Here is a 57671-nt window from a genome sequence, read left to right as displayed (position 1 = left end):
CCAGCGAAAGCGCAGGTCGCTCCGATTAACCCGGTTCTCCCCCGATCCGGGAGGATTCGACGCCGTCACCGGGCGAGGACGGCCTCCATCGCCCGCGTGAGGTACCACGGATCGACCACCGCGGTGAGCTCGCGCGCCGAGTGCATCGACAAAATTGGTACCCCGACGTCCACGGTTCGGATGCCCAGACGGGTCGCCGAGATCGGTCCGATCGTCGATCCGCACGGCACCGCGTTGTTGGAGACGAACTCCTGGGTGGGCACGCCGGCCGTCGCACAGGCGGCCGCCCACACCGCCGCGCCGTGCGCATCCGTCGCGTAGCGCTGGCCGGCGTTGATCTTGAGGATCGGGCCACCCCCGGCCACCGGGCGGTTGGCGGGGTCGTGCCGCTCGGCGTAGTTCGGGTGCACCGCGTGCCCGACGTCGGACGACACGTGCAGCGACGCCGCGAACGCCTGCGCCTGCTCCTGGGGCCCCGCCCCCAGCGCGGTCGAGACGCGGACCAGCACGTCCTGCAGGAACGGCCCCGCCGCCCCCGAGCGCGACGCGCTGCCGATCTCCTCGTGGTCGAAGGCCGCGAACATCTCGACGCCGGTCCCGGATGCCCCCGAGGCGGCCCGGGCCAGCAGCGCCGTGAGCCCCGCGTGCGTGGACAGCAGGTTGTCCAGGCGGGCCGACGCGAACAGCGCCTGACCGGCGCCGAAGGCCCGGGCCGGCTGCGTCTCGGCCAGCACCACGTCGTACCCGCCGACCGTCGCCGGGTCGATGCCGGCGTCGGCCGCGAGCGCCGCCAGCACGTCGGCGCTCTCCGTGTCCCCGAGGCCCCACACGGGCTGGGTGTGCCGCTGCCGGTCGAGCGTGAGGCCGTTGTCGTTGACGCCACGGTCCAGGTGGATCGCGAGCTGGGGGATGCGCAGCATCGGTCCGGTGCGGACCAGGTGCTCGGTGCCGTCGAGCGTGACGAGCCGGCCGGCGAGCTCCAGCTCGCGGTCGAGCCAGGAGTTCAGCAGCGGCCCGCCGTACACCTCGACGCCCACCTGCCACCAGCCGCCCGGCCCGTGGGTGGTCGGCTTCGGCTTGAGCTTGAAGCCCGTGGAGTCGGTGTGGGCGCCCAGGATGGTGAAGGGGGTGGCGGGACCCGCGGCGTCGGGCACGGTGAAGGCGATGACGGAACCGTCCCGCACCACCACGTAGCGCCCGCCCGGGGCCACGTCCCACGCGGCGTCCTCCGTGAGGCGGGTGAAGCCCGCCGCCTCGGCGCGCCGGGCCGCCTCGGCGGCCGCGTGGTACGACGACGGCGACGCCGTCACGAACGTGCCCAGGTCCTCGGTGTGGCGACGGGCCGCCTCGGGAACCTGGGACGCGGACGGCGACTGGGCGGAGGTGGGGTTCTGGTCCGTCATGCCGCCCATTATCTGTTGCCGTGCAGGACGCTCAGGCCACCGGGTGGTCTGAGCGTCCTGCACGGTCAGCCGCCCGTCGTGAAGTACAGCCAGTCGCCGTCCATGTTCATGCCGACCTGCGGGCCCTGGTAGCCGTCCGCCCGCTGGGCCTCGGCCTCGTCGGGCGTGAGCAGGCCCGCGGCGACCACTTCGGCCCAGGCATCGTCGGAGTCGCGGAACTCCTCGGTGGCGACCCGGGGCCAGACGACGGTCGCGTCGGGCGTGCCCTCGTCGAGGAGCACGGCCGCCGTGTCGGTCAGGACGGCGGCCAGCCGGCGGTACCGCTCCGGGTCTGCCTCGGGCAGTGCGAACGCCTGCTCGGGGGTCTCGGCACCGGACATCAGCTCCGTCCCGTACCCGCTCGCCAGCTCGGCCAGTGCGTCGGAGTCGCAGTCCATCGCCGCGATCACGATGCTGCCGGCGGTTCCGGCGGTGCTCCCCGTCACCGAGCTCCCCCGGACGAACTGCGGCTCGAACCCGCGCGCCGAGCACTCGGGCCCCGCGGCCTCGGCGACCGGCGTCTCGGGTTCGAGCGAGATCCACAGCCGGGCGACGTCGTCGGACACGTTCGACACCCGGATGTCGATGGTCTCCCCGCTCCGGTGCTCGGACAGTGCCCCGACCGCCGACCCGGCCTCGTCCCCGTCGCAGGTGATCGAGGTGCCCTCGAGCACCTCCCCGGTGGAGGGCAGGATCAGCTCGACCAGGACGACCGTCTCGGGGTCCGAGCCGGCGCACCGGCCGATGACCCGCATCGGGGTGTCCGACGAGAAGTCACGCTGCGTCATGTCGGCGGTGAACCAGTCGGTGCTGCGGTCCAGCTCGAACCGCGAGACCTGTCCCTGCGCGGGTTCCGGGAACTCGACCGCCGACCCACCCGGGTGTGGTTCGCCGGGGCTGTGCGCACCGGCGGCGTCGAGACGCACCGGTACCGGGTCGCTCACCACGGTGGCCCGGCTGCCGGAGGCGACCTGCGGGAACGCGACCACCCGCACCTCGTAGTCGCCGTGGGGCAGAGGTGTCTCGTGCTGCAGGTCTCCGCCGTACGAGCCCGGGACGCACGTGGTCATCGAGCTGCCCACGGCGGTGACGGCGTCCGGGCCCGTGCCGAGGAGCGGCTCCGCCTGCCCGTCCCATCCCTCGAAGACGTCCGGCCCGAGGTCCAGCACCACGCCGTCCTTGCTCCACACCAGGACGGGCGGGGCGTCGAGCGAGCCCTCCCCCTCCTCGTACGTGGCCGCCATGCCCCAGGCACGCGACGAATCGCCCCGGAGCTCCGCCGAGTGCGCGTAGATGTCACCGGCCGGGGCCACGGACCACCCCGGCGCCGTGCTCTCCAGGTCGGCCACCGGCATGCCGCACGTCAGGTCGCTCCAGCCGAGCCACGGCGGCTGGTAGCCCTCCTGCACCTCGAAGTCCTGCGTGGCGGGCGGAACCTCGGCCGCGTCCGGCGGCGCGAGCTGCGCCGCCCCGAGCACCAGGGCGCCCGCCAGGGCGAGGGCGCCGCCGCCCAGGCCGCCGAGCTTCGCCGTCCGACGCCGCCGCACCCGGCTGCTCATCGCGGGCACCACGGCCGCCGGCCCGGTCGGCGACGCGGGGTCCACCCCGCCGGCCATGGCACCGAGCGTCCGGCTCAGCAGGTCCGCGCCCTCGGGGTCCACCCAGCCGTGGTCGGGTCCGTCGTCGTGCCGGTTCATCGTCCTGTCCTCTCCGCCGGGAGCACCCCGGCCGGTTCCAGCACGTCCCGCAGGACGTTCAGCGCGTCATGGAGGTGGCGCTTGACGGTGCCCGGGGCGTTCCCGAGCCGTTCCGCCACCTGGTCGATGGACATGTCCTCGAAGTAGCGCAGCACCACGCACGCGCGCTGCCGCGGCGAGAGCCGGGCGAGCGCCTGCACCACGTCCGCCCGGGCGGTGATGCCCGAGTCCGGGAACCGCACGTGGTCGTCCACCGCGATCCGGGGCTCGATGTCGGCCCACCTCTTCCTGCGGCGCCAGCCGTCCAGGTAGAGGTTCAGCACCATGCGTCGCACGTACGCCTCCGCGTGGACCACCGGCCTGTCCCCGGCCTCGTCCAGCGGCACCGTGCGCATGCCCGGCGTGCTCCGGCCTCGGCGCCCGCCCGGCCGTACCAGGCGGGAGCAGTACCGCACCCAGCGCCTCCTGCACCAGGTCCTCGGCCTGCCGGACGTCGCCGCACAGCGTGTAGGCGTACCCGACGAGCACACCGCCGCGCTGCATGGCGAGCATCTCCAGCTCTTCGTGCCAGCCCATTGCCGGCTCCTTCCTGCCGTCTTGACCGTGTCGACGAACCAGGCCGCCGGGAGGTTGTGGGGTATCGGTCTCCAGATGTCCATGTTCTTGCCGCGGCCGGACGGTTCAGGATGGTGGCATGGCCGACGCTGTGGACAACCATGTGGACAACAGCGCCTACCCGCGACGGTTCCGCTCCGCCGAGGCCCGCGGCAGGCGCATCGGCCGGCCGCTGCGCCTGCTCGGCCGCGTGCGCGGCGTGGACGAGGCGCTCCTGGACCGGATCGGCCGCGCGTTCTTCGAGCAGGACGACGCCGGCGCCGCGCTCGCCGCCGCGATGCGGCTCCCTCCGGGCGATCCGGACCGGGTGACTCGCGCACAGCTGACCGCTTCCCTGGCGCACCCGGACCTTGACGCCGTGGTCGGTCCGTTGCGTGATGCCCGGATCGGTCCTGTGCACGGTGCCGGGAGCGAGATCGGTTCCTTGCACGATCCCCGGCGCGAGACCGGTCCCCTGCACGATCCCCAGCGCGAGTTCGGTCGGTTGCACGATCCCCGGCGCGAGTTCGGTCCCCTGCACGATCCCCAGCGCGAGACCGGTCCCCTGCACGATCCCCAGCGCGAGTTCGGTCGGTTGCACGATCCCCGGCGCGAGTTCGGTCGGTTGCACGATCCCCGGCGCGGGGTGGGGGGGGGGGGGGGGGGGGGGGGGGGGGGGGGGGGGGGGGGGGGGGGGGGGGCCCCCCGCCGCGCCGCGCGGGGGGGGGGGGGGGGGGCCCCCCCCCCCGGGGGGGGTGGGGGGGGGGGGCCCGGGGGGGGGCCCCCCGGGGGCCCCCCCCCCCCCCCCCCCCACCGAACTCGACGCGCGTGCGCAGCAGGTGACCGAACCCGGAGCCCAGAACACGCCCCCAGCAGACCCAGCAAGCCCAGCAAGCCCAGCAAGCCCAGCAAGCCCAGCAGACCCAGCAGACCCAGCAGACCCAGCAGACCCAGCAGACCAACGGCCGACGGTGCTGCAGAGCTTCCTCGCCGCGGTCACCGCCGTGCCCGACTGGGTGGACTGGGACCTCATGGACGAGGGCGCCGCCGTGCTGCGCCGGCTCGGGCAGAACGCCGCGGACGTGCTGCTGCAGCTCTCGCTCGTGGGCGGGTACCGGTTCGGCGGGCCGACGGACCTGTTGGTGGCGACCGGGGCCCTGACCGGCGACACCCTGCGCCGCCTCGCGGACACGCAGGAGTGGACGGTCGGTCTGTCGGAGCCCGGAGCGCTGCGGGTCGGCGGTCCGGCGTGGCAGGCCACCGTGCGGGTGCGGGTGATGCACGCGCTGGTCGGCGCGTCGTTCACGGGCGACGACGCATCGCCCGGACCGGCCGCTCGCCCCTGGGACACGGCCCGCTGGGGCCTCCCGGTCAACCAGGCCGACCAGGCCGCGACGCTCGGGCTGTTCGACGGCACCGTCGTCCTCGGCTGCCGGGCGCTCGGGGTACCCGTCCCGCCCTCGGACAGCCGGGCCCTCATGCACCTGTGGAAGTGGGTGGGGCACCTGCTCGGCGTGCACCCCGACTTCCTCGTCGACGACGAGTGGGCGCGGCACCGCCTCAACCATCACGTGCTGCTCGCACAGGCCGGGGTGTCCGACGCCGGGCCGCTCCTCGCCCAGGCCCTCGTCGCCGCCCAGGCCGACCGCACCTACCCCGGTCCCGTCTGGTGGCAGCCGTGGCGGGCCGGGTACGAGCGGGAGCGGCTGCTGTCGATGCTCACGGCGTTCCTCGGGGTGCGCAGCATGCGCGAGCTCGGACTGCCGTTGCGCCCGCCGTGGGCGCACGCGTACCTGGTGCCGCTCAACACGTGGCGGTACCGCGTGCGGGGACGCGGCGCTCGCGGCCGGGCGCGGCTCGACCGGTGGGGGCGACGCCGCAGCGACCGGATCCTGGCGAGCTACCAGACGTGCCGGACGCCCAGGTCACGCGGGTGACCTGGGCGTCCGGCGCATGGTTGCGGGATCAGTCGGTGGAGGAGTAGTACCGCCACGTCCCGTTCTCGGCGATGCCCACCACCATGCCGGTGTAGCCGAACGTCTCGTCGGCACGCTGGGCGTCGGCCTGCTCCTGGGTGAGGATGCCGGCGTCCACGACCTCCTGCCACGCCTCGTCGGAGTCACGGAACTCCTGGGTGGCGACGCGCGGCCAGACGACGGTCTGGTTGGCCGGGTCCCCGCCCGCGACGGCGGGCCGGGTGCTGCCCAGCAGCGCAACCAGGCTCCGGTAGTGCTCCACACCTTCGGCCTCGGGCAGGACGAACGTCTGCTCCGGGGTCTCGGTGCCGAACATGAGCTCGGTGCCCGAGTCCGCCGCCAGCGCGACCAGTGCCTCGGAGTCGCAGTCGAGCGCGGCGGTCACGATCGACGCCGCAGCCGCCGCCGCACCCTCGGTCGGCGCGTTGCCGTCCGGGTAGAGCGGTGTCATGCCGGTCGCCGAGCACTCACCGGCCGGGCCGCCGGGCGTGGCCGACGCGAGGGTGAACGAGGCGCGTGCGACGCCGTCGGGCACGCGCGGCAGCCGCAGGTCCACGACCTCCTCGCCGCCCGCCAGGACGCCGACCTCCGAGCCGGCCTCGAACCCGTCGCAGGTGACCTGCGTGGACGCCAGCACCTCACCGGTCGAAGGCAGCACGACCTCGACCGGGAGCAGGTCCTCCGGGTCGGAGCTCTCACAGATGCCCTCGATCCGCATCGGGGTGTCGGACGAGTAGCCGCGCTGCGTCTGCCCCGCGGTGACCCACTCGGTGGACCGGTCGAGGTCGAAGCGCGTGATCTCGCCGTCGAGCTGGTCCACGGGAGCGGTCGCCGCGTCGCCGCCGCGATCACCGACCGGGCTGTGCGCGCCGTCGGCGTCGATGCGGACCGGCACCGGCTTGCTCACCACGGTGTCCCACCGGCCGGACCGCGTCTCCGGGAAGGCGACCACCCGTACCTCGTAGTCCCCCTCGGGCAGCGGGGTCTGGAAGCGGTCGCCCGTCTCCGTCTCCGTCGGCACGCAGGTGCTGTACGCAGCGGCCTGGGCCTCGATGGCGCCCCGCGCCGCGCCGAGCAGCGGCTCGGACTGCGGACCGGGCCCGTCGAAGACGTTCGGCCCCAGGTCCACGACCACGCCGTCCTGGCTCCACACCAGCACGGGCGTGACGTCGAGCGAGCCCCGCCCCTCGCGCACCTTCGCCGCCATGCTCCACGACGTGGTCGGGTCGCCACCGAAGTCGGACGTGCGGCCGTAGACGTCACCGGCGGCCCGGGCGGACCAGCCGCGCGCCGACGAGCGCAGGTCGGCGTCGGACATCCCGCAGGTCAGATCGGTCCAGTCGAGCCAGGAGGGCTGGTAGCCGTCCAGGATCGGCACGTCGGTGGCGGCCGACGGCGCGGCGGCGTCCGCCTGGTCCGGTGCCGCGAGCTGGGCGGCACCGAACGCGAGCACGCCCGCCAGGGCGATCGCGCCACCGCTCATCCCGCCCAACCTCGCGGTCCGACGGCGGCGCGCTTGCCGGCTCGTCGCCGTCACGGTCTGAGCGGTCCCGGCCTCGCCGAGGTGTTCGTCGTACTGATACATCGCAGGTCTCCGTTCGTCGTCGCCGTTCCTGCCTTCATCCCCCATGACGCTCCACCCGGGCCCGTCGTTGGGGTGCCGGCTGCTCGTTCTTCGACCGGCGCATGACAAACGCCCAGGTCACCGAGGTGACCTGGGCGTCTGGCACGGTGCCGGCGCGGAGTGCTACTCGTCGGCGGAGTAGTAGCTCCAGGTACCGTCCGGGTCGATGGCGATGGTCATGCCCGTGTAGCCGAACGTCTCGTCGGCGCGTTGCTCGTCGGCCTGCTCCTGGGTGGCCAGGCCGGCGGCCACGACCTCGTCCCAGGCCGCGTCGTCGTCACGGAACTCGTCGCTCACGACACGCGGCCACCGCACGACGCCGGTCTCGGCGTCGACCGCGCCGGTCGTACCGGCCAGCAGGGCGACCAGCGTCCGGTAGTGCTGCGTGTCGTCAGGCAGGGCGAAGGTCTGCTCCGCCGTCTCGGTGCCGAACATGAGCTCCGTGCCGTGCTGGTTCGCCAGCTCGACGAGCTGGTCGGAGTCGCACGCCAGCGCGGCGTCCACGATGGTCTGCGCAGTGGCCCCGACGGCCTGGCTCGGCGCGCTCGCCAGGTCGTACCGCAGGGTCATGCCGCTGGCGGAGCAGTCGCCCGCCGCCTCGCCGCCGGTTCCCGGGGCGAGGGTCGCCCAGAAGCGGGCGACGCCGTCCGGCACGCTCGTGAGGCGGATGTCGTACGACTCCTCGCCACCGCCGACGACGTCCTCCGACTCGAACGTGGTGCCGTCGCAGGGCACCGTGCCGGACGCGATCGGCTCCGCGGCCGACGCCTGCGTGACCTCGTACCGGACCACGTCCGCCGGGTTCGTGCTCTCGCACTCGGCGGTGATCCGCGGTACACCGACGGTCACGTACCCGGTCCAGGTCATGTCCGCCGTGACCCAGTCCGTGCTGCGGTCGAGCACGAACCGCGACAGCTCGCCCTCGGCGGGCTCCGGCGGCTCGATGGTCGCCGGGCCGCCGCGCGTACCCGTCGCGGTGTGTGCGCCGTCGGCGTCGAGACGAACGTCCACCGGCTCGCTCACCGCCGTCGCCCACTGGCCCGGGGTGACCTCGGGGAAGGCGAGGACCCGGACCTCGTAGTCGCCCTCGGGCAGCGAGGTCTCGAAGAGGTCCCCCGCGGGGCCGTCCGAGGGCGCGCACATCGTGTACGCGCCGCTCTGTGCCTCGACGGCCCCGTTCCCGGCGCCGAGCAGCGGGTCGCCCGGGACGGTTCCCTCGAACACGTTCGTCCCCAGGTCCACCACCACGCCGTCCTGGCTCCACACCAGGACCGGTGAGACGCCGAGCGAACCGCCCTCGACCGTCGCGCCCATGTGCCAGGTCGGCACCGCCTCGCCGCCGAAGTCTGATGTCCGGGCGTAGATGTCCCCCGCCGACGCCACCGACCACCCGGTCGCCGTCGTCCGCAGGTCCTCCACGGGCATGCCGCACTCCAGCCCCGCACCGAGGTCCCGGATCCACGACGGTTGGTACCCGTCCTCGATCACGCTCGTCGCGGCCGGCCCGCTCGGCGCGGGGTCCGGCGCCTGGGTCGGGTTCGCCGAACCGTCCGGCGTCGAGACCCGGGTCGGGTCCCCCGGCAGCACCGGCTCCGACGTGTTCCACACGGGCGACTGCGTCACGCCGAACGCGAGCACCCCCGCCACCACCAGGCTGGCACCGGCGAGGCTGCCGACCTTGACGGCCCGGCGGCGTCGTACGCGGTCACGCACCACTCCGAACGAGACATGCAGGTCGTCCGCCTCCCCACCGGGCATCGCGTCGGCCGCCCCCCGGAGCGCGCCGCTCAGGAAGTCGTTGTTCAGGTCGTCGTGGCTCATCGGGCGGCCCTCCCCTCGGCAGGTCGGAAGTCATCGGGGCGCAGGATCTCCTGCAGGTTCTTGGTCGCGTCGGACAGGTACCGCTTGACGGTGCCCTGGGCGGTGCCCAGGGCCTCGGCGATCTGCGGCACCGTCATGTCCTCGAAGTAGCGCAGCACCACGCAGGCGCGCTCCCGGGCCCCGAGCCGGGCGAGTGCGCTCATCACGTCGGCCTTCGCCGTGGCCGCCTGGTCCGCACCGCGGGTGCTGGGGTCGTCGGCCAGCAGGTGCTTGATCCCGGCCCAGCGCTGCCGCTTGCGGTAGCCGTCCAGGTAGATGGTGAGGATCGCGCGCCGCACGTACCCCTCCACGTTGGTGAACGGGGAGTCCAGGTCGTGCGCCCGGCTGCCCGCCGCCACGCCCACCGCGCCGCCCCGGCCGGGGCGGCGCAGCCGCGAGTACACCTTCACCAGGGCGTCCTGGACCAGGTCCTCGGCGAGCGCGCGGTCGCCGGAGAGCATGTAGGCGTAGCGGACCAGGGCGCCGCCCCGGTTTCGCATGAGCTCATCGAGCTCGCCTTCCCATGCCGCCATACCCACCCCCCGCGTGCGTGTGTGCTGTCATCGTCTCCACACACCCCGTGACGCGCAGGTCGGGGATTTCGTTGGTCACTCCCCGACGACGTAGTCGGCGTAGGCCTCCACCGCGAGGAACTGCCGCTCACCGTCCGAGCCGGGATCCAGCTCGGTCACCGCGTACAGGGTGTACGGCCCGTCGGGCAGGCCGGCACCGGGATCGGTGAGACAGGTCAGGTCGGGCTCGACCGGCACGACGACCGAGGTCTCGCCGTGCGCGCCGACGCGGAGCCGTTCCTCCGGTGCGGACCAGACGTCCTGCCCGACGCCGACCACCCGCCCCGCGCTCAACCAGACCAGCGTGACCGGTGTGCGCGTGGTGTCGACGGTCTCGCCCTCGGTCTCGGTGAACGTGACCGTCAGCTCGGACGGTGCGAGGGAGTCGCCGACCGCCTCCGCCGACATCTCCACGTCGTCCCGCACCCAGGACACGCGCGGCCCGGCCGGGATCGCCGACGCGTGGGCGCCGCACTCCAGGTCGGTGCCCGCCAGCCAGCCGGGCTGGTAGCCGTCGCGGATGTCCACGGTCAGCGGCTCCTCGGCCGGCACGTCGAGCTCCGGGACCTCCATCCTGACGGGCTCGCTGACGGCCATCCCGCTCGTGCCGTCGGGGTCGCTCCACGGCATGACCGCGTAGACGTCGTAGGTGCCGGCCGGACGCGCGTCGAGGAAGGTCTCCGCGATGGTGCCGACCGTCCAGTCGCCGCACGCCGTGGCCGCGGAGGCCTCGGCGAGGGCGTTTGCCGACCCACCGGCGTCGGGCAGCACGTACCCGCCCTCGTGCCAGCCGGCCCCGAGGTCGACCACCTGGCCGTCCTGCGCGAAGACCAGCATGGGGTAGCCACCGTCGAGCGCAGGGCCCTCGGTGTCGGTCCGGGTGATCCGGACCGGAGCGGTCAGGCCGTACTCGCCGGTCTCCAGGCCCCCGGTCAGCTCCAGCACCACCGTGTCGGACGTCGACGTCAGCTCCGTCACCTCCATGCCGCACCGGTACCCGGGGCCGTGCTCGGTCCACTGGCTCGGCGCCCACCCGCCGACGGCCGCGGTCGACGTGTCCGGGCTCTTCGCCGGGAGCACGGGCTCCGACAGGAACCGTGCCGGCCCCCAGAGCGCCGCGACCGCCAGGAGTCCCGCCAGCACCGTCGCGGCACCACCGAGCGCACCCACCTTGACCGCACGACGCCGCCGCACCGCCCCCGCCACGGCGCCGAGCCGCTCGTCCAGGGCCGTGTCCATCTCGGGCACCGGCAGCTCCGCGAGCGACCCGCGCAGCACCTCCATCGCGTTCGACAGGTGCCGCTTGATGGTGCCGGGGCTCGTGCCGAGGGTCTGCGCGATCTGCGGCACCGTCATGTCCTCGAAGAACCGCAGCACCACCGACTCCCGCTGCCGGGGCGACAGCCGGGCGAGCGCCACCCCGACGTCGACCCGCGCCGTCGCGACGCGGTCGGCCGCGGGCGCTCGCTCCTCGTCGGCGAGCAGGTGCTTGATGCCGGTCCAGCTCGTGCTCCGGCGGTAGCCGTCCAGATAGATGGTCAGCATGGTGCGCCGCACGTAGGCCTCCGCGTTCGTGAGCCGGGGCTGGTCCTGGTCCAGGTCGACGACCTGCCCGCCCCCGGCCAGCTCCCGTGGCCGCCGCAGTCGCGAGAAGACCTTCACCAGTGCGTCCTGCACCAGGTCCTCGGCCTGTGCGCGGTCCCGCGTCAGCGAGTACGCGTAACCCACCAGTGCGCGGCTCCGCCGTGCCATGAGCTCCTCGAGCTCGCTCTCCCACTGCGCCATCGGTGACGCCCCCTCTCCGTGCTCATACCTTCTGACGGCCGGGGACACGAGAACGATGATGCCGGACCTCGTGGGAGCACTGATCGGCACCGCGAAACCGATCCTCGGGCGTGTGCTGCAGTTTGGCCGATGGTCCCGCCGCAGTATGGTCTGTGGGCGCTGCAGTTTCGTCGCTCCTGCGGTGTGGGCCGTTCAAGGGCGGTACCGATTGCCGTCGGACCGCACGGTCACGAAAAGCCGCTCGCCACCCGTTCCCGGGTCGAGCTCAGCCAGCACGAACATGTCGTAGGTGCCCTCCGGCAGTCCTGAGCCGGGGTCGGCGAGACATGTCGGGTCAGGCTGACCGATCGGCACGGTGATCGACGTCGTACCTCCCGCGTTCACCCGCAGCGGCTCCACCTGCTCGGACCAGACGTCGGCCCCGACAGCGACGACCCGGCCCTGGCTCAACCAGACGGTCGTGAACGGGGTACGCGTCGCCTCGAACGGCTCACCTGTCGCCTCTTGGAAGTGCATGGTGGCGCTCTGATATGTGAGATCAACGTTCACGTCGAGGCCCGTCTGCTCGTTGATGTCCTGCAAGGCGCCCGGGATCGCGGATGCGTAGGCCCCGCACGTCAGGCCCGTGCCCTCCAGCCAGGGCGGCTGGTAGCCGTCGCGGATGTCGACGGTGAGCGGCAGCTCGTCGTTCGGCGGGACTGCGGGAACCTCCATCGTGACGGGCTCGCTGACCGCCAGGCCGCCGCCGTGCGACTCGCCGTTGGCCGCATACTCGTCCCACCACGTCACCGCGTAGACGTCGTAGGTTCCGGCCGGCCGTTGGTCCCGGTACGACTCCCGACCCGTGACGCCGTCCGTCGTCCACCTGTCGCAGGCCGACGACGGGCCTGCCTCGGCGACGGCGTCCGTGGAAGCGCCGGCGTCGGGCAGCCCGTACCCACCCTCGCTCCAGCCAGGACCGATATCGACCACCTGACCGTCCCGCGCGAAGACCAGGCGGGGAACCCCACCGGCAGCGGGGAGCCCCTCGGCACCGGACCGCGTGATCCGGATCGGCGCCTCCAGGTGGGACCCGTCGCCCTCGACGTCGTCCACCACCGAGACGTCCCCGGTGATCTCCAGCTCCACCACGTCGGACGACGACACCAGGGTGGTGACCTCCATGCCGCAGTGGAACTGCACGCCCCGTTCCCTCCAGCCGGTCGGCACCCAGCCTCCGCCGACCGCCGCGTCCGGGCTCGGCGTGGCCGGCGGTACGGGCTCGGACAGGAACCGCCCCGGGCCCCAGGCCGCCGCGAACGCCAGCAGCGCCGCCAGCACCAGGGACGCCCCGGCCACGGCGCCCACCTTCGCCGCCCGACGGCGGCGTACCGCGCCGCTCACCACCCCCAGCCGCTCACCCAGGTCCGTCTCGACGGCCGGGACGACGACCTCGGCCAGGGCCTCGCGCAGCACGGCGGTCGCGTCGAACAGGTGGCGCTTGACGGTGCCCGGGCTGGTCCCGAGCACCGTCGCGATCTGCGGCACCGTGAGGTCCTCGAAGAACCGCAGGGTCACGACCTCGCGCTGGCGCGGGGACAGCCGCCGCAGCGCGACGCCGACGTCCACCCGGGCCGTGGCGACACGGTCCGCCCCGGGCGAGCGGGCGTCGTCGGCCAGGAGGTGCTTGAGTCCGGTCCAGTGGTTCCGCCGGCGGTACCCGTCCAGGTAGAGGGTGAGGATCGCGCTCCGCACGTACCCCTCGGCGCTGCGCGTGCCCGACCCGCCGAGGTCGAGCCGGGCCTCGCCGGGGCGCGGCGGCCGGCGCAGGCGGGAGTAGACCTTGACCAGCGCGTCCTGCACCAGGTCCTCGGCCTGCGGCTTGTCCCGCGTCAACGAGTACGCGTACCCCACCAGCGCGCCGCCGCGCCGCGTCACGAGCTCCGTGAGCTCGGCCTCCCACTGGACCATGGTGGTCTCCCCTCTTCCGCCGCTCGTAACGGACGGAGGGCGCGGACCGTTGAGCCGGACGCCAGGAGGGTCAGCGTGTGCGGCGGACCGCCAGCAGGACGGTGGTGTGGCGCACGGTGAACGCGCCGCCGGTCACGGCCTCGTCGTGCTCCAGGGCGGACCGCACGCCGTCCAGGACGGCCTGCTGCACGTGGGCGGGCAGCAGGCCGAACCCGCCCGACGTCGGGACCTGGTCGAGCCACTCCTCGACGGTGTACCGGCGTTCCCAGACGTGCCGCCACCGCTGCGGCCGGCCGAACCCGCCCGCCTCGGACAGGCCCGCCTCGGCGCGATCAAGCATCGCCTCGTAGCCGTCCGCCGCCATGATCCCCGGGGCGTACATACCCGCTCCCGGGGTCCCCGCCATCTCGCGGGAGTACAGGGCGTGCAGCGCCGTGCGGAGCGTGAGCGGCAGGTCGGCGGCGTGCCAGAACAGCGCGAGCACGCCCTGGTCGCGCAGCACGCGGGCGGCCTGGGCAGCACCTGCGACGGGGTCCACCCAGTGCCAGGTCATGCCGGAGACGACGGCGTCGAACCGGCGTCCGGCCGGGTCCCAGTCCTCGAACCGCGCCACCTCGACGTCCAGGCCGCGCCCCCGTGCGACGGCCGCCATGCGTTCGTCGGCCTCGACGCCGAGCACCTCGGCGCCCGCCGCCTGGAACGGCAGGGTGGACAGGCCGGTGCCCATGCCGACGTCGAGCAGGCGGACGGGCGCGGGCGGGCCGTCGCCTCCGGTCGATCCGGCCGCGACATCGGTGCCGTCCGGCCCGGACGACCCGGCGGGTGCCGCCTCCCCGAGCCGGGCGTCGCCGGCGAGGTAGCCGAGAACCGCGTCCGCGACCGCGCGCGGCGTGACGGGACGCGAGCGGTCGTACCGGTCGGCATCGGCGCCGAACCCTTCGGCAGCGCCACGGTGCAGGTGGGAGCCGCGAACGCCGTCGGGTACGTTGGAAGTGGGCATGCGCCCACGCTAGTGGGCACATGCCCACTCATGCAACACTGCCACAGCCCTACCCGACAGGAGAGAAGCCACCCATGCCCACCGGAGTAGCCCTCCAGGACCCGCGCGCCCAGCTCGTGGCCGCCGCCGAACGGCTGCTCACGACCGGCGGTGCCGCGGCGCTGACCAGCCGCGCCGTGACCGACGAGGCCGGCGTCGCCAAGGGTGTGCTGCACCGCCACTTCGCGGACTTCGACGACTTTCTCGCCGCGCTCGTGCGCGCCCGCATCCAGCAGGCCGACGACGCCGGCGAGCACCTCGTCGCCACCGCAGGCTCCGGCACGGTCGTCGGCAACGTGTCCGCGTACCTGACCGTGACGCTCGACCCCGTCGCGCTCGCCGTGGTGGCACTCGTCACCGCGCGCGACGAGCTGCGCCGCCGGCTGCGCGAGACCACACCCCAAGGGCTGCCGCTGCTCGTGGAGATCACCGCGGCGCTGGCGACCTATCTGACCGCCGAGCAGTCGTCCGGCCGCGTGGCGCCCGCCGCCGAACCTCGTTACCTCGCGATGACCGTGGTGGGCACCGGGCACCTGATGTTCGCCGGTGAGCTGGGCGCCCGGCCGGACGATGCCGCCGTCCGCGAGGTGGTCGAGTCGGTGCTGGTGGGCGCGCTCCGCTAGACGGCAGTCAGCGCCGGTGTTGGGGCCGCTCAGGCCAGCTCGATGCGGTAGCCCCGCTTCACCACCGTGCGGATGAGGTCGCGGCGGCCCGCCGCCTCGCGCAGCCGCGCGATCGCGACCTCGGCGGCGTGCGTGTCCTGGGAGTCTCCCGGCAGGGCGGCCAGAACCTCCTCGCGCGAGACGACGTCGCCCTGCGCGGCCGCGAGCAGCCGGAGCACGGCCACGCCGGTCGGCGACAGGGGCAGCACCTGACCGTCGAGCACGGCGACGCGGGCACGGATGACCAGCGAGCCGGCGACGGTGCTCAGCGCGACGGACTCGATGTGCTCGTAGTGCCCCACCACGGCCCGCACGAGCGCGCCGAGCCGTCCGCGCTCGGGCTGCAGCGGCACGATCCCGCGGTGCTCCAGCGGCTTCGCCGTGACCGGCCCGACGGCGGCGGCGATAGTGCCGCCGTCGGTGAACCGGGCCCGCACCCGGTCCAGGACGCCCTCGTCCTCGACGGCGCTGATCCAGGCCTCGGCCCCGGGGGCGGAGGTGAAGACCACGGCGTCGATCTCGCCGTCGGCCACGGCGTGCGCCGAGTCGCGCACGACCGCGGGGTCGGGTGCGGGGCCCCACCGGTAGACGACCAGGCTCGCGACCTGCGCACCGGCCTTCTCGAACACCTCGTCCAGCCCGTCCGCGCCGGCGCCGTGGTGCTGGATGGCGATGCGCAGGCCCTGCACGCCCTCGCTGAGCAGCACCTCCGCGACCTCGGCGGACGTCTCGGACTCGGCCACCCAGTCCGCCTGGAGCCCGGCGGCCTGGATGGCGCCGCGGGCCTTGGGCCCGCGCGCGACGATGCGGGTGCCCGCCAGCAGGGCGAGGAGCGGTTCGGCCAGGCCGTGCGCGTCGGCGGCCTCGATCCAGGCGCGGAACCCGATCCCGGTGGTGACCACGACGACGTCGGGCGGCGCGGCCACGATGGCCCGCGTGGCCGCGATCAGCGTCTCGTCGTCGACGTGCGGGATCATGCTGAGCGCGGGGGCGTGGCGGATGGTGGCGCCGCGGCGCTCCAGGGCGGCCGCGAGCTCGCCGGCGCGTCGTTCGGCGGTGACGAGGACGGTGGCACCGGCCATGACCTGGCCCAGCGCCGGGCGCGTCGCCCGGGCGTGCGCGGGCGCTGCGAGATCAGACACCGGCACCTGCCAGACGTCGCTCACTCGTACCCTCCAGAAGCCCAGCCGCGGCCACGTGGCCGATGACCACGACCGCGGGGGACCGCACACCCCGGGCCGCCGCCACGGCGGCCGCCTCGTCGAGACGGGCCCGGGTGACGCGCTGCTCCGGAGTGGAGCCGTTCTCCACGATCGCCACGGGAGTTCCGGGATCGGCGCCTGCGGCCAGGGACTGCGCCACGATCGCGCCGAGGGACCGCACCCCCATCAGTACGACAAGCGTAGCCGTGCCGCCGGTCACGCAGGAGAGGGCGGCGGCGTCGAGCGGCCCCGACGGGTCCGGGTCCGCGGCCGCGGCGCAGTGGCCCGAGACCACGTGGAAGCCCGTGGTGACGCCCCGGTGGGTCAGCGGGATGCCGGCCAGCCCCGGCACGGCGACGGCGGACGTGATGCCCGGGACCACCTCGACCGGCACGCCCGCCGCCACGCAGGCGAGCACCTCCTCGCCGCCCCGGCCGAGCACGAACGGGTCGCCGCCCTTGAGCCGCACCACGTGCGCGCCCGCGAGCGCATGCTCCACGAGCAGCTCGTTGATGCGCTCCTGCGGCACGGGGTGCCGGCCCGGCTCCTTGCCGACGTCGACCACACGCACGTGCGGCGGCAGCTCGGCGAGGATCTCGACGGGACCGAGCCGGTCCGCCACGACGACGTCGGCCGCCTGCAACGCCCGCCACGCCCGCACGGTCAGCAGGTCGACCGCCCCGGGCCCACCCCCGACGAGCGTCACCCTCCCGATCGTTGAGTGCTGGCTTCTCGCCCCTGCAGCGGCCTCTGAGAGGGCGAGGATCCCGCACTCGACGGAGTCGGATGTCATGGCAGACCTACGTGGATCACGTCCTCGCGGACCTCGACCGGGTAGGTGAGCAGGTCCGGCGGGAGGTCGTCCTTCGGGGCCTTGTCCGCCAGGACCAGGCACGTGCCCGTGACCAGGGAGAAGACCTGCTTGTAGACCGGGGCCGCCACCGTGGGCTCGCCCGCGCGCGTACCGACGATCCCCCGTGACATGACGTTCGCGGCCGAGAACGGGTCCAGGTTCTGCACCGCGTAGACGCGCCCGGCGTGGACCCCGTACGCCGGGTCCTCGGGCAGGCGGAACAGGGCCACCTGGACGTCCCCGAACAGCGCCGCCGCACCACGCTCGGGGAACAGGTCGCCGAGCAGGCAGACCCGCTCCCACCGCACCACGCCCGGGCGGTCGGACCGCCCGGCCACCCCGGTGACCCGGGCGTCCGACACGTCGTTGACGGTCATGCGCGCACCTCCAGCTTCGGGCCCGCGATGACGACGCCCGCGGCACGCTCGGCCGACGTCGCCGGACGGCGCTGGCCGCGCTCGGTGACGTAGGCGAGCGACGGGTCGGCGTCCTTCGGGGCGTTGACGAACGACGAGAACCGGCGCAGCTTCTCCGGGTCCTCCAGCACGGCCTTCCACTCGTCCTCGTAGTTCTCGACGTGGCGGGCCATCGCGGCGTCCAGGTCGGCGCAGATGCCGAGCGAGTCCTCCATGATCACCTCGCGCACGCCGTCCAGGCCGCCGTCGACCTCCTCGATCCACGGCGCGGTGCGCTGCAGCCGGTCGGCGGTGCGCACGTAGTACATGAGGAACCGGTCGATGGTCCGCAGGAGCTCCTCGGACGTGAGGTCCTCGGCGAGCAGCCTGGCGTGCCGCGGCGTCTGGCCGCCGTTGCCGCCCACGTACACGTTCCAGCCCTTGTCGGTGGCGATGACGCCCACGTCCTTGCCGCGGGCCTCCGCGCACTCGCGGGCGCAGCCGGACACGCCCATCTTGAGCTTGTGCGGCGAACGCAGGCCGCGGTAGCGCAGCTCCAGCTCGACGGCCATGCCCACGGAGTCCTGCACGCCGTACCGGCACCACGTGGAGCCGACGCACGACTTCACGGTGCGCAGCGACTTGCCGTACGCGTGCCCGGACTCGAAGCCGGCGTCGACCAGCCGGCGCCAGATGTCCGGGAGCTGCTCCACGCGGGCGCCGAACATGTCGATGCGCTGGCCGCCCGTGATCTTCGTGTAGAGCCCGAAGTCGCGCGCGACCTCGCCCACCACGATGAGTCCCTCCGGCGTGACCTCGCCGCCGGGCATCCGGGGCACCACCGAGTAGGTGCCGTCCTTCTGCAGGTTGGCGAGCATGTGGTCGTTGGTGTCCTGGAGCGTGGACTGCTCGCCCGCGAGGATGTGCCCGTTGCCCAGGCTCGCCAGGATCGAGGCGACGACGGGCTTGCAGATGTCACAGCCGCGGCCCTTGGCGGCGCCGTCCGGACCGCTCCCGAACCGCTCCACGATGTCGCTGTACGAGTGCAGGTCCGCGACCCGGACGGCGTCGAAGAGCTGGGCGCGGGACATCTCGAAGTGCTCGCACAGGGCCGTGCTGACCTCGATGCCGGCCCGCTCCAGCTCGGTGTCCACGAGCTTCTTGACCAGCGGCAGGCAGGCGCCGCAGGTGGTGCCGGCGCGGGTGCAGGCCTTCACGCCCGGCACGTCGGTGCACTGGTGCTCGGTGACGGCACCGCGGATGGTGCCTGCCGACACGCTGTTGCAGGAGCACACGTTGGCGTCGTCGGGCAGCTCCAGGCCCGGGGCGCCCCCGCCGCCCTCCGGCAGGAGGAACGCGCTCGGGTCGTCACCGGGCAGCTCCGCGCCGAGCATCGGGCGCAGGCTGGCGTACGGCGCGGCGTCGCCCACGAACACGCCGCCCAGGAGGGTGCGCGCGTCGTCGGACAGGACGAGCTTCTTGTAGACGCCGGCCACCGGGTCGGCCCAGACCACCTCGACGGCGTCCTCGGTGCGGGCGTGCGCGTCGCCGAAGGAGGCGACGTCCACCCCGGACAGCTTGAGCTTGGTCGCGGTGTCCGCACCCGGGAACTCCGCCTGACCGCCGAGCAGCCGGTCCACGACCACCTCGGCCATCGTGTTGCCGGGCGCCACGAGGCCGATGCACCGCCCCTCGATGCAGGCCACCTCGCCCACGGCCCACACGTGCGGGTCCTCGGTGCGGCACGACAGGTCCACGACGGCGCCGCCGCGCTCGCCGATCTCCAGCCCGGCGGCCCGGGCGAGCTCGTCGCGGGGCCGCACCCCGGTCGCCACGACGACGACGTCGACGTCGAGCCGGCCGCCGTCCGCGAAGTCGAGCCGACCCACGTGGCCGGTGCGGCGGTGCGGCCGCATCTGGCTGGTCGCGGTCTCGGCGCGGACGCCGATGCCCTTGCCGTTGATCAGACGCTTGAGCGCCTGACCGCCGCCCAGATCCACCTGGACGCCCATCAGGTGCGTACCGAACTCGATCACGGTGGCCTGGGCGTCCAGCGCGGTCAGGGCGCCGGCCGCCTCCAGGCCGAGCAGTCCGCCCCCGATGACCGCGCCGCGCACCGGCTTGCCCGCCGGGTAGCTGCGGCGCTTCTCCTCGACCCAGCCGCGCAGTGCCGCGACGTCGTCGATGGTGCGGTAGACGAAGACGCCGGGCAGGTCGTTGCCGGGGATGGGCGGCATGGCGGCGCTGGAGCCGGTGGCGAGGACCAGCTCGTCGTACGGGTGCACGTGACCGAGGCGGTCCGTGACGGTGCGTGCCTCTCGGTCGATCGACTCGATCTTCCGATCGGTGTGCAGGGTGACCAGCGGGTCGGCCCACAGGGCCGGGTCACCCAGGGCGATGCCGTCGGGGCCCTCGTCGAACCAGCGGGTCAGACCCACCCGGTCGTAGGGCGCGCGGGGTTCCTCCGCGAAGACGGTGACACGGTAGCGACCGGCGTCGTCCCGGGCGCGCAGCGCCTCGACGAGCCGCTGAGCGACCATGCCGCCGCCGATCACGACGAGGTGCTGAGGGGTGCCGGAGTTGACCATGTCTTGACTGTAGGTCGCGGGTTTTTCGCGCTGGTGCGCCGGTGGTTACCCGGGCCGAACATCTTCCTCACAGGGCTGGTGACGGCCCGGTGAGCGGGGCGGTCGTTGCGCGGCGAGCGCGGGTCTGGTCGCGGAATGCGGGCTCGGAGCGCCACCAGGTCCGCGCTCACCCGTCGGGCAGGCCGCTAGCGTGGGCGGCGTGGACATCCGGACCGTGTCGAATCCCCTGGTGCGGGCAGGCGGACGCTGGCTGCACCGGGTCAACCAGCGGCACCCCTGGAGCCACAACGACCACTTCCACGGCTGGATCCTGCGGCGGCTCCCGGCCCGGCGGCGGCGCGCGCTCGACGTCGGCTGCGGCAAGGGGCTCCTGCTGAGCCGGCTGCGCGGACGGTTCGGCGAGGTGCTGGGGGTCGACGCCGACGCCGCGATGGCCGCCGTCGCCGCGGACCGGTTCGCCGGCGACCCGTCGGTGACCGTGCGGCACGCCCGGTTCGAGGAGGTCGACGGCGAGTTCGACGTGATCACCATGGTCGCGGTGCTGCACCACCTGCCGCTGGAGCCCGCGCTCCGGCACGCCGCCGGGCTGCTCGCGCCGGGCGGCCGGCTGCTCGTCGTCGGCCTCGCCCGCGCCGACACCCTGGCCGACCTGGCCTGGGACGTGCCGTCGTCGCTGCTGAACCCCCTGGTCGGGCTGATCCGGCACCCGCGGCCGGTCCGGGGACCTGCGGACGACGGCGGTCCGGCCGACCGGGCCGGCGGCGCACCGGCCTGCGACACGCCCGCCGGCTCTGCACCGGCCGGCTGCGCACCGACCGGCGGCACCGCCGGTGATCCGCCGATGCCGGTCCGCGACGCCGAGGCGACGTTCGCGGAGATCTCCCGGGCCGCCCGCGAGATCCTGCCCGGCGCTCGCCTGCGCCGCCGTCTCTTCTTCCGCCACACGCTGGAGTGGACGCGCCCGGCATGAAAGTGCGCTTCTACCCAGTCATCTCGCCCGGACGGAGCTCGATCCCGGGCGAGATGACTGGGTAGAAGCGCACCTCGCACGGCTACGCCGGTTCCGGGACGGACCGTTCCGGTGCCCGGAGCCAGTCGACCAGCCCGCACACGGCGTCCTTGCACGAGCCGCAGCCCGTCGTCGCGCGGGTCTCGCGGGTGACGTCCTCCACGGTGTGCGCGCCCGCCGCGCACGCGGAGCCGATGTCCCCCTTGGTCACGCCGTTGCACCGGCACACCACGGCGTCGTCGGGCATGTGCTCGGGGGACGACGCCGGGGCCGCCGCGGCCATCACGGGCGTCAGCAGCAGGAACGCCGGGTCGTGCGGCACCGGCGTGCGCCGTGTGTAGGCAGCCGTGAGGTCGGCGGCCACCCGCGGGTCGCCCACGCACGTGGCGCCCACGAGCACGCCGTCCGCCACCACCACCTCGACGTACCGCCCGGCGCGCGGGTCGGCCAGGCGGACCGCGCGCTGTGTCGCGCCGTCGGCCCGCACCGGCCCGCAGACCCCCATCGTGGTGACGCTGAGCGGGCCGCCCTTGACCTTGACCACGTCGGTGCCACGCGTGTCGATCCCGCGTTCCGACTGCGCACGCGTGGTGGCACCGCTGGTCAGCAGGGCACCGAGCCGCACCGCCATGCTGGGCTGCGCGTCGTCGCGCGGGACACGCAGGTGCGGCCCGGCCGACCGGCCGAGCACGACCGCGGCCGGCTCGACGACGGGTTCCACCAGCGACACCAGCTTCTCCGCCAGCCGCCGGGCCTGGTCCCACCCCTCGGCGACGAGCCCGCGCGACCCGCCCGGCGGCTGCGCGCAGTCGCCGATCGCGTGCACCCGCGGGTCGTCGGGGCTGGTCAGGTCGTGACCCACCACGACGCCCCGGTCGGTCGACAGCCCGGCCGCGGCGGCGAGCCCGGTCTCCGGGACGGTGCCGATCGAGAACACCACGAGCCGCGCCGCGACCACCTCCTCGTGCGGTTCCGCCCCCGGGTCGTCCGGGCCCGCGCCGGCCCGCCTCCGCACCCGGACGCCGACAGCGCGGCCGCCCGCCACGAGCACCTCGCTGGACAGCCGGTCCGGCAGCACGGTCACGCCCTGCGCCTCCAGCCCCGCGCGGACCACGTCCGCCGCCTCGGGGTCGAGCTGCCGCTCCATCAGAGAGCCGGTGTGGTGCACGAGGGTCACGTTCAGCCCTCGTCCCGCCAGCCCGACGGCGGCCTCCAGCCCCAGCACGCCCCCGCCCACCACGACGGCGCGGGGTGCGTTGACCGTGGCCGCCACGATCTCGCGCGCGTCGTCGAGGGTGCGCAGGGCGTGCACGCCCGCGGGCAGGCCGCCGTCGGCGCTGCGCAGGCCCGGGATGGGCGGGATGCGGGCCGCGGCACCGGTCGCGAGCACCAGGTGGTCGTACGGGTGCGAGGTCCCGTCGTCGGCGGTGACCACCCGCGACGCCCGGTCCACCGACACGGCGGACACGCCCCGGCGCACGGTGACGCGGGCGCCGTCGGGCAGGGGCATCGTGATGGCGGCGACGTCGGTGCGGCCGGCCACGACGTCGCTGAGCAGCACGCGGTTGTAGGGCTCGTACGGCTCGCTGCCGAGCACCGTCACGTCGAACGCCTCGGGCTCGCGGCGCAGCAGCTCGTCCACGAGCCGTGACCCGACCATCCCGAAGCCGACCACGACCACCTTCACGGGGACACGCAGGTTCATGTCGACAGCTCCTTCTCGCTGGGGCGCGGGTGGGCTTGCTCGGACGCGGTCCGCTCGGGGACCGGCTCCGCCTCGGCCGGGTCGCTCGACGGCACGGCCGCGACGTCGACCGCGCAGACCTTGAACTCGGGCATCCCGGAGATCGGGTCGGTGGCGTCCGTCGTCACCTGGTTGACCGAGCCGATGCCGCTCCAGTGGAACGGCATGAAGACCGTGTCGGGGCGCACGGCGTCGGTCCAGCGGGCGGTCGCCTCGACCCGGCCGCGTGCGCTGGTGAGGCGCACGCGGGCGCCGTCGGGCAGGCCGAGCCGGAAGCCGAGCACCGGGTGCAGCTCGACGTACGGCTCCGCGACCAGGCGCTCCAGCTCCGCGACGCGGTGCGTCTGCGCGCCCGACTGGTAGTGCTGCAGCACCCGCCCGGTGACCAGGTAGAACGGGGCGCCGGGGCGCACCTCGTCGCTCGGGCCCATGTGGTCGACGGCGACCATGCGCGCCCGGCCGTCGGGCGTCGCGAACCGGTCGAGGAACAGACGGGGCGTCCCCGGGTGCTCGCGCGGGCCGGAGGCACCGGCCGGACCGGTCGGGACCGCGACACCGCCAGGTCCGGCCCGGCCCGGTACCTCGGCAGGGCCGGCCGGGACCGGCCAGAACAGGCCCGGCCCGCCCGCCGCCTCGTCCGCGTCGAGGCGGGCGTGGGACAGGCCCGAGTAGTCCGCCGGACCGCCCGCGGAGGCCCGGGCGAGCTCGTCGAACACCACGGCGGGGTCGGTCGGGAAGACCGGCGTCGCGGGGCCGCCGAGGCGCCGCGCCAGCTCCGCGAGGATCCACAGCTCGGACCGGGCCTCGCCGGGCGGCCGCACGACGGCCCGCCTGCGGATGACCCGGCCCTCCAGCGACGTCATGGTGCCCTCCTCCTCGGCCCACTGGGTCACGGGGAGCACGACGTCGGCCAGGAGCGCCGTCTCGCTCGGCACGAAGTCGCACACCACGAGCAGGTCGAGGCTCTTGAGCCGCTCGATGACGCCGCCCGCGTTCGGCGCGCTCACCACGACGTTGGACCCGTGCACCAGCAGTGCCCGCGGTCCGCCCGGCGTGCCCAGGGAACGCAGGAGCCGTACCGCAGGGACCCCGGGGCCGGGCAGCGACTCCGGGTCCACGCCCCAGACGGCGGCGACGTGCGCGCGGGCTGCCGGGTCGTCGATCTTGCGGTAGCCGGGGAGCTGGTCGGCCTTCTGCCCGTGCTCCCGGCCGCCCTGCCCGTTGCCCTGTCCGGTGATCGCGCCGTACCCGGAGCCGGCCCGGCCGGGCAGGCCCAGCGCGAGGGCGAGGTTGATCGCCGCGGTGACGGTGGCCGTGCCCTGCGTGGACTGCTCGACACCGCGGCCGGTCAGCACGTACGCCCCGGAGCCGCCGTGCACCGGTGCGGCCGCGGCCAGCAGCCGGGCCACGCGGCGCAGCTCGGTCGCGGGCACGCCCGAGACGGACTCGACCCGTTCCGGCCACCAGCCGGCCACGGACCGGGCGACGTCGTCGAACCCGGTGGTGCGCTCGGCGAGGTAGGCCCGGTCGGCGAGCCCCTCGGCGAGCACCACGTGCAGCAGCCCGAGCAGCACCGCGAGGTCCGTGCCGGGCACGGGTGCCAGGTGCACGCCCTGGGCAGGCTGCTCCGACGCCGGGTCGTCCGCGAGCCGGGCCGTCGCGGACCGCCGCGGGTCCACGACGACGAGCCCGCCCGCGGCGCGCGCGCCGGCGAGATGCTGCACGGCCGGCGGCATGGTCTCGGCGAGGTTCGACCCGAGGAGCAGCACGGCCTGCGCCCCGCCGAGGTCGGCCAGCGGGAACGGCAGCCCCCGGTCGACGCCGAACGACCGGTTCATGCCGGCGGCCGCCGACGCCATGCAGAAGCGGCCGTTGTAGTCGATGTTGGGGGTGTGCAGCACGGTCCGCGCGAACTTGCCGAGCGCGTACGCCTTCTCGTTGGTCAGCCCGCCCCCGCCGAACACGGCCACCGACTGCGGCCCGTGCTCAGCCCGGAGCTGCGCCAGGCGGCCGGCCACCAGATCGAGCGCCGTCTCCCAGGAGACGGGCAGCAGCGGGTCACCCGGTCCGGCCGGCTCATCGCGGGACTCCGCCGGGTCGGCCGCCCGATCCGGCCCCGCCAGCACCGACCGGCGCACGAGCGGCGTGACGATGCGGTCGGACGCCCCCAGGACCGCCGCCGACGTCCACCCCTTCTGGCAGAGCCCGCCCCGGTTCGTCGGGAAGTCGCGCGGCCGCACCTCGGGCGCCGCGCCCACCGCACCCGCAGGTGCGTCGGGCGCGGCTGCACCTGTGCCGGGCCCACCCGGGCGTGGCGTCAGCGACATCCCGCACTGGAGCGCGCAGTACGGGCAGTGCGAGTCGACCCCGGCCGGGGTACCGGCCGGGGTCCCGGCCACGGGAGCGGCGAGCATCGTCAGACCCGCGCCTCGGCCATGGCGCCCCGCCCGTAGACGAACCAGCAGACGAAGGCCATGACGGCGTACACGCCGACGAACAGCCACAGCGCGGGCACGAGCGACCCGGTCACCGTGGTGGAGAGCGCGAACCCGCGCGGGATGAGGAACCCGCCGAACGCGCCGATGGCTCCGGCGATGCCGATGCACCCGGCGGCGGCCTTCGCCGTGGCGCCGCTCACCCGGAAGACCGCGGGGATCATCCGGTAGACGGAGCCGTTCCCCACGCCCGTGGCGACGAACAGGCCGAGGAACGAGCCGAAGAACACCGGGAAGCTGCCGGCCCCGAGGGCCCAGATCGCCCCCATGGCACCGAGGGCCATGACGGCGAAGGCACCGATCGTGACGATCATGCCGCCCACCCGGTCGGCGATGATCCCGCCGAGCGGCCGCGCGACCGATCCCACGAGCGCACCCAGGAACGCGAGCGGCAGGGCCACCTGCGGGAACTCGCTGGCCAGCAGCGTGGGGAAGGCGCCCGCGTAGCCGATGAACGAACCGAAGGTGCCGATGTAGATGAAGCTGATGATCCACGTGTGCTTGTCGTGGACGGCCACGCCGAACGAGCGCGGGTCGGCCTTGGCGGTGGCGAGGTTGTCCATCCAGCGCCAGGCGAGGAACGCGGCGAGCAGGATGAACGGGATGAAGATCAGGCCCGCGCGGTCGAGCGCGACGCCGGCACCGGTCACGATGACGAGCGGCACCGCGAGCTGCACGGCTGCCGTGCCGATGTTGCCGCCGGCGGCGTTCCAGCCGAGGGCCGCGCCCTTCTCCTTCTCGGGGAAGAAGAACGAGATGTTCGCCATCGACGAGGCGAAGTTGCCGCCGCCCAGTCCCGCGAGCGCCGCAGCCGCCAGCAGCAGCGGGAACGGCGTGGTCGGGTCGGAGACGGTGAGGATCAGCGCCCCGGTGGGCAGCAGCAGGAGCAGCGCAGAGACGATGGTCCAGTTGCGCCCGCCGAACACCGGCACGGCGAAGGTGTAGGGGATGCGGAGGGTCGCGCCGACGAGACTCGGCACGGAGATGAGCCAGAACATCTGGTCGACCGTGAGGTCGAAGCCGGCGGCCGGCAGCTGCGGCACGACGATCGACCACAGGGCCCAGGCACCGAAGCCCAGGAACTCGGCGAAGATGGAGAGCACGAGGTTGCGACGCGCGGTGCGGCGCCCGCCGTCCTCCCACAGGGTCTTGTCCTCGGGGTCCCAGTGGTCGATCCAGCGTCCGGTGCGGCGCTGGATCGCGGACCTGGGGGCGGTGTCGGCCGGGCCGGCGTGCTCGTCGGCGACCGTCTGCTCGTCGCGTGTGGTCGGAGTGGACACGGTGTCCTCCCTGCATGGGCGAATGCCCGACGACGCCGGGCGCACCCGGGACGGCAGGGTGCCGCACCCGGGGCCGGCCCGACGTCGGACCGACGCTGAAGAAACTAGGGAGACGGTGTTTCATCGCCCGACAAAGAGCAGTTAATCGACCGTAAGGAAGAACGCACAGCGTGCGGGTGCCCGGTGTGAGGGCGCGTCGCTCGCCGTGGCCCGGTGCGGCTCCGCAGATCACCGGTGCGCCCGCCTGGCCTAGGGTCGGACCCATGGAGCAGCGGCTGCGCGGCGTCACGGAGCACATCGAGCGGGTGCTCGGCCTGGTCGCGCCGCTGCCGGCCCGGCCGGTCGACGTCGCCGACGCGCTCGGGGAGGTCGTCGCGGAGGACCTGTACGCCGCGGTGTCCGTGCCGCCCTTCGACAGCGCAGCGATGGACGGCTACGCCGTGCGCCTGATGGACCTGCCGTCCGACGGTTCCCCGGTCAGCCTCCGCGTGACCGGCGACGTCGCCGCCGGGCCGGGCGATCCGGACCCGGTGGGGCCGGGGCAGGCGGTGCGGATCATGACCGGCGCGCCGCTCCCGCCCGGGGCGGACGCCGTCGTCCCCGTGGAGCACACGTCCATCGGCCGGTTCGTCGCCGGGGCGCCCCGGACGGAGGATTCGGTCACGCTCGCCCGCCGGCCCCGCCCGCACGTCCGGGCCGCCGGCGAGGACGTGCGGCGGGGCGAGCTCCTCGCCCGCGCGGGAACCGAGGTGACGGCGGTGCTCGTGGGTGCGCTGGCGGCGTCGGGCACGGTTCGCGTCCCTGCCCGACGACGCCCCCTGGTCGCCGTGATCTCGACGGGGGCCGAGCTGGTGCCGGTCGGCTCGGCGCCCGGGCCCGGCCAGATCACCGACTCCAACGGGCCGATGCTCGCCGCCGCCGCGCGCGCAGCCGGCGCCGACGTGGTGCGGATCGGGCCGGTCCCGGACGATCCGGCGGCGCTCCGCGCGGCACTCGACGAGGCGGTCGGCGGGGCGGTCGGGGCCGGAGCGGGCGGCGTCGGGCCGGACGCGGGCGGTGTCGGGCCGGACGCAGGTCCGCGGGAGCCCGGGCAACCCGCCGACCTGGTCGTGACCGCCGGGGGCGTGTCCGCGGGAGCCGCCGACGTCGTCCGGGAGGTCCTGGGATCCGACGCGTGGGGGGCGGACGCCACGGACGTCGACGTCGCCGCCGTCGCCATGTCCCCCGGTCGGCCGCAGGCTCTGGCTCGCTGGCGCGGGGTCCCGTGGCTCGCGCTGCCCGGCAACCCGGTCGGCGCGTACGCGTCGTTCGAGCTCTTCGTGCGGCCGGCCGTCGACCGCCTCCGAGGGCGCCCCGCGGAGGCCGGTCACTCTGCGTCGACAATGTCTACGCGGAGCAACCTGCCCTTCACGGCAGTACTCCCCGCGGCAGCGGACTGGCCGGGTTCGCCCGGCCGACTCCTCGTCGTCCCGGTCCGCGTGGTGCGACCGCCCGGGACCGCGTCGGCCGCGCTGCCCGGTCCGGCAGGGCACCTCACCTCGCCGCCGCCCGACGCGGGCGCGGACCCCACGCTCTTGGATGCCCCCGGCGTCGTACCACTCGGGTCCCGCCACTCGCTGTCCGCCCTCGCCTGCGCCGACGGCCTGGCCCTGGTGCCACCCGACGTCGAGAAGGTGCGCGCCGGGGACCCTGTCGAGGTGCTGATGTTGCGATGACCCGCCCGGCCGCCGGCGTCGCCGGGACACACGCTCTCGCGTACGACGCCGTGATCCTCGCCGGGGGCCGTGCCACCCGGCTGGGCGGGGCGTCCAAGGCGGACCTCGTGGTCGACGGCGCGCCGCTCCTCGACCGCGCGCTCACCGCGAGCGCGGCGGCCCGCGAGGTCGTGGTGGTGGGTCCGCCGGAGCTGGCGGCCCGGCTCAGGGAAACGCGGCCCGCGGCACTCCGCCACGAGGTGGCGCCGGCCGCGCCGCCCGGGTCGAGACCGATACCCCGCCTGACGCGTGAGGACCCGCCGCACGGCGGACCCGTGGCGGGCCTGGCCGCGGGGCTGCGCGCCCTGCCCGCCCCCGGTGCGCCGTGGGTGCTGGTCCTCGCGGTGGACGTTCCCTACGCGGTGCACGCCGTGACGGCCCTGGAGCACGCCGTTTCACGTGAACCGGCCGACGGCGCCCACCTGGTCCGTGACGGGCGGGCCCAGTGGCTGGTGGGGCTGTACCGCCGGGCCGCCCTCGACGCCGCGCTGGACGGGACCGATGCGCACGGCGCCTCGATGCGACGGCTGGTCGGCGCGCTGCGCTGCACCGAGGTCACGGACCCGGCAGGCTGGAGCGACGACATCGACACCCCCGCCGACGCGGCCCGGCTGGGCGTCCGGCCCGACCGCTGACGGCGCACCACCTGTGAAGGGACACGAGATGGCAGAGCTCGACAGCTGGGTAGCGGCGCTGGAGAAGGAGCTCGGGCTCCCGCCCGGCACGGTCGACGTCGGCGCGGTGCTCGACCTGGCGCGCGACGCCGCGCACGCCGTCGCCCGGCCGGCCGCGCCGGTGACCACCTACGCCGTCGGCTACGCCGACGGGCTGGCGGCGGCGGGCAGCCTGGGCGCGACGGGCAGCGGCGGTCCGGACGCCGCGGAGAAGGCGAGCGCCCTGGCGGAGCGCTGGACGGAGGGCTGACCGGACCTCTGCGGTGACCGTGACTGTCGGTGGCTCCGCCTAGGGTGTGGTGCATGGCCCAGGACAGGCTCGAGTTCGCGGTGGTCCCGACGGCGATCGGGGAGTGCGCGCTCGTCTGGAACGAGCGTGGCGAGATCGTCGGCTCGACCCTGCCGCACGGCGGCGCGGAGCAGGTCCGGCGTGCCGTGCACGGTTGGTACCCGAGCGCGGTCGAGGCCCCGCCGGCCCTGGTGGAGGGGGCGGCCGCCGCGCTCACCCGCCTGCTGGCCGACGGTGTCGGCACCCTGGCCGAGATCCCCCTGGACATGAGCGCCGTCCCCGACTTCGACCGCCGGGTGTACGAGATCGTGCGGGCCATACCGCCGGGCGAGACCCGCACGTACGGCGAGGTGGCGACCGAGCTGGGTGCGCCGGGGGCCGCCCAGGCCGTCGGGCAGGCGATGGGACGCAACCCGTTCCCGCCCATCGTGCCGTGCCACCGCGTGCTCGCCGCCGGGCGACGTGTCGGCGGGTTCTCGGCCCGGGGCGGGCCGCGTACCAAGGTGCGGATGCTCGAGACGGAGGGTGTCTACCTGGAGCAGCCGACGCTCTTCGACCTGTGAGTGCGCACGTATCTCATATGTGAGTTAGAGTCGTCGCCGTGACTATCGCCAGCACCGAACGACCGCTGACCGGATCGATCCCCGCGGTAGACGCCGCACAGGTAGGAGCCCTGGTCCGCAGCGCGCGCCAGCACCGTGGACTCACCCAGACCCAGCTCGCCGACCGGCTGAGCACGAGCCAGAGCGCGGTGCACCGTATCGAGCAGGGGGCGCAGAATCTCAGTCTTGAGATGATCGGCCGCATCAGCGCCGCCCTGGACTCCGAGCTCATCACTGTCGGCGCGCACCGCCGCACCCACCTGCAGATCGAGGGCGGGCACCAGCTCTCCGGCACGATCGCGGTGAACTCGTCCAAGAACGGCGCCGTCGCGCTGCTGTGCGCATCGCTGCTCAACCACGGCCGCACCGTGCTGCGCAACGTGGCCCGGATCGTCGAGGTGGACCGCATCCTCGACGTGCTGCGCTCCATCGGCGTCAGCGCCACGTGGGCGCCGAACGGCCGCGACCTCGAGATCGTCCGCCCCGAGTCCCTCGACCTGGCGTCCATCGACGTCGACGCCGCCGTGCGCACCCGGTCGATCATCATGTTCTTCGGCCCGCTCCTCGGCCGCGAGCCGAACTTCGAGCTGCCCTACGCGGGCGGCTGCGACCTGGGCACCCGTACCGTCGAGCCGCACATGATCGCCCTGCGCCCGTTCGGCCTCGACGTCGTCGCGACCGCCGGGCACTACCAGGCCACGGTCACCCCGGGCACCGGCGACCTGTCCATCGTGCTCACCGAGCGCGGCGACACCGTCACCGAGAACGCCCTGATGGCGGCGGCCGGCCGCGACGCCGTGACGACCATCCGCAACGCCAGCCCCAACTACATGGTCCAGGACCTCTGCTTCTACCTGGAGCTGCTGGGCGTCCGCATCGAGGGCATCGGCACCACCACCCTGCGCGTGCACGGGCGCTCCCGGTTCGAGACGGACGTCGAGTACACCGTCTCGGAGGACCCGGTCGAGGCGATGAGCCTGCTGACCGCCGGCATCGTCACGGGGTCCGAGATCACCGTCACACGGGTACCGATCGAGTTCATGGAGATCGAGCTCGCCACCCTCGCCGAGATGGGGCAGCGGTACACCCTCAGCCCCGAGTACCTGTCGAACAACGGCCGCACCCGCCTCGTCGACGTCACGGTGCACCCGAGCGAGCTGCGCGCCCCGATCGACAAGATCCACGCGATGCCGTTCCCGGGCCTGAACATCGACAACCTGCCGTTCTTCGCCGTCATCGCGGCACGCGCGACGGGCACCACCCTCCTGCACGACTGGGTCTACGAGAACCGGGCCATCCACCTCACGGACCTGACCCGCCTCGGCGCCGACGTGCGCCTCATGGACCCGCACCGCCTGCAGATCACGGGCCCGACGCGCTGGCGCGGCGCCGAGGTGAGCTGCCCGCCCGCGCTCCGCCCGGCCGTGGTCATCCTGCTCGGCATGCTCGCCTCCACGGGCACGTCGGTGCTGCGCGACGTGGACATCATCGCCCGCGGCTACGAGCAGCTCGCCGAGCGGCTCATCGAGCTGGGGGCGCGGATCGAGACGTTCCGCGACTGAGCGGCGTCCCTCGGTGGCCGCCCCGGCGCGGGGCGGCCACCTCGGCGCGTGGTCGATCGCGGTCAGCTGCCGACCGCGAGGAACTTGCCCAGCGCCAGGAGCTCGCGCGTGTAGTCGACCGGCACCTCGTACCAGGGTGTCCCCGCGTGCAGGTGCGTGCTCTCGAGTCCTGCCCTCCTCGACAGCTCGTTCGCCCGGAGGACATGGAAGTCGTTCGTGACGAAGAGCGTCGTGTAGCCCTCCTCCAGGCGGGCGTCCAGGAGGTTCTTCGTGAAGGCGAAGTTCTCCGCGGTGCTGGTCGATCGCTCCTCCTCGAGGATCGCCCTCGGGGCAACCCCCTGCGCGCGCAGGAACCGTTCCATCGCCAGGGCTTCGGTGATCGATTCCCCGGGCCCTCGGCCGCCGGCCACGACGACGAGTGCATCGGGGTTCCGCTCGACGTACTCGACGGCCGTCTCCAGCCGGTTGCGGAGCGCCGGCGTCACGCGCTCCCCGTCGATCGCCGTACCGAGGACGACGACGGCGTCCTCGGTGTACGTGACGGTGTCGGTCCGGCCGAAGACGGCCACGAACGCGATGACGAGGACCAGCGGCACGTGAACGAGCAGTACGAGGGTGCTCACCCACGTCGACGGTCCTTCGCGCGTGCGACGGTGCAGCCCGTGGAGCACGTAGCCGCCACCGATCACGAACGTCGCGATGATGCCGGTGTTCATGGGGACCGACAGCGACACGACCAGTGCATCGAGAAGCAGGAGCGCCCCGACCGCGACGAAGAAGACCGCCGTCCCACTCTTCACGCGTGCCCTGCCCGTCGACTCGGTGACCTCGACGGTGAGCACCCGCCGGGAACGGATCGTATCGAGGCACGAGGGAGCACTGCCCCAGGTGCGACACTGTCCACCGTGCCCGAGGTATCCACCCACCCCCTGCTCGACGTGCTGCTCGCCGGTGGTGCGCGCGCCGAGCGGATGACGGCGTCGCGCACGCTCCCGGCGCGCACCGCCGAGCACGCCGACTGGCCGGTCTGGGCGGACGCGACAGTGGTGCAGGGATACCGGAAGCTCGGGGTGGACCGCCCGTGGACGCACCAGGCGGTGGCCGCCGACCTCGTCCACCGGGGACGGCACACCGCGCTGGCGACCTCGACGGGGTCGGGCAAGTCGCTCGCGTTCTGGCTGCCCGCCCTGTCGGCGGTGCGGGTCGCAGCGGCCGCCGGCACCCTGGACCCGGGGAACATCGAGTCGGCGCGTGTGCGGCCCACCACCCTCTATCTGAGCCCGACCAAGGCGCTGGCCGCCGACCAGCTCAGCGCGCTGGAGCGGGTCCTCGACGCGGCGGGCACCCGCGACGTGCGGGTCGCGACGTGCGACGGCGACACCTCGCGCGAGGAACGCTCCTGGGTGCAGGACCACGCCGACGTCGTCCTCACCAACCCCGACTTCCTGCACTACGCCCTGCTCCCGAACCACCGACGCTGGTCCCGGCTGCTCAAGGGGCTGCGCTACGTGGTGGTCGACGAGGGGCACGCGTATCGCGGCGTCTTCGGCGCGCACGTGTCGCTGGTGCTGCGCCGCCTCGCGCGCCTCGCGGCACGGTACGGGGAGGGCTCGCCCACGTTCGTCGTGGCCTCGGCCACGACGGCCGAACCCGCCGTCAGCGCGGCGCGCCTCATCGGCGTGACACCCGGCGACGTCGCCGCCGTCACCGAGGACGCCTCGCCCTCGGGACGCCGCACCGTGGTGCTGTGGCAGCCGCCGGAGATCTCGGCGTGGCGGCCGCCCGCCGACCGGACCGGTACGGCGCCCGAGGGCCGGGCCCTGGACACGCCGGCTCCGATGCACCGTGCCGATCCGGCGGAACCGGACCCGTGGGCGCTGCCGGGAGCTGACCCGGAGGCCGAGGCCGTCGCCGCAGAGACCCCGCCGGAGCACCCCCGTCGGTCCGCGACCGCCGAGGTGGCCGACCTCCTGGCCGACCTCGCGTCGGCCGGCGCCCGCACACTTGCCTTCACCCGTTCGCGACGCGGCGCGGAGTCGGTGGCCCAGCAGGCACGCGACCACCTCCGGCACGCCGACCAGGACGCCGCCCGCCGGATCGCGGCCTATCGCGGCGGCTACCTCCCGGAGGAGCGCCGCGAACTGGAGCAGGCGATCCGGGCCGGCGACCTGCTCGGCCTCGCGACCACGAACGCGCTCGAGCTGGGCGTGGACATCTCGGGCCTGGACGCCGTGCTCATCGCCGGCTGGCCGGGCACGCGGATGTCCCTGTGGCAGCAGGCAGGCCGAGCCGGACGAGCCGGGGCAGACGGCCTGGTCGCGTTCGTCGCACGCGAGGACCCGCTCGACACCTACCTCGTGACCCACCCCGAGGCCGTGTTCGACGCCCCGCTGGAGGCCACGGTGTTCGACCCGGCCAACCCGCACGTCCTCGCACCGCACCTGTGCGCGGCCGCCCAGGAGGCGCCGCTGCGGACGGAGGACCTCGCGGCGTTCGGCGCGCCCGGGCATGTCCGGGGCGTTCTCGACGTGCTCGTGGCCCGGGGTGCGCTCCGGCGTCGGACCTCCGGCTGGTACTGGACCCACCACCAGGCCGCCGCCGGCCTGACCGACCTGCGCGGGGCGGGCGGCACCCCGGTGCGTGTGGTCGAGCACGGCACGGGCCGGATGCTCGGCACGGTCGACGCGGCGTCGGCCGACGGGCAGGTGCACGACGGCGCGGTCTACGTGCACCAGGGCACCAGCTACGTCGTGACGCACCTGGACCTGACCGACCACACCGCCGTCGTGCAGCGACGGCGGCTGGACTACGGGACGTGGTCACGCTCGGTGATGTCCGTCGCCATCGAGGGCTGGGACGACACCGGGCCCGCGGGCACGGAGGACGGACCGTCGGCCGAACCCGGTGCCCGGCCGGACGCCTCCGACGACACCGGCCACGACCTGGTCACCCGGGAGTGGGGCCCGGTCACGTGGGGGCTGGGCCCCGTCGAGGTGACGTCCCAGGTGGTGAGCTACCAGCGGCGGCGGGTGCCGGACATGCAGGTGCTCGGCACGGAGCAGCTCGAGCTGCCCGAGCACACCCTCGGCACGACGGCGGTGTGGTGGTCCGTACCCGAGTTCGTCTTGCGCGCCGCCGACATCTCCCCCGAGCAGACGCCGGGCGCACTGCACGCCGCCGAGCACGCCGCCATCGGGCTGCTGCCGCTGCTCGCCACGTGCGACCGCTGGGACCTGGGCGGGGTGTCGACCGAGCTGCACGCGGACACGGGGGAGGCGACGGTGTTCGTCTACGACGCCTACCCCGGCGGTGCCGGCTTCGCCGAGCGCGCCTACGAGCTCGGCGCCACGTGGCTGCGCGCCACGCGGGACGCGATCGCGGCCTGCCCCTGCGCCGACGGCTGCCCGGCGTGCGTGCAGTCCCCCAAGTGCGGTTCCTACAACGCGCCGCTCGACAAGGACGCCGCCGTGCGGCTCCTGGACGCCGTGCTCTCGCACGACCCCCAGGGCGCCGCCCCGTCGGTCACTCGCCCAGCCGCTTGAACGGGCTGGTCGAGAACACCACCTCGACGGCCACGTCGAAGTACTCCGCGATGCGCAGTGCGAGGTACAGCGACGGGCTGTACTCGCCGCGTTCCAGGTAGCCGACGGTCTGGTAGTGCACACCGAGAGCCTCCGCGAGCTCACGTCGCGAGATGCCGCGCTCGGCGCGCAGCATCGCGATGCGGTTGTGCACGACGTCGGACTGCTCTGCCACCACTCAGTACCCCTTGGTCAAATAGCGCTCCCGCGCCGCAGCCACCGTGGAACCCGACGCCCCGCGGGCCATCCTGCGGAGCACGATCGGCGCCAGCACCATACCCACGACCGCCCAGGCACCGAGCACCGCGAACATCTCCAGCGTGCGCCACGACCCGCCGATCTCCGAGACCGCCATCTCGTCGGGAAGCATCGCCGACCGCGCACCCAGCCCGAGCCAGTAGTACGGGAACACCTGCCCCACCCACTGCAGCCACTCGGGCAGCGCCGTGATCGGGTAGAAGATCCCCGACGGCACGACGAGCAGCATCGAGCCCAGGAACAGCAGCCCGGTCTGCGACGCCCTCTTGAACAGCGATCCGAGCGCGACGCTGATCGGGACCGTGGCCACCATCCCCATCAGGAAGACCAGCACGAGGAGCAGCCAGGTCCGGGCATCCAGCCGCAGGTCGCCCGCCACCGTGGCCCCAGGGATGACGAGGACGACCAGGGTCACCAGGGTGGTCAGGGCGAACATCACGATCTTGCCGACGAGGTAGCCGATCATGCCGTCGGGCGTGGCCTTCGCGCGCAGCAGCGTCCCGTCCTCCCGGTCGACGGCGATCGTGCTGGCCGGCCCGGTCAGCCCACCGAACGCGATGCTCATGCCGACCAGCCCCGGCAGCACGCTGGCCCCCAGCGAGAAGTCCGTCCCGGGCACGGTGCTCCCGCGCATGAACAGCAGCACCACCGCGTAGATGAGGGGGAACGCCAGGTTCCAGACGAGGTCGCCCGGGTCCCGCACCGAGTACTTCGTCTCGAGCCAGCCGCGGGAGAGCCCTGCCCGCACGGCACCCCACCGCGCGTCGGACCGTGTGGCCGTGGTCATGACTGCACCTCCTCGGTCTGGTTGGCCGCATCTTGGCCGGCCGCGGTCTGGCTGGTCGTGGCTTGGTTTGCTTCAGCCCGGTTTGCTTCGGCCTGGTCGGTCTCGGCCCGCTGCACCAGCGACAGGTAGGTGTCCTCCAGGCTGGCCCGCCGGACCTCCAGGTCGGTGACGCCGGGGTCGCTCGCCAGGAGCTGGCGGACGAATCCCGTGGGGTCACCCTCCGCCACGGCGTGGACCTGCCGCTGCCCGCCGGACGTCCAGCGGACCTCGGCCTGGGTGGCCAGCTCCCGGGCGAGCTGGTCCGCCGACCCGTCGGCGACGATCGTCCCGTGGTCGAGCACCAGGATCCGGTCGGCCAGCTTCTCGGCCTCGTCCAGGTCGTGCGTGGTCAGCAGGATCGTGGTGTTCTCGAAGTCGGCGAGGCGGTGCACCAGGTCGTGGAACTCCCGCCGCGCGTGCGGGTCGAAGCCCGCGGTCGGCTCGTCGAGGAACACGAGCTCCGGGCGGCCGACGATCCCGATCGCCACGTCCAGGCGCCGGCGTTGCCCGCCCGACAGGGTCTGCACCTTGGCGCGCGCGTGCTCCGCCAGGCCCACAGTCCTGATCAGCTCGTCCACGTCCCACGGCCGCGAGACCTCGGCGGTCGCGTACGGGCGGTAGAACCGGGCCAGGTATCCGAGCAGGTCCTGGACCGCCCACCGGCCGTGGTCGCGCCACGACTGGAGCACGACGCCCAGCCGGGCGCGCCACGCCTCGTCCCCGTGCGCCGGATCCTGCCCGAGCACCGAGACCTCACCGGCCGACCGCATCCGGAAGCCCTCGAGGATCTCGATCGTGGTGGTCTTGCCCGCGCCGTTGGGCCCGAGCAGTGCGACGACCTCGCCCCGGTGCGCCGTGAACGAGACACCCGTGAGGACGTCCTTGGTCCCGTAGCGCATCCGCAGGTCGCGTACGTCGAGCGCCACCTCGCCCGACGGTGGAGGTGCCTTCCGTGCGCTCATCGCATCCTTCGTACCATCCATAGCAGAGATACTACGAACCGTACCGAGCCCGTGTCATCCCCTTTCCGGTGCGGACGGGTCGGCGCCGTCCACCCGCGGACCCGCACGCGCCGTCGCCCGGGCCTGTCCCAACCGGCCGAGATCCCCGCCCGGCCCGGCCACTGCACGCGTGGTGGCCACGCGCACCACACCCCCGCCGAGCACGTCGCACGACGCGATCTCCGCGCCGTTGCGCCGCACCGCGACGCCCGCGGTACCGCACGGATCGAAACCGTCACGGAGCGCGGTCGCACCGGCGAGAGCGCCGAGGTCCGCGGCAGCCTGCGCGGCTCCGCGGGCATTCTGGGCGGCGCCGAGCGCCCCGATCCCGAGGGCGAGCACCAGGATCACGGCGACGACGCCGAGGACCAGGACCGTGCCGGCGCCTCGTTCCCGCTCGCCCCGGCCGGACCTCACGGTTCCACCCACGCCGTCGCCGACCCCGTGGCCCGGAGCGGCCCGGTGAACCAGCCGCCCGCCACCGGCCGGGTCACCGTCACCCGCACCCAGGCGCCCTCGTGGGCGAACGCCATCTCCGCCTCCGTACCTCCGACCCGCGCAACTGCCGCGCGCACCGCCGGCTCCTGCTCCCCGATCGCCACCGCTCGCGCCCCCGCGCGGGCCGCGTCCAGGGCGCGCATCTGCGCCGTGGACGCGGCCGCGAGGGTGAGCACGGCGACGAGGACCAGCACCACGACGGGCAGCCCGACGGCCAGCTCCGCCGTGACCGTGCCTCGCTCCGACTCACGCTGCGCCATCGGTCAGCCCAGCGAGAGCGCCGACTGGATCAGGGACGTGAGCATCCCCTTGACGTCACCGCCCTTGACCACCGCGAGGAGGATGCCGGCGAAGGTCGCGGCGGCCACCGTCGCGATCGCGTACTCGGCGGTGGCCAGCCCCCTCTCCGAGTCCTGCTCGCCGGCCTCCGCCCGCTCCGCCGGTTCGGGACACGCCACCGCCACCGCTTTCGTCGTCGTCATCGTCATGTCTCCTCCTTGTCCGCCCGTGTCCGGGCATCCGCACCCCGTGCGCCGACGGCGCAGGGGTTTCTCGTCGGTCCGTCGCCACGGACCCCGTCCGCCGTGCGGCGGACGGCACCGGCGCGCGGTCAGCACGCCGAAGTCGTCACCGCCCGGTCAGCCCGTGAGCAGATCGATACCCAGCGCCATCAGCACCGGGACCAGCCCCACCAGCACGAACGAAGGCAGGTAGCAGGCGCCCAGCGGGAGCACGAGCCGCACCCCGAGCCGGGCGGCGGCGTTCCGCGCGGTGGTCCGCCGCTCGTGACGCACCTCCTCACCTGCGGCGCGCAGCGCGTCGCCGGGCGCGGCACCGTCGAGCCAGGCTCCGCGCAGAGCCCGGACCAGCGGGGCCAGTGCCACGGGCGCGGCTGCCCACGCCCGGTCCCAGCCGGCGCCGAGCACCAGCGCACGCGCGGCACGGCCGAGCACGGCCCCGTCCGGACCGCCCACCGCGACGCCCGTCGCCTCCAGAGCTCGCGGCACGCCGGCTCCGGATCGGAGGGCGGCTGCCACCAGCGCCAGCACCACCTGCAGGTCCACGCCGGGCCGGTCCGCCCCGCGGGCCACCGCCACCAGCCGGTCCGTCCAGAGCCGGCCCGCGCCGAGCAGCACCAGGCCCACGGCCACGGCCGCCGTCCCGATACCGCCGTCCGTGGCCGTCGCGACCGGGTCAGCGCCGAGCGCCCAGCCCAGCAGCCCGCCCACGACCGGCAGCCACATCAGCAACCGACCCGTCGTCCGCGGACCGGCCAGCGCGGCATCCCGCTCCGCCGTCGCCTCGGCCTCCGCCACGAGCGTCCCGGCCACCTGTTCCAGGACCTGACCGAGCGGGGCGCCGACGTCCAGCGCGAGCCGCGTCGCCGCGACCACCGCCTCGGCGTGCCGCGCGCCGAGCACCCGGGCGAGCCCGGTGGCGTCGGGCACCCCGGCGAGGTCCACACCCACCCCGGACGCGCGCGACCATGCCGCCCCGGGCGGGGTTCCGGCCCGGAGCAGCGCGACGACCTGCATCACGACGACCCGGAGATCGCCCCCTGGGCTCGTGTCCGTCCGCGACCGGTGCCCACGCCGGCGCCGGGTGGCGCCGCCTCCCGTGCCCGGCGAGCCGCCGTGGGAACCGGCGCGAGGAGCGGTAGCCGGGACCGGACCTGCTTCCCCGGGGTCCAGCACGTCCCGCAGGCGTCGCCCGCCGCGCGCCAGGACGAGCCAGAGCCCCGCGGCGGCGGCCAGCCCCACGAACAGCGGCTCCACGAGCGTCACCACGGCCCGTACCTCCGCACGAGCTCGTGCCAGGCGTGCGGATCCGTGGTGACCCGGCCGTCCCCGGCCCGCCACGCGGCCGTCCGCACCTCCAGCTCACCACCGGCCGAGCGCCCCACCAGTCCGATCTCCGCCAGGTGGCGCACCCCGCGCGACCTCCTCAGGTGCAGCACCACGTCGAGCGCCCCGGCAGCCTGGGCAGCCACCGCCTCACGGGTCATCCCGGCCAGGCCCGCGAGCGCCTCCAGCCGGGCGGGCACCACCGCCACCGAGTTGGCGTGCAGGGTCGCGAAGCCGCCGTCGTGCCCGGTGTTCATCGCCATGAGCACCTCACGGACCTCGGCGCCGCGGCACTCGCCGAGCACTATCCGGTCGGGTCGCATGCGCAGCGCGTTCCGGACGAGGTCGGCGAGGTCCACCGCTCCCGCGCCCTCGACGTTGGCGCGGCGGGCCGCGAGGTGCACGACGTGCGGGTGGTCGGGCCGCAGCTCACGCGCCTCCTCGACGGTCACCACGCGCTCGGTGCCTGGCACGAGCGAGAGCAGGGCCGCGAGCAGTGTCGTCTTGCCTGTTCCGGTCCCTCCGCTGACCAGCACGTTCGCCCGGCGCCGCACGAGCGAGCGCAGCAGACCCGGCCAGTCGGCGGGCAGCGCACCGCCGGCGACGAGCTCGTCGAGCGTGAGCACTCGCGTGCGGAGCACCCGGAGCGAGATCACGGCGCCGGACTCGGCGAGCGGTTCGAGGACGGCGTGCAGCCGCGTCCCGTCGGGCAGGCGGGCGTCCACGGTGGGGCAGGCGTCGTCGAGCCGCTGTCCGCCCAGGGCTGCGAGCCGCACCGCGAGCGCCCGCACCGCGGCCGCGGATCCCAGGTCCAGCGGGACCCGGCCGAGGCCGGCCCCGCGGTCGACCCACACGTCGCGCGGCCCGTTGACGAGCACGTCGGTCACGTCGGGTGCGTCGAGCAGGGCCTGCAGCGGCCCGGCCCCGGTGAGCTCGGCCCGGGCCGCGCGTTCGAGGTCGCGCAGCGCGTCGGAGCCGAGCACGCGGCCGGAGTCCCGGACGGCGTCACGGACCGCGGTCCCGGCGCCGGTGTGCCCTGTGGCCAGGCGTGCGCGGACGTCGTCGAGCAGCGAGACCGAGGCGGCCGGCGGCCTCACAGCGCGTCCGCGAGGTTCGTGGCGAACCGGCCGAGCGGAGCCCGGTGGGACGTCGCCGGGCCGTCGCCCCGTTCGACCGCGCCGGCGAGCCCGCCGTCGCGGGGCATGCACCCGGCGACCGGCAGGCCCAGCCCGGCCGCGACGTCCACCTCGTGCACCGCGCCCGGCGCGGCACCGTGCACCACGACCCGGACGTCCGCCACGCCGGCTCCGCGCAGGGCGTCACGGACCCGCTGGGCGCCGACCACCGCACGCAGTGTCAGGGGCACGACGAGCAGGGCGGTGGCACAGGCACCCAGGAGAGCTCGCAGGGCCGGCTCGTCGGCGCCGGGCACCGCACCCGGCCCGCGACGGGTCGCGCTCCCCCAGGCACCGGGACGCGGCAGGTCGAGCACCAGGGACTCACCGGCCCGCACGAGCCCGCGGCAGACGCCGAGCACCACGTCGTCGTCCGGCGGTGGTCCGTACGGCCTGCCGCTCAGCACCGGTACGGCACCCCAGCGCGGCAGTGCCGCCACCACGCCCGTCCCGTCGACGTCGCCGCGGGCCTCGGCCAGGTCCGGCCAGCGGGCACCGCGGGCGCCGTCCGACCCCAGCAGCAGGTCCGTCCCCGGGCCGTGGGTGTCGAGATCGACGAGCGTGGCGCGCTCGCCGCCCCGGCGCAGGCCGTGGGCCACGCACGCGGCCACCACGGACGTACCGGCGCCGCCGCACGCCCCGATCACGCCGATCATCCGTCCGGATTCCGGCACCCCGCCGCCTGACCTGTCCATCGCCGCCTCCTTCGCCCGGTCGCCGCCGGGCCCTCACCGGGCACCGCCCCGAGCCTCGGCCCGGTGTGCTCGCCGGGCTCCGGTACGAGACTGACGGACGGGCGGTCGGCCCATCGGCCGCCGCCGGCGGGTTGTGCACAGACTGCGGAAAAGGCCGCCTGTGGGAGAGGTCCTCGGCCTGAGGCGCCGTCACGAGGGTCTGCCGCCGTGCGGCACGAGTTCCAACCGGTTCGCGGACACTCCGCCGTGAGGCACCCCCGACCGGATCACGCCGCTAGGCTCGGCGGGTGACCGAGCAGGTTCCCCAGACCGCATCCCGGCCGGCGGCGCGCACGGCGCGCACCGCCGCGTTCTTCGACCTCGACAAGACGATCATCGCGACCAGCTCGTCGGCGGCCTTCTCCAAGCCGTTCCTCGCCGGCGGGCTCCTGTCGCGCGCCGACGTGCTGCGCAGCGCCTACGCCCACTTCGTCTTCATGATCGGGAACGCGGACGCCGACCAGACCGAGCGCATGCGCGCGCACCTGTCGTCGCTCGTGACGGGCTGGGACGTGGAGAAGGTCCGGCAGATCGTGACCGAGACGGTGCACGAGCTCATCGACCCGTACGTCTACGCGGAGGCCGTCGAGCTCATCGCCGAGCACCACGCCGCCGGCCGGGACGTCGTGGTGGTCTCGGCCTCGGCCGCCGTGCTGGTGGAGCCGATCGCCGCGGTGCTCGGTGCCGATCACGTGCTGTCCACGCAGATGACCGTCGAGGACGGCCGGTTCACGGGCGAGATCGACTTCTACAACTACGGCGACAACAAGGCCGTGGGAGTGCGCCGGCTCGCCGTGCGTGAGGGCTACGACCTCGCGGGCTGCTTCGCCTACTCCGACTCCATCACGGACGCCCCGATGCTCGCCGCGGTGGGGCACGGCTACGTGGTCAACCCGGACCGGGTGCTGAGGCGGCGGGCCTTGCAGTCGGGCTGGGGTGTGCTGGCGTTCACCCGGCCGGTGGCGCTGCGTCCCCGCATCGAGCCCGCTCCGCTGATCGCGGTGGTCGCCGTGGCGGCCGTGGGCCTCACCGCGTGGCTGGTCTGGCGCGCGAGCCGGCGCCGGGCCCGCCGCCGGCTCGCGTGACCGGACCGGACGGCAGGGCCCCCAGGTCCGGAGCGCGACAGGACCAGGTCAAGCAAAGGTAAGGCCGAAGATTTTCGCAGCCAATTGGCGACATGACAGGAATTGGCAATTGTGAAGATCACTCCGCCCAGGTTGCATTTGTGCGCACAAGGCAGTGTGATTGTGTTCACAGCAAGTATTCAGGGCGGAAGGGACCGCGAGAGCGCAGTCACCCCGTCCGGCTGGTGAGAGCGGTATCCGGCTTGAGGATGCTCCCGGACTCCGTACTCGTGGACCGAGATCTCGCCACCGCAGTGGCCGGGCCCTCGCACTTCCGGATCGCGAACGGAAATTGCGAGGAGCCCGGCCGCACGGCGAATCGTTTCGCGGAATGCGGGTCAGCCGGAAAAGAATCACCGCCCCGACGATTTCTCCCGACGCTCAGCCCCTTGCGGCCATCCGGGGATTCACGACCTCATCGCCACTGAGCACGCGAGTACTGCGGCTGGGTGCCCACGCCGGAGCCCACGGGGACCGTGCCGATCTTCTCCCCCAGCGCGTGCGCCGCCCGCAGCGGCCAGTACGGATCACGCAACGCCTCCCGTCCGAGCATCACGGCATCCGCCGAGCCCTCCACGAGGATCTGCTCGGCCTGAGCCGGCTCGCTGATCAGCCCCACGGCGCTCACCGGCAGCCCGGACACCTCGCGCACCCGACGCGCGTAGGGCACCTGGTACCCCGGCCCGACGGAGATCGACGCCGGCGCGACACCACCGGTCGACACGTCGACCAGGTCGGCACCGAGCCGACCGAGCCGACCGGCGACGGCGGCGACGTCGTCCACCGTGAGGCCGTCGTCCCGCCAGTCGGTCGCGGACACCCGGACCAGCACCGGCAGCTCGTCCGGCCAGGCCGCCCGCACCGCCGTCACCGTCTCCTCGACCAGTCGCGAGCGCCCGTCGGCCGACCCGCCGTACTCGTCCGTCCGGGTGTTCGCGAGGGGCGACAGGAACTGGTGCAGCAGGTAGCCGTGCGCGGCGTGCACCTCGACGGCGTCGAACCCGGCCTCCAGGGCCCGGCGCGCCGCGGCGGCGAACAGCTCGGGCACGTCCGCGACCTGCGTGGGCGTCATCTCCGCGGGGACGGCGTAGCCCGGGTAGGGCGAGGCCGACGGCCCGACGGTGGGCCAGCCGCCGTCGGGCACGGGGACGCTGCCCTGCACCGGCGACCAGGGACGGAAGGTCGACGCCTTGCGTCCCGCGTGGGCGAGCTGGATGCCGATGCGGGCGCCGCGCGCGTGCACGAAGTCGACGATGCGCCGCCACGCGGCGGTCTGCTCGTCGTTCCAGATACCGGTGTCCTGCGGCGAGATCCGCCCCTCGGGTACGACGGCGGTGGCCTCGGTCAGGACGAGCCCGAAGCCGCCGGCGGCCCGGGAGCCGAGGTGCACGAGGTGCCAGTCGTTCGGGAGGCCGTCCTCGGCCGAGTACTCGCACATCGGCGCCAGCCAGGCGCGGTTGGGCACGGACAGTCCGCGGAGGGCGACGGGTTCGAACAAGAGGCTCACGCCGGGCCCAACGCACGCGGTCGCCACGTGATTCCGCGGCGCACGCCGCACGTCTCAGGACGTGACACCGGGTTGTGAGGGGTGTCACCGTCCGGGACTACACTCACCGACCAGAGAGAACGTCAAGGCAGCCCCAAGCACCTGCCCGAACGAACGCGAAGACGCGCACCGGAGGTCACCGTGACAGACACCAACCCGACGTCGGGCTCGGCAGCCAGCCCCAGCCTCGAGAACCTGCTGCACGAGACCCGGAGCTTCCCGCCGAGCGAGGAGTTCGCGGCCCAGGCCAACGCGAAGGCCGATCTGTACGAGAAGGCCGCGGCCGACCGCCTGGGCTTCTGGGCCGAGCAGGCGAATGAGCTCGTGACGTGGACCACGCCGTTCACCGAGACGCTGGACTGGAGCGGCGCGCCGGTGGCGCGCTGGTTCGCCGACGGCATGCTGAACGCCGCCTACAACGCGGTGGACCGGCACGTGGCGGCCGGCCACGGCGACCGGGTCGCCATCCACTTCGAGGGCGAGCCGGGCGACACCCGCACCGTCACCTACGCCGACCTGCAGCGGGAGGTGTCGCGCGCCGCGAACGCCCTGACCGAGCTGGGCGTGGCGACGGGTGACCGCGTGGTGATCTACCTGCCGATGCTCGTCGAGTCCGTGGTCGCGATGCTGGCCTGTGCCCGCATCGGCGCGCCCCACTCCGTGGTCTTCGGCGGCTTCTCGGCCGACGCCCTGCGCAGCCGGATCGCCGACGCCGAGGCCACGCTCGTGATCACCGCCGACGGCGGGTTCCGCCGCGGTGCGCCGTCGGCCCTGAAGCCCGCCGTCGACGAGGCGCTGGCGCCCAAGGAGGGCGAGGCGGCCACCACGGTCCGCAAGGTGCTCGTCGTGCGCCGCACCGAGCAGGACGTGGACTGGGTCGAGGGCCGCGACGTCTGGTGGCACGAGGCGCTGGAGGCCGCGTCCGACCAGCACGAGCCCGTGCCGGTCGAGGCGGAGCACCCGCTGTTCATCCTGTACACCAGCGGCACCACCGGGAAGCCGAAGGGCATCCTGCACACCACCGGCGGCTACCTCACGCAGGCCGCGTACACGCACAAGAACGTGTTCGACCTCAAGCCGGAGACGGACGTCTACTGGTGCACCGCAGACGTCGGCTGGGTCACCGGCCACTCCTACGTGGTCTACGGCCCGCTCGTGAACGGCGCCACGCAGGTGCTGTACGAGGGCACGCCCGACACCCCGCACCGGGGCCGCTGGTGGGAGCTCATCGAGAAGTACAAGGTCTCGATCCTGTACACGGCCCCGACCGCGATCCGCACGTGCATGAAGTGGGGCGACGACATCCCCGGCGGGTTCGACCTGTCCTCCCTGCGCGTGCTCGGCTCGGTGGGCGAGCCCATCAACCCGGAGGCGTGGATGTGGTACCGCCGCGTCATCGGCGGCGACCGTACCCCGATCGTGGACACGTGGTGGCAGACCGAGACGGGCGCGATCATGATCAGCCCGCTCCCCGGCGTCACCGCGGCCAAGCCGGGTTCGGCGCAGGTGGCGCTGCCGGGCATCGCGGCCACCGTCGTCGACGACGAGGCCAAGCCGGTGCCCGACGGCGGGGGCGGCTACCTCGTGCTGTCCGAGCCGTGGCCGTCGATGCTCCGCGGCATCTGGGGCGACCTGGACCGCTACAAGGAGACGTACTGGTCGCGGTTCGAGGGCCTCTACTTCGCGGGTGACGGCGCCAAGAAGGACGAGGACGGCGACATCTGGCTGCTGGGCCGCGTGGACGACGTGATGAACGTGTCCGGGCACCGTCTGTCCACCACGGAGATCGAGTCGGCCCTGGTGTCGCACGAGATCGTGGCGGAGGCCGCCGTCGTGGGCGCCGCCGACGACACCACCGGCCAGGCCGTCGTCGCGTTCGTGATCCTGCGCGGCGACCACGCCGGCCGGGCCTCCACACCGGAGGGCGCCGCCGAGGTGCAGAAGGAGCTGCGCGACCACGTGGGCAAGGAGATCGGCCCGATCGCCAAGCCGAAGAAGATCCTCGTGGTGCCGGAGCTGCCCAAGACCCGGTCCGGCAAGATCATGCGCCGCCTGCTGCGCGACGTCGCCGAGGACCGCGCCGTCGGCGACGCGACCACGCTGGCGGACTCCTCCGTGATGGACCTCATCACGGCGGGCTTGGCGGCGCCGTCGGCCTCCACGGAGGACTGACCGCACCTGCCTGTGAACGGCGGCGAGGTGGGACGGCGGTGACGCCGTCCCACCTCGCCGGCGTTCCACCCCGGCTCATGCAGGAGGATGAGGGCATGCGTATCGCCGCACCCATCGACATCGGCCCGCTCGACGCGGAGGCCCAGCAGGCCGTCCGGGACCTGGCCGCCGCCGCGGAGGCGCACGACGGCGTCGCCCCGCTGTCCGAGCAGCCCCTGCTCAACCTCGGTACCGACGCGGAGTGGATCACCCACGTCGTGGCGCACACCACGGCCGGCAGCACCATCGGCTACGTGCAGATCGACCGGTCGGGCCAGACCGCGAGCGCCGAGCTCGTGGTGCACCCGGAGCACCGGCGGAACGGCCGCGGCCGGGTGCTCCTGCGGACGGCGGAACGCGACGCCACGCTCCCGTCCCGGTCCGGTGAGCCCGGTCAGCACGGCAAACAGCTCCGGGTCTGGGCGCACGGCGACCTCGAACCGGCCCGTGCGTTCGCCCGGGCACTCGGCCTGCGCCCGGTGCGCGAGCTCCTCTTCCTCGCCCGCCCCCTCGATCCCGCGGAGCCGGCCTCGTCCGGCCTCCCCGAGGCACCCGCCGGCTACGAGCTGCGCACGTTCCGCCCGGGGCTGGACGACGAGCCCTGGCTCCGCGTCAACGCCCGCGCCTTCGCGACCCATCCGGAGCAGGGCCGGATGGCCCTCGACGATCTCCGTGCCCGCCAGGCGGAGCCGTGGTTCGACCCGGAGGGGTTCTTCCTGCTGGTCCCCCAGGACGTCCCGGCCGCCGATCCGGCCGCCTTCCTGTGGACCAAGCAGGAGCCGGACGGCGCGCGGGACGGCGAGATCTACGTGCTGGGCGTGGACCCGGACCACCAGGGCGAAGGGCTCGGCCGGCTGATGACCTCCGTCGGGCTGGCTCACCTCGCCCGCACCGGCTCGACGCGTGCCGTGCTCTACGTGGAGGGCGACAACGCACCGGCCCTCGCCACGTACGAGCGGGCGGGCTTCACCCGGGCCGCCGTACACGTGCAGTATGCCCGCGCGTGACGAGATCTCTGGACGAGGGACACCCACTGTGTACCGAACGGTGACACCATGTGCCCTATGAAGGACAGCACGGGGAACGCCACCACCAGAACCCGGGACAAGAACGGTCGGTTCATGAAGCAGAGCCCGCCCACGACACCCGCCGAACCCGTGAACGGCACGCCCGCGGACCATGCGCCGGGCAACGTCACGTCTGCCAAGGGCTCCGCCGCGCCGGACGTGACCTCGGACGGGAAGTCCGCCGGTGGCGTCGCCGCCGCGATCCCGGCCCGGTCGCAGCGCTCCTCCGCCCCGGTTCCGGGCCGCACCCCGGCCGACGGCGCCTCGGTGGAGGACATCCTCGACCCGCGCTCGGTCGAGCCGAGCCTGGCCGCGCACATCGCGGAGCACATCGCGGAGAGCCCGGAGGGCACCTCCCTGCTGGAGCCGCAGCTCGGCGAGCCCCTGCCGGTCGACCGGTTCGCCGACCGGGAGCTGAGCTGGCTGGCGTTCAACCAGCGGGTGCTGGAGCTCGCGGAGGACCCGCGCATCCCCCTGCTGGAGCGCGTCCGGTTCCTGGCGATCTTCGCGTCGAACCTGGACGAGTTCTTCATGGTGCGGGTGGCGGGCCTGAAGCGCCGCATCGCGACCGGGATCGCGGTCACCAGCGCGTCGGGCCTCAGCCCGCGCCGCGTCCTGTCGCGCATCTCCGAGGAGGCGCACGCGCTCATGGAGCGGCACGCCAGGGTGTTCGAGGACGAGGTGCAGCCGGCGCTGGCGGGCGAGGGCATCACCCTCGTGCACTGGGGAGAGCTGGACACCAAGGAGCAGGAGCGCCTCCACAAGTTCTTCCGCAAGCAGATCTTCCCGGTGCTCACCCCGCTGGCGGTGGACCCGGCCCACCCGTTCCCCTACATCTCCGGCCTCAGCCTGAACCTCGCCGTGGTGGTGGCGAACCCGGCCACGGGCAAGGAGCACTTCGCCCGCGTCAAGGTGCCGCCGCTGCTGCCCCGCTTCATCGCGGTGGACGCGTCGGGCAAGCCCCGCCGCCCCGGCACCAAGAAGGCCGACCCGCAGCGCGGCCCCCTCTCGTTCGTGCCGCTCGAGGAGGTGATCTCCCAGCACCTCGACTACCTGTTCCCCGGGATGGAGGTCCGCGAGAACCACACGTTCCGGGTGACCCGCAACGAGGACGTGGACGTGGAGGAGGACGACGCCGAGAACCTCCTCCAGGCCATGGAGAAGGAGCTGCTGCGGCGCCGGTTCGGCCCGCCGGTGCGCCTGGAGATCGCGAAGGACATCAGCCCGCGCATCCGCGACCTCATCGTCCGCGAGCTGGGCGTCAAGGAGGAGGAGGTCTACGAGCTGCCCGCCCTGCTCGACCTCACGGGCCTCAACCTCATCGCGGACCTCGACCTGACGTCCCTGCACTACCCGCCGTTCGTCCCGTCGACGCACCGCCATCTCGCCGAGGTCGAGAGCGCCAAGCCGACGGACGTGTTCGCGGCGATCCGCCGCCGCGACATCCTGCTGCACCACCCGTACGACAGCTTCTCCACCAGCGTGCAGACGTTCCTGGAGCAGGCCGCCGCGGACCCGGACGTGCTGGCGATCAAGCAGACCCTGTACCGGACGTCGGGCGACTCCCCGATCGTGGACGCGCTGATCGACGCCGCCGAGGCCGGCAAGCAGGTGCTGGCCCTCGTGGAGATCAAGGCCCGGTTCGACGAGGAGGCCAACATCTCCTGGGCGCGCAAGCTCGAGGAGGCGGGCGTCCACGTGGTCTACGGCATCGTGGGCCTCAAGACCCACTGCAAGCTGTCGCTCGTGGTGCGCCAGGAGCCCGACGGGTCGCTGCTGCGCTACTGCCACGTCGGCACGGGCAACTACCACCCCAAGACGGCGCGCCTGTACACGGACCACGGCCTGCTGACCTGCGACCCGGACGTGGGCCAGGACCTGACCCGGCTGTTCAACCAGCTCTCCGGGTACGCCCCCAAGTCGACCTTCCACCGGCTGCTGGTGGCCCCCCGCGCCGTACGGTCGGGCCTGGTGGAGCGCATCGAGCGCGAGGCCGCCGCCGCCCGGGCCGGGCACGAGGCGTGGGTCAAGATGAAGATCAACTCGGTGGTCGACGAGACGGTGGTCGACGCCCTGTACCGCGCCTCCCAGGCCGGGGTGCAGGTGGACCTCGTGGTGCGCGGCATCTGCGCCGTGAAGGTGGGCGTGCCCGGGCTCAGCGAGAACATCCGGGTGCGGTCGATCCTGGGCCGGTTCCTGGAGCACTCGCGCATCTTCGCGTTCGCGAACTCCGCGGGCCCGGCCCTCGGCGAGGGTGCGGCGTCCGGCCCCGAGGTGTTCATCGGCTCGGCGGACCTCATGCACCGCAACCTCGACCGCCGCGTCGAGACGCTCATCCGGATCACGGACCCGGGGCACATCGGCGAGCTGCTCGGCCTCCTGGACGAGTCCATGGCCGACACCACGGCGTCGTGGCACCTGCGGCCGGACGGGCAGTGGGAGCGCCCGTCGACCGGCCCGGACGGCAACGCCCTGCGCGACCTGCAGGCGGTCCTGATCCAGCGGCAGCGCCGCCGGCTCGAGCCCGTCCGGTGACCGGGCTCCGGTCCAGCGTGGGCACCGAACCGACGACGACGGCCAGGTCGCACACGCCCGTCGTGATGACGGCGGGCGGGCTGGTGTGGCGACGGCGCGGCGGCGAGCTCCAGGTGCAGCTCGTGCACCGCCCCCGCTACGACGACTGGTCGTGGCCCAAGGGCAAGCTGGAGACCGGCGAGTCGTTCCAGGGCGCCGCCCTCCGGGAGGTCGGCGAGGAGACCGGCCGGGAGATCGTGCTCGGCCGCCCGCTGCCCGGGCTCCAGTACCTCACGCCGGACGGGCGCGTGAAGCGCGTGCACTACTGGGCGTCCCGCCGCGCCCGGAAGGGGCACGACGGCGCCGCCCTCACCGCGCGCGCCCCGGTCGCCCCGGTCGACCGCACCGAGGTGGACCGCAGCGAGTGGCTGAGCGTGGCCGATGCGGCGCAGCGCCTCACCCGGGCGTCGGACCGCGGCCCGCTGGACGCCCTGACGAAGGCCGACGCCGAGGGGGTGCTGAGCACCCGTGCCCTCGTCATCGCGCGGCACGGGCGCGCCGTGCCGCGCACGTCGTGGCACGGCTCGGAACGGGACCGGCCGCTCACCCCGGTCGGGCACGCCCAGGCCGCGGCGCTGGTCCCGGTGCTCGCCGCCTACGGCGTCGAGCAGGTGATCAGCTCCCGCTGGGAGCGGTGCGCCACGACCATCGACCCGTACGTGCGGGCATCCGGGCTGCGGCCGAGCTACAGCGAGTACCTCACCGAGGCGCAGCACGAGCGGTCGCCGTCCCGCGTCGCGGCGACGGTGCGCGACCTGCTGGCGGAGACCACGGAGTCGTCCGTGATCTGCACCCACCGTCCCGTGCTGCCGACGGTGCTCGACGTGCTCGGCCAGCACGCGTCCCGCACCGTCGCCGACGACCTGCCGTCGGCCGACCCGTTCCTCGAACCGGGCGAGGTGCTCGTGGCGCACGTCGCCGACACGCCGGACGGGGCCCGGGTGGTGGCCACCGAGAAGGTGAGCCCCCCGGTGTGGTGACGGTGGTGTGACGGTGGTGGTGGACACACGTTCCATTTCGGCGCACTATCGGACACCATGAGCAGCGACCAACGACCGCCGAGAAGGCCGGCCATGCTGGACCCGCGGGACGCCGAGGCGCTCCCCGGGGAGGTGGATCCCGCGCTGCGTGACGAGGTCGCGCACGCCACCGCGCGCGCCCTCGTGGACCGTGCCCGGACCACCGAGGACCCGCAGGTCGTCGAGCGGCTCATCCACCTGGTCGAGAACGAGGGCCTGGACACGGTCGCGGGCCTCTGGGCCGACGCCGCGCCCGTCTCCCTGCCCGGGTCGCTCTGGCGCCTGTACGTGCTGCGCGAGTGGGTGCGCCGCGACCTGCAGACCGTCATGCTCAGGTATCGGCTCGGTGTGGAGGCCGCCCCGGTCCAGGAGGCGGTCGCGGGCGTCCCGAGCCCGCCGGAACCACGCGACCTGCAGATCCTCGCCGACGCCGTCCTGTCCGGCGTGTTCACCGGCGACCTCGCCGTCGCGCTCGAACGCGCCGGTGCGTTCTGCCGCATCCTGTCCACCGGCGCGGCCTTCGACGCCGACTCCCGCGAGGTCGCCGACCCCACCGGCGCCACCCGGATGACCCGGAGCGCGAGCTCCCTGCTGCGCACCGCGGAGGAGCTGGAGCACGCCGGTGACCTGTGGCGGACGGGGTCCCTCGAGTAGGACCCCCTCGCGGGTGGTGTGACGTCCGACCCCCTTGGCAGATCCGCGCACGGGACTAGGATGGTGCAGGCGACGCCGGGCTGCGGTAGCCCCGGGCTCCACCTCAAGCCGCTACGAGCGGCCCCGCGCCGAGAGGCGCTCCCGGTTCGGCGTCGCTCTCCTTTCCCTCCGGACCAGCGGTCCTCGACCGCGGCCGGATGCCGCCCGCAGCCTGTGCCATGTGTCACGAGTGACCAAAGCGCGACCTTGCAAATTGGCGATAGTCGGCAACAGCCATACGCTGAGCCTGTTCCAGAGCCCTCAGAACGGGAGCCCTCGTGCGCCTTACTCCGCGCGACACCACGTACTTCGACCTTCTTGCCGCCTCGGCCCAGCACCTGGTCCGGGGGGCCTCGCTCCTGGCAGAGCTGCTGGGGGCGGACAAGGCGGGCCGGGAGAAGCTCGCCGACGAGATGCACGACGTCGAGCACCTTGCCGACGACGCCACCCACTCGATCATGCGGCGCCTCAACCAGACCTTCGTGACGCCGTTCGACCGGGAGGACATCTCCGGCCTGGCGTCCGCGCTGGACGACTGCATGGACGAGATGGACGAGGCCGCCGACCTCATCGTCCTGTACAAGGTCGACGCCCTGCCCGACCGCGTCTCCGAGCAGGTCCAGGTGCTCCAGCGGTGCGCCGAGCTGACGGCGGAGGCCATGCCCCGCCTGCGCTCGATGGACAAGCTCGCCGACTACTGGGTCGAGGTCAACCGCCTCGAGAACCAGGCGGACAAGCTGCACCGCAAGCTCATCGCGCAGCTCTTCGACGACCTCGCGAGCGACCCCGTCCAGCTCATGAAGCTGAAGGAGATCGTCGAGGTCCTGGAGAACGCCGCCGACAGCTTCGAGAAGGTCGCGAACATGGTCGAGACCATCGCCCTCAAGGAGACCTGAGTTGGAGGTCGCCCTCGTCGTCCTCGTGGTCGCGCTCGCCCTGAGCTTCGACTTCACGAACGGCTTCCACGACGCCGCCAACGCGATCGCGACGTCGGTGTCGACCCGGGCGCTGACGCCCCGTGTCGCGCTGCTGATGGCCGCGGTCATGAACTTCACGGGCGCCCTGCTGGGCACCGAGGTCGCGGAGACCATCGCCACGTCGATCGTCAACCTCGCGGGGGCCGGCACGCACGCCGAGCTCGCCGTCGTGCTGTGCGCACTGCTCGGCGCCATCGTGTGGAACCTGATCACGTGGTGGTTCGGGCTGCCCTCGTCGTCCACGCACGCCCTGATCGGCGGGCTCGTCGGCGCCGGGCTCGCGGGCGGCATGAGCGTCTACTGGTCCGCGATCGTGGACAAGGTGGTGCTGCCGATGATCATCTCGCCGGTGGTGGGCTTCGGCCTCGCCTTCGCCGTGATGGTCGGCGTGCTGTGGATCTTCCGCAACGCGGCACCGGCCAAGGCGCACCGCCGGTTCCGGATCGCGCAGACGGCGTCCGCCGCCGCGATGGCGCTGGGCCACGGCCTGCAGGACGCGCAGAAGACGATGGGCGTCATCTACCTCGCGCTGCTGACGGTGGGCTGGGCGAACGCCGACGAGGGCATCCCCCTCTGGGTCAAGCTGTCCGCGGCCGCGGCGATCTCCGCCGGCACCTACTCCGGCGGCTGGCGCATCATGCGCACGCTGGGCCGCAAGATCATCGAGCTCGACCCGGCGCGCGGGTTCGTCGCGGAGTCCGTGTCGGCCCTGGTGCTGTACGTCAACGCGTTCGCGCTGCACGCCCCGGTGTCGACCACGCACACGATCACCTCCGCGATCATGGGCGTGGGCGCGACCCGCCGGCTGTCCGCGGTGCGCTGGGGCGTGGCGAAGAACATCGCCGTCGCCTGGGTGCTCACCATCCCGGCCGCTGCCCTGGTGGCCGCGCTCGCGACCTGGGCGTTGTGGCCGCTGCTCACCTGACCGGTGTCGCGCACGTCACCGCGATGATCGCCACACCGCTCCGCGCGCGACCACGACCAGGTGCGACTTAGCATCGAACGCATGAGCACCACCCCATCGGCCCCGGACGCCGGCGCCAGATCAGCCCACCGCAAGGCCACGGCCCTCGCCTTCGCCGCAGCGGTGGGCGGTTTCTTGTTCGGCTTCGACAGCTCCGTCATCAACGGCGCGGTGAACGCCATCGAGGGGCAGTTCGACCTCGATCCCTCGATCACCGGGTTCGTCGTCGCCATCGCCCTGCTCGGCTGCGCGCTGGGCGCCTGGGCGGGCGGCCGGCTGGCCGACCGCTGGGGCCGCACCCACGTCATGGTGCTCGGTGCCGTCCTGTTCTTCGTGTCGTCGATCCTGTCCGCCATCGCGTTCTCCGCGTGGGACCTGGCGGTCTGGCGCTTCATGGCGGGCGTGGGCATCGGTATCGCGTCCGTCATCGCCCCCGCGTACATCGCGGAGATCGCGCCCGCCTCGATGCGTGGCCGGCTGGGCTCGCTCCAGCAGCTCGCGATCACCGTCGGCATCTTCGCGGCGCTGCTCTCGGACCAGATCCTGGCGGAGTCGGCCGACGGCGCCGCCAACGTGCTCTGGCTCGGGTGGGAGGCGTGGCGCTGGATGTTCCTGGTGGCCGTGGTCCCCGCCGCCGTCTACGGCATCCTGGCGCTGCGCATCCCGGAGTCGCCCCGGTACCTCGCGGCCAGGGGCCGCGACGACGAGGCGCGCGCTGTCCTGGCGAGCGTGCTGGGCCCGGACGAGGACGCCGACGACCGCCTCGCGCAGATCCACCACAGCATCGCCGTCGACGAGGCCAACGCCGCCCAGTCGTCCCTGCGCGGCGGCACGCTCGGCCTCAAGCCGATCGTGTGGGTCGGCATCCTGCTGTCGGTGTTCCAGCAGTTCGTGGGCATCAACGTGATCTTCTACTACTCGACCACGCTGTGGCAGGCCGTCGGCTTCGACGAGAGCCAGGCGTTCCTGGTCTCGACCATCACGTCGGTCACGAACGTGGCCGTCACGTTCATCGCCATCGCGCTCATCGACAAGGTGGGCCGCCGCCCGCTGCTCCTCATCGGCTCGGCCGGCATGACCGTGTCGCTCGGCCTCATGGCGATCGCCTTCACGCAGGCCACCGGGTCCGGGAGCGACATCTCGCTCAGCGGGCCGTGGGGTGTGATCGCCCTGATCTGCGCCAACGCGTTCGTCGTCTTCTTCGGTGCCTCGTGGGGCCCGCTCGTGTGGGTGCTGCTGGGCGAGATGTTCCCGAACCGCATCCGCGCGGCCGCGCTCGGCGTGGCCGCGGCCATGCAGTGGATCGCGAACTTCGCCATCACGATGACGTTCCCGCCGCTGCTGTCGGCCTTCGGCGCGGCGGTGCCGTACCTCATGTACGCGGTCTTCGCGGCGCTGAGCTTCTTCTTCGTGCTCACCAAGGTGCCCGAGACCACGGGCATGGAGCTGGAGGACATGGGCGAGCAGAGCCGCTCCACCACCTGACCGCGCACGCCCCCGTCACACCCGGCGCCGTCCCCTGCCCAGGGGGCGGCGCCGTCGTCGTACCCGGCCGGTGTCGCGCACGTCACACGCCCGTCGTCGAATCGGTTCCAGGAAAACCCTTGCATCTGGCAACCATCGAGATATCGTTGCCTTAAGCAATCAAATGCGAGGCACGATGACTTCCCTGTCCAGCCGGACGCCGTCCGGCACCGAAGCTCCCGCCGTCGCCCTGGTCACCGCACTCCAGAGTCTGGCGCGCGCCCAACGGGAGGCGGCGGCACGCATCGCCCACGAGCTCGACTGGCCCAGGGCGGGCATCGCCGTGCTGCACCTGCTCTCCAAGTGCGGCCCGGTCTCCCTGACCGACGTCGCGGCGCACCTGCGCGTCGACATCTCCGTCGCGAGCCGCCAGGTGAGCACCCTGGCCGACGGCGGCTTCGTCGTCCGCACGGTCGACGCCGACGACCGCCGCGTCCGCACCATCGAGCTGACCGACGCCGGGCGCGAGCTCGCCGCCGAGGCCCGTGAGCAGTACGCGATCCTCATCGACCGGGCGTTCGCCGCCTGGTCGCCCGAAGACCTCGACGAGGCGACCCGCACGCTGAACCGCCTCGTCGACACCATCAGTGCGGACACCGCACACCGGCGCTCGCCCCAGAACCAGCAGGAGTATGCATGACAAGCCCCAGCACAGAGACCCTCGCGGACCAGCCCGAACACCTCCAGGGCGAGCCGCCCGCCATGACGCACAACGAGGTCCTCCGCGCGCTGTCGGGGATCCTCCTCGGCATGTTCGTCTCGGTGCTGGCGATGTCCGTCGTGTCCTCGTCCCTGCCGAAGATCATCACCGACCTGGGCGGCGGGCAGTCCGCGTTCACCTGGGTGGTCACGGCCACCCTGCTGACCTCGACGATCTCCACCCCGATCTGGGGCAAGCTCGCCGACCTCACGAACCGCAAGACGCTGATCCAGATCGCCCTGATCATCTCGGTGCTGTCCGCGGCCGCCGCCGGCTTCGCGCAGGACGCCGGCCAGCTCATCACCTTCCGCGCCTTCCAGGGCATCGGCGCCGGCGGCCTCCAGTCGCTGTCCGCCGTGCTGATCGCGGACATCATCAGCCCTCGCCAGCGCGGCCGCTACATGGGCCTCATGGGCTCCATCATGGGTGTCGGCATGGTCGGCGGGCCGATCCTCGGCGGCTTCCTCACCGACGCGATCAGCTGGCGCTGGAACTTCTTCGTCGGCCTGCCGTTCGCCGTCGCCTCGATCATCGTGCTGCAGATGACGCTCAAGCTGCCCAAGCGGCCGAAGGGCTCGGCCCGGATCGACGTCATCGGCGCCACGCTCATCTCGGTGGGCATCGCGACGCTGCTGCTCTGGATCACCTTCGCGGGCACGGAGTTCGACTGGCTCTCGTGGCAGACGGCCGCGATGGTCGGCGGTTCGCTGGTGGTCCTCGCGATCGCGGTGCTCGTCGAGCTGCGGGTCACCAACCCGCTGATCCCGATGTACCTGTTCAAGAACCGCACGCTGGTGCTCGCCGTGATCGGCTCGGTGGCCGTGGGCGTCGCCATGTTCGGCTCCTCGGTGTTCCTGAGCCAGTACATGCAGCTCTCCCGCGGCAAGACCCCCACGGAGTCCGGCCTCTACACCATCCCGATGGTGGTCGGCCTGTTCCTGTCGTCGACGGTCAGCGGGCAGCTCATCTCGAAGACCGGCCGGTACAAGCCGTACATGGTCGCCGGTGGCGTGCTCCTGACGGGCGGCCTGCTGCTCCTGTCGACGCTGGACTACCACACCTCGTTCGTGCTGGTCTCGATCTACCTGTTCGTGCTGGGCGCGGGTGTGGGCATGCTGATGCAGAACATGGTGCTGGCCACGCAGAACACCCTGCACATCAAGGACTCCGGCTCCGGCACGTCCACCGTGACGTTCTTCCGGTCGCTGGGCGGAGCGATCGGCGTCTCGGCGCTCGGCGCGGTCCTGGGGCACCGCGTGAAGACGGGCCTGGAGGACGGCATCACGGAGATCGCGCCGCAGCTCGCGAAGCAGGGCATCGACCCGTCCGCGTTCCAGTCCGGCGGCGACACGCTGCCCGACCTCTCGACGCTCCCGCCGCTGCTGGTCGAGGTGGTCGAGAAGGCCTACGCGAACGGCATCGCGGACATCTTCCTGACCGCCGTCCCGCTCGCCGTGGTGGCGCTGGTCTGCGTGGCCCTGATCAAGGAGGTGCCGCTGGGGCACCGGTCGGGCATCGACCAGCTCAAGGACCTCGAGACCGCCGAGGTCTGACGGGTTCGCGGCGACGGCCGCGGGCGACCTTCCGGGTCGCCCGCGGCCGTCGGCCTTTCCGGTGGGCCCCCCGGGGATCGAACCCGGAACCCGCGGATTAAAAGTCCGTTCCGCCTCGTCCAGCCTGGTCCAGCCACGTCCAACCTGGTCCAGC

47 protein-coding genes are annotated in these 57671 nt (G+C 73.7%); 20 read left to right on the top strand and 27 right to left on the bottom strand.

Going from position 1 to position 57671, the window contains the following annotated elements; all coding sequences use genetic code 11:
* Positions 1–65: 65 nt before the first annotated feature.
* From ACIBBF_RS23230 to ACIBBF_RS23220, 3 genes are all read right to left on the bottom strand, one after another.
* Positions 66–1403 carry a M18 family aminopeptidase gene (locus ACIBBF_RS23230; RefSeq protein ID WP_397418149.1) on the bottom strand — a complete coding sequence of 446 codons (1338 nt, stop codon included), beginning with the start codon at positions 1401–1403 and terminating at the stop codon, positions 66–68.
* A 65-nt stretch (positions 1404–1468) separates the two neighbouring features.
* The gene (locus ACIBBF_RS23225) at positions 1469–3139 is read right to left on the bottom strand and encodes a hypothetical protein (RefSeq protein ID WP_397418147.1); all 1671 of its coding nucleotides are present in this window, start codon (positions 3137–3139) and stop codon (positions 1469–1471) included.
* On the bottom strand, positions 3136–3534 hold the full coding sequence (locus tag ACIBBF_RS23220; protein WP_397418145.1) for a sigma-70 family RNA polymerase sigma factor: 399 nt from the start codon (positions 3532–3534) through the stop codon (positions 3136–3138). Before ACIBBF_RS23220 ends, ACIBBF_RS23225 begins: the two co-directional genes overlap by 4 nt.
* 1170 nt (positions 3535–4704) lie before the next feature.
* Here ACIBBF_RS23220 and ACIBBF_RS23215 point away from each other — a divergent pair.
* Positions 4705–5670 (top strand): oxygenase MpaB family protein, encoded by a 966-nt coding sequence (locus ACIBBF_RS23215; RefSeq protein WP_397418143.1) that lies wholly within the window; start codon positions 4705–4707, stop codon positions 5668–5670.
* 28 nt (positions 5671–5698) lie between these two features.
* On the opposite strand, the gene ACIBBF_RS23210 is transcribed toward ACIBBF_RS23215, so the two are convergent.
* The 6 genes from ACIBBF_RS23210 to ACIBBF_RS23185 all read right to left on the bottom strand — a co-directional run bounded on the left by ACIBBF_RS23210 (position 5699) and on the right by ACIBBF_RS23185 (position 14500).
* Positions 5699–7192: a hypothetical protein gene (locus ACIBBF_RS23210; protein ID WP_397418141.1), complete on the bottom strand. Its 1494-nt coding sequence runs from the start codon at positions 7190–7192 to the stop codon at positions 5699–5701.
* Between the two features lie 264 nt (positions 7193–7456).
* The gene (locus tag ACIBBF_RS23205) at positions 7457–9154 is read right to left on the bottom strand and encodes a hypothetical protein (RefSeq protein ID WP_397418139.1); all 1698 of its coding nucleotides are present in this window, start codon (positions 9152–9154) and stop codon (positions 7457–7459) included.
* Positions 9151–9693: a sigma-70 family RNA polymerase sigma factor gene (locus ACIBBF_RS23200; protein WP_397418137.1), complete on the bottom strand. Its 543-nt coding sequence runs from the start codon at positions 9691–9693 to the stop codon at positions 9151–9153. The genes ACIBBF_RS23205 and ACIBBF_RS23200 overlap by 4 nt, the downstream gene beginning before the upstream one ends.
* A 108-nt stretch (positions 9694–9801) precedes the next feature.
* Positions 9802–11550, bottom strand: a complete 1749-nt coding sequence (locus ACIBBF_RS23195) for an RNA polymerase sigma factor (protein WP_397418135.1) — start codon at positions 11548–11550, stop codon at positions 9802–9804.
* Positions 11551–11742: 192 nt separating this feature from the next.
* Positions 11743–13500 carry an RNA polymerase sigma factor gene (locus tag ACIBBF_RS23190; RefSeq protein WP_397418133.1) on the bottom strand — a complete coding sequence of 586 codons (1758 nt, stop codon included), beginning with the start codon at positions 13498–13500 and terminating at the stop codon, positions 11743–11745.
* 70 nt (positions 13501–13570) lie between these two features.
* Complete coding sequence (locus ACIBBF_RS23185; RefSeq protein WP_397418131.1) at positions 13571–14500, bottom strand: class I SAM-dependent methyltransferase; 930 nt, start codon at positions 14498–14500, stop codon at positions 13571–13573.
* A gap of 74 nt (positions 14501–14574) precedes the next feature.
* Between ACIBBF_RS23185 and ACIBBF_RS23180 the strand changes: the two genes are divergently transcribed.
* A complete protein-coding gene (locus tag ACIBBF_RS23180) occupies positions 14575–15162 on the top strand; it encodes a TetR/AcrR family transcriptional regulator (RefSeq protein WP_397418128.1) in 588 nt (195 codons plus the stop codon).
* 29 nt (positions 15163–15191) lie between these two features.
* Here ACIBBF_RS23180 and ACIBBF_RS23175 read toward each other — a convergent pair whose 3' ends face one another.
* The 4 genes from ACIBBF_RS23175 to nirB all read right to left on the bottom strand — a co-directional run bounded on the left by ACIBBF_RS23175 (position 15192) and on the right by nirB (position 20239).
* Positions 15192–16283, bottom strand: coding sequence for a uroporphyrinogen-III synthase (locus ACIBBF_RS23175; protein WP_397418191.1), 1092 nt, complete (start codon positions 16281–16283; stop codon positions 15192–15194).
* 52 nt (positions 16284–16335) lie between these two features.
* Positions 16336–17109 (bottom strand): uroporphyrinogen-III C-methyltransferase, encoded by a 774-nt coding sequence (gene cobA / locus ACIBBF_RS23170; protein WP_397418126.1) that lies wholly within the window; start codon positions 17107–17109, stop codon positions 16336–16338.
* 83 nt (positions 17110–17192) lie between these two features.
* Positions 17193–17633, bottom strand: coding sequence for a nitrite reductase small subunit NirD (gene nirD / locus ACIBBF_RS23165; RefSeq protein ID WP_397418123.1), 441 nt, complete (start codon positions 17631–17633; stop codon positions 17193–17195).
* Complete coding sequence (gene nirB / locus ACIBBF_RS23160; RefSeq protein ID WP_397418121.1) at positions 17630–20239, bottom strand: nitrite reductase large subunit NirB; 2610 nt, start codon at positions 20237–20239, stop codon at positions 17630–17632. The genes nirD and nirB overlap by 4 nt, the downstream gene beginning before the upstream one ends.
* Positions 20240–20438: 199 nt before the next feature.
* Here nirB and ACIBBF_RS23155 point away from each other — a divergent pair, with 199 nt between their 5' ends.
* Positions 20439–21209: a class I SAM-dependent methyltransferase gene (locus ACIBBF_RS23155; RefSeq protein WP_397418119.1), complete on the top strand. Its 771-nt coding sequence runs from the start codon at positions 20439–20441 to the stop codon at positions 21207–21209.
* 82 nt (positions 21210–21291) lie between these two features.
* On the opposite strand, the gene ACIBBF_RS23150 is transcribed toward ACIBBF_RS23155, so the two are convergent.
* Genes ACIBBF_RS23150 through ACIBBF_RS23140 form a run of 3 tightly spaced genes read right to left on the bottom strand, consistent with a single transcriptional unit; the run spans position 21292 to position 26767 of the window.
* On the bottom strand, positions 21292–22953 hold the full coding sequence (locus ACIBBF_RS23150) for an FAD-dependent oxidoreductase (RefSeq protein WP_397418116.1): 1662 nt from the start codon (positions 22951–22953) through the stop codon (positions 21292–21294).
* The gene (locus ACIBBF_RS23145; protein WP_397418114.1) at positions 22950–25406 is read right to left on the bottom strand and encodes a molybdopterin oxidoreductase family protein; all 2457 of its coding nucleotides are present in this window, start codon (positions 25404–25406) and stop codon (positions 22950–22952) included. Before ACIBBF_RS23145 ends, ACIBBF_RS23150 begins: the two co-directional genes overlap by 4 nt.
* A 2-nt stretch (positions 25407–25408) precedes the next feature.
* Positions 25409–26767 carry an MFS transporter gene (locus tag ACIBBF_RS23140; protein WP_397418111.1) on the bottom strand — a complete coding sequence of 453 codons (1359 nt, stop codon included), beginning with the start codon at positions 26765–26767 and terminating at the stop codon, positions 25409–25411.
* Positions 26768–27030: 263 nt separating this feature from the next.
* Between ACIBBF_RS23140 and ACIBBF_RS23135 the strand changes: the two genes are divergently transcribed.
* Genes ACIBBF_RS23135 through ACIBBF_RS23115 form a run of 5 tightly spaced genes read left to right on the top strand, consistent with a single transcriptional unit; the run spans position 27031 to position 31648 of the window.
* Positions 27031–28482 carry a molybdopterin molybdotransferase MoeA gene (locus ACIBBF_RS23135; RefSeq protein WP_397418109.1) on the top strand — a complete coding sequence of 484 codons (1452 nt, stop codon included), beginning with the start codon at positions 27031–27033 and terminating at the stop codon, positions 28480–28482.
* Positions 28479–29156, top strand: a complete 678-nt coding sequence (locus ACIBBF_RS23130; RefSeq protein WP_397418106.1) for a molybdenum cofactor guanylyltransferase — start codon at positions 28479–28481, stop codon at positions 29154–29156. Before ACIBBF_RS23135 ends, ACIBBF_RS23130 begins: the two co-directional genes overlap by 4 nt.
* Positions 29157–29184: 28 nt before the next feature.
* Positions 29185–29445, top strand: coding sequence for a DUF6457 domain-containing protein (locus ACIBBF_RS23125; protein WP_397418103.1), 261 nt, complete (start codon positions 29185–29187; stop codon positions 29443–29445).
* A gap of 53 nt (positions 29446–29498) precedes the next feature.
* Entirely contained in the window at positions 29499–30047 is a 549-nt protein-coding gene (locus ACIBBF_RS23120) for a methylated-DNA--[protein]-cysteine S-methyltransferase (protein ID WP_397418101.1), read from the top strand.
* Between the two features lie 38 nt (positions 30048–30085).
* Positions 30086–31648, top strand: a complete 1563-nt coding sequence (locus ACIBBF_RS23115; protein ID WP_397418098.1) for a UDP-N-acetylglucosamine 1-carboxyvinyltransferase — start codon at positions 30086–30088, stop codon at positions 31646–31648.
* A gap of 62 nt (positions 31649–31710) precedes the next feature.
* On the opposite strand, the gene ACIBBF_RS23110 is transcribed toward ACIBBF_RS23115, so the two are convergent.
* Positions 31711–32490 (bottom strand): YdcF family protein, encoded by a 780-nt coding sequence (locus ACIBBF_RS23110; RefSeq protein WP_397418095.1) that lies wholly within the window; start codon positions 32488–32490, stop codon positions 31711–31713.
* Positions 32491–32619: 129 nt separating this feature from the next.
* Here ACIBBF_RS23110 and ACIBBF_RS23105 point away from each other — a divergent pair, with 129 nt between their 5' ends.
* On the top strand, positions 32620–35190 hold the full coding sequence (locus ACIBBF_RS23105) for a DEAD/DEAH box helicase (protein ID WP_397418188.1): 2571 nt from the start codon (positions 32620–32622) through the stop codon (positions 35188–35190).
* On the opposite strand, the gene ACIBBF_RS23100 is transcribed toward ACIBBF_RS23105, so the two are convergent.
* The 9 genes from ACIBBF_RS23100 to ACIBBF_RS23060 form a co-directional block, all read right to left on the bottom strand.
* Entirely contained in the window at positions 35171–35407 is a 237-nt protein-coding gene (locus tag ACIBBF_RS23100) for a helix-turn-helix transcriptional regulator (protein ID WP_397418092.1), read from the bottom strand. The genes ACIBBF_RS23105 and ACIBBF_RS23100 overlap by 20 nt on opposite strands.
* Entirely contained in the window at positions 35408–36274 is an 867-nt protein-coding gene (locus ACIBBF_RS23095; RefSeq protein WP_397418089.1) for an ABC transporter permease, read from the bottom strand.
* A complete protein-coding gene (locus ACIBBF_RS23090) occupies positions 36271–37275 on the bottom strand; it encodes an ABC transporter ATP-binding protein (RefSeq protein WP_397418087.1) in 1005 nt (334 codons plus the stop codon). Before ACIBBF_RS23090 ends, ACIBBF_RS23095 begins: the two co-directional genes overlap by 4 nt.
* 54 nt (positions 37276–37329) lie before the next feature.
* Positions 37330–37731, bottom strand: coding sequence for an Rv3654c family TadE-like protein (locus ACIBBF_RS23085; RefSeq protein ID WP_397418084.1), 402 nt, complete (start codon positions 37729–37731; stop codon positions 37330–37332).
* On the bottom strand, positions 37728–38072 hold the full coding sequence (locus ACIBBF_RS23080; protein WP_397418082.1) for a TadE family type IV pilus minor pilin: 345 nt from the start codon (positions 38070–38072) through the stop codon (positions 37728–37730). Before ACIBBF_RS23080 ends, ACIBBF_RS23085 begins: the two co-directional genes overlap by 4 nt.
* A 3-nt stretch (positions 38073–38075) precedes the next feature.
* Complete coding sequence (locus ACIBBF_RS23075) at positions 38076–38300, bottom strand: DUF4244 domain-containing protein (RefSeq protein WP_397418079.1); 225 nt, start codon at positions 38298–38300, stop codon at positions 38076–38078.
* Positions 38301–38450: 150 nt separating this feature from the next.
* On the bottom strand, positions 38451–39599 hold the full coding sequence (locus tag ACIBBF_RS23070; RefSeq protein ID WP_397418077.1) for a type II secretion system F family protein: 1149 nt from the start codon (positions 39597–39599) through the stop codon (positions 38451–38453).
* Positions 39593–40753, bottom strand: coding sequence for a TadA family conjugal transfer-associated ATPase (locus ACIBBF_RS23065; RefSeq protein ID WP_397418075.1), 1161 nt, complete (start codon positions 40751–40753; stop codon positions 39593–39595). Before ACIBBF_RS23065 ends, ACIBBF_RS23070 begins: the two co-directional genes overlap by 7 nt.
* On the bottom strand, positions 40750–41526 hold the full coding sequence (locus ACIBBF_RS23060; RefSeq protein WP_397418073.1) for a pilus assembly protein FlpE: 777 nt from the start codon (positions 41524–41526) through the stop codon (positions 40750–40752). Before ACIBBF_RS23060 ends, ACIBBF_RS23065 begins: the two co-directional genes overlap by 4 nt.
* Positions 41527–41813: 287 nt before the next feature.
* Between ACIBBF_RS23060 and ACIBBF_RS23055 the strand changes: the two genes are divergently transcribed.
* The gene (locus ACIBBF_RS23055) at positions 41814–42650 is read left to right on the top strand and encodes an HAD family hydrolase (RefSeq protein WP_397418070.1); all 837 of its coding nucleotides are present in this window, start codon (positions 41814–41816) and stop codon (positions 42648–42650) included.
* A gap of 454 nt (positions 42651–43104) precedes the next feature.
* Here ACIBBF_RS23055 and ACIBBF_RS23050 read toward each other — a convergent pair whose 3' ends face one another.
* A complete protein-coding gene (locus tag ACIBBF_RS23050; RefSeq protein WP_397418067.1) occupies positions 43105–44196 on the bottom strand; it encodes an NADH:flavin oxidoreductase/NADH oxidase in 1092 nt (363 codons plus the stop codon).
* A gap of 180 nt (positions 44197–44376) precedes the next feature.
* On the opposite strand from ACIBBF_RS23050, the gene acs reads away from it, so the two are divergent.
* From acs to ACIBBF_RS23000, 10 genes are all read left to right on the top strand, one after another.
* Complete coding sequence (acs, locus tag ACIBBF_RS23045) at positions 44377–46407, top strand: acetate--CoA ligase (RefSeq protein WP_397418064.1); 2031 nt, start codon at positions 44377–44379, stop codon at positions 46405–46407.
* Positions 46408–46502: 95 nt separating this feature from the next.
* On the top strand, positions 46503–47453 hold the full coding sequence (gene mshD, locus ACIBBF_RS23040; RefSeq protein ID WP_397418061.1) for a mycothiol synthase: 951 nt from the start codon (positions 46503–46505) through the stop codon (positions 47451–47453).
* 114 nt (positions 47454–47567) lie between these two features.
* Positions 47568–50048, top strand: a complete 2481-nt coding sequence (locus ACIBBF_RS23035; protein ID WP_397418058.1) for an RNA degradosome polyphosphate kinase — start codon at positions 47568–47570, stop codon at positions 50046–50048.
* Positions 50049–50113: 65 nt separating this feature from the next.
* Complete coding sequence (locus ACIBBF_RS23030; RefSeq protein ID WP_397418185.1) at positions 50114–51067, top strand: NUDIX domain-containing protein; 954 nt, start codon at positions 50114–50116, stop codon at positions 51065–51067.
* 93 nt (positions 51068–51160) lie between these two features.
* On the top strand, positions 51161–51760 hold the full coding sequence (locus ACIBBF_RS23025) for a hypothetical protein (RefSeq protein WP_397418056.1): 600 nt from the start codon (positions 51161–51163) through the stop codon (positions 51758–51760).
* 317 nt (positions 51761–52077) lie between these two features.
* Positions 52078–52695: a DUF47 domain-containing protein gene (locus tag ACIBBF_RS23020; protein ID WP_397418053.1), complete on the top strand. Its 618-nt coding sequence runs from the start codon at positions 52078–52080 to the stop codon at positions 52693–52695.
* 1 nt (position 52696) lies between these two features.
* Positions 52697–53701 (top strand): anion permease, encoded by a 1005-nt coding sequence (locus ACIBBF_RS23015; RefSeq protein ID WP_397418050.1) that lies wholly within the window; start codon positions 52697–52699, stop codon positions 53699–53701.
* An 81-nt stretch (positions 53702–53782) separates the two neighbouring features.
* Complete coding sequence (locus tag ACIBBF_RS23010; protein ID WP_397418047.1) at positions 53783–55225, top strand: sugar porter family MFS transporter; 1443 nt, start codon at positions 53783–53785, stop codon at positions 55223–55225.
* A 175-nt stretch (positions 55226–55400) separates the two neighbouring features.
* Positions 55401–55904, top strand: coding sequence for a MarR family winged helix-turn-helix transcriptional regulator (locus ACIBBF_RS23005; protein WP_397418044.1), 504 nt, complete (start codon positions 55401–55403; stop codon positions 55902–55904).
* Complete coding sequence (locus ACIBBF_RS23000; RefSeq protein ID WP_397418041.1) at positions 55901–57517, top strand: DHA2 family efflux MFS transporter permease subunit; 1617 nt, start codon at positions 55901–55903, stop codon at positions 57515–57517. The genes ACIBBF_RS23005 and ACIBBF_RS23000 overlap by 4 nt, the downstream gene beginning before the upstream one ends.
* The last annotated feature ends 154 nt before the right edge of the window (positions 57518–57671 follow it).

It is taken from the genome of Promicromonospora sp. NPDC050880, assembly GCF_044456525.1.
Lineage (GTDB): Bacteria > Actinomycetota > Actinomycetes > Actinomycetales > Cellulomonadaceae > Promicromonospora.
Note: the sequence above shows the minus strand (reverse complement) of the source record. Positions and strands in the feature narration are given on the sequence as shown.

What these genes read in the sequence shown, in the direction of transcription:
- ACIBBF_RS23230 (WP_397418149.1), bottom strand. Translation starts at nt 1,403, where the DNA reads ATGACGGACCAGAACCCCACCTCCGCCCAGTCGCCGTCCGCGTCCCAG.
- ACIBBF_RS23225 (WP_397418147.1), bottom strand. Translation starts at nt 3,139, where the DNA reads ATGAACCGGCACGACGACGGACCCGACCACGGCTGGGTGGACCCCGAG.
- ACIBBF_RS23220 (WP_397418145.1), bottom strand. Translation starts at nt 3,534, where the DNA reads ATGCGCACGGTGCCGCTGGACGAGGCCGGGGACAGGCCGGTGGTCCAC.
- ACIBBF_RS23210 (WP_397418141.1), bottom strand. Translation starts at nt 7,192, where the DNA reads ATGAGCGGTGGCGCGATCGCCCTGGCGGGCGTGCTCGCGTTCGGTGCC.
- ACIBBF_RS23205 (WP_397418139.1), bottom strand. Translation starts at nt 9,154, where the DNA reads ATGAGCCACGACGACCTGAACAACGACTTCCTGAGCGGCGCGCTCCGG.
- ACIBBF_RS23200 (WP_397418137.1), bottom strand. Translation starts at nt 9,693, where the DNA reads ATGCGAAACCGGGGCGGCGCCCTGGTCCGCTACGCCTACATGCTCTCC.
- ACIBBF_RS23195 (WP_397418135.1), bottom strand. Translation starts at nt 11,550, where the DNA reads ATGGCGCAGTGGGAGAGCGAGCTCGAGGAGCTCATGGCACGGCGGAGC.
- ACIBBF_RS23190 (WP_397418133.1), bottom strand. Translation starts at nt 13,500, where the DNA reads ATGGTCCAGTGGGAGGCCGAGCTCACGGAGCTCGTGACGCGGCGCGGC.
- ACIBBF_RS23185 (WP_397418131.1), bottom strand. Translation starts at nt 14,500, where the DNA reads ATGCCCACTTCCAACGTACCCGACGGCGTTCGCGGCTCCCACCTGCAC.
- ACIBBF_RS23180 (WP_397418128.1), top strand. Translation starts at nt 14,575, where the DNA reads ATGCCCACCGGAGTAGCCCTCCAGGACCCGCGCGCCCAGCTCGTGGCC.
- ACIBBF_RS23175 (WP_397418191.1), bottom strand. Translation starts at nt 16,283, where the DNA reads ATGGCCGGTGCCACCGTCCTCGTCACCGCCGAACGACGCGCCGGCGAG.
- nirD (WP_397418123.1), bottom strand. Translation starts at nt 17,633, where the DNA reads ATGACCGTCAACGACGTGTCGGACGCCCGGGTCACCGGGGTGGCCGGG.
- nirB (WP_397418121.1), bottom strand. Translation starts at nt 20,239, where the DNA reads ATGGTCAACTCCGGCACCCCTCAGCACCTCGTCGTGATCGGCGGCGGC.
- ACIBBF_RS23150 (WP_397418116.1), bottom strand. Translation starts at nt 22,953, where the DNA reads ATGAACCTGCGTGTCCCCGTGAAGGTGGTCGTGGTCGGCTTCGGGATG.
- ACIBBF_RS23145 (WP_397418114.1), bottom strand. Translation starts at nt 25,406, where the DNA reads ATGCTCGCCGCTCCCGTGGCCGGGACCCCGGCCGGTACCCCGGCCGGG.
- ACIBBF_RS23135 (WP_397418109.1), top strand. Translation starts at nt 27,031, where the DNA reads ATGGAGCAGCGGCTGCGCGGCGTCACGGAGCACATCGAGCGGGTGCTC.
- ACIBBF_RS23130 (WP_397418106.1), top strand. Translation starts at nt 28,479, where the DNA reads ATGACCCGCCCGGCCGCCGGCGTCGCCGGGACACACGCTCTCGCGTAC.
- ACIBBF_RS23125 (WP_397418103.1), top strand. Translation starts at nt 29,185, where the DNA reads ATGGCAGAGCTCGACAGCTGGGTAGCGGCGCTGGAGAAGGAGCTCGGG.
- ACIBBF_RS23120 (WP_397418101.1), top strand. Translation starts at nt 29,499, where the DNA reads ATGGCCCAGGACAGGCTCGAGTTCGCGGTGGTCCCGACGGCGATCGGG.
- ACIBBF_RS23105 (WP_397418188.1), top strand. Translation starts at nt 32,620, where the DNA reads ATGACGGCGTCGCGCACGCTCCCGGCGCGCACCGCCGAGCACGCCGAC.
- ACIBBF_RS23095 (WP_397418089.1), bottom strand. Translation starts at nt 36,274, where the DNA reads ATGACCACGGCCACACGGTCCGACGCGCGGTGGGGTGCCGTGCGGGCA.
- ACIBBF_RS23090 (WP_397418087.1), bottom strand. Translation starts at nt 37,275, where the DNA reads ATGAGCGCACGGAAGGCACCTCCACCGTCGGGCGAGGTGGCGCTCGAC.
- ACIBBF_RS23080 (WP_397418082.1), bottom strand. Translation starts at nt 38,072, where the DNA reads ATGGCGCAGCGTGAGTCGGAGCGAGGCACGGTCACGGCGGAGCTGGCC.
- ACIBBF_RS23075 (WP_397418079.1), bottom strand. Translation starts at nt 38,300, where the DNA reads ATGACGATGACGACGACGAAAGCGGTGGCGGTGGCGTGTCCCGAACCG.
- ACIBBF_RS23060 (WP_397418073.1), bottom strand. Translation starts at nt 41,526, where the DNA reads ATGGACAGGTCAGGCGGCGGGGTGCCGGAATCCGGACGGATGATCGGC.
- mshD (WP_397418061.1), top strand. Translation starts at nt 46,503, where the DNA reads ATGCGTATCGCCGCACCCATCGACATCGGCCCGCTCGACGCGGAGGCC.
- ACIBBF_RS23035 (WP_397418058.1), top strand. Translation starts at nt 47,568, where the DNA reads ATGAAGCAGAGCCCGCCCACGACACCCGCCGAACCCGTGAACGGCACG.
- ACIBBF_RS23030 (WP_397418185.1), top strand. Translation starts at nt 50,114, where the DNA reads ATGACGGCGGGCGGGCTGGTGTGGCGACGGCGCGGCGGCGAGCTCCAG.
- ACIBBF_RS23025 (WP_397418056.1), top strand. Translation starts at nt 51,161, where the DNA reads ATGCTGGACCCGCGGGACGCCGAGGCGCTCCCCGGGGAGGTGGATCCC.
- ACIBBF_RS23010 (WP_397418047.1), top strand. Translation starts at nt 53,783, where the DNA reads ATGAGCACCACCCCATCGGCCCCGGACGCCGGCGCCAGATCAGCCCAC.
- ACIBBF_RS23005 (WP_397418044.1), top strand. Translation starts at nt 55,401, where the DNA reads ATGACTTCCCTGTCCAGCCGGACGCCGTCCGGCACCGAAGCTCCCGCC.
- ACIBBF_RS23000 (WP_397418041.1), top strand. Translation starts at nt 55,901, where the DNA reads ATGACAAGCCCCAGCACAGAGACCCTCGCGGACCAGCCCGAACACCTC.